Consider the following 55,562-nt stretch of genomic DNA (forward strand, 5'->3'; position numbering starts at 1 on the left):
GCCGTTCCCACTCGGCATCCGTCAGATCACCCCGCCCCATGCCCACAGCAACGACTCGGGCACGGAGTAGTCACATGATCGACCGGACAAGTCCTAGTCCCGGTCTACGGGCACCGCTACCTGCCCGGCACAGCCGGCGAGTACGGGCACCCCGTCTTGTCCGTCTACCAGACCGACATCATCCTGTACGGGAACGACCTCACCGACTACATCCACCACGAATTCGCCGGCCAGTCGAGCAGCCTCCTCGCCCACGCGACCGTCGACTTCTGGTCGTACTTCGTCGAGGGCGGACCGGGTATCGACGTCACCTCGCCCACGCCGTTCACTCCGTACGCCGTGACCGCGCAGGAGGCCGTCGACTGCATCCGGATGCTGGCCCTGGAACGCCTGATCGGCCGCCGACACCACCCGTACCAGTTGGTCGAAGCCGGCCTCACGGCCCTGGTCCTCGACGTCGAGACGGAGTCCCTTCCCCTCCTCGCCGGCCTGTCACGCTCCGAGCACGAGCAAGCCGACGCCTTTTTCGACCAGGTGCTGGGCGAACTCGGCCTGCTCCAGGAACAAGGGTGGGGCGCACTGGCCCGCCCGCAGCAGCTCAAGCCACTGGTCGAAAAAACCGACGCCTACAACGACTGGGCGGCGATCCGACAGGGAGACCGGGAGCACTTGGCGGAACAGATCGTCGAGGAGGCGGGCCGCCTGCTGGACGGGCCCTGGCCGCCGCTGGACTGATCTCAGCGGCGGCAGACGAGGATCCCTCCAAGGCAGGTGATCTCGTACGCGCCGTAGCGGACGATGTGGTCGGCAACGAGTGTGCGGGCGCGGTCGATGGTCGCGTCGAAGGGCACGTCGTGCTGGTCCGCCCAGGCGCGGTACGAAGCCATGTGGGCGATGACAGGCTCGGGGTCGTGGACCGTGATGGTCCCCGGCAGTTCGACGACTTCCACCCGGCTGAACTCCTCACCGAGGAAAGCCGGAGCCTTCTCCAGGGAGAAGCGGGCACTGAGCGAGATCCTGGCCGGACCGCTCTCGATGCCGAGGACATCGCCGGCGGCCCGCTGCCAGAGGTCGTCCAGTTCGGCCTTGTCGCGGTCACCGTTGGTGGAGGCGACCACCAGCCCGTCGCAGGCCACGACCCGGGCCAGCTCCCTGACCGCCTGGGGAATGTCGGGCACGTGGTACAGCATGTGGAGCGCGAGAGCCGCGTCGACGCTCCCCGCCGCCAGCGGAAGCCTCGTCGCGTCCGCTACGGCAACCGGGCCGGGGACGCCGGCAAGGATTCCGGGGGCAATGTCGAAGCCGAGCAAGGACAGGTCGGGGCGGTCCTGGCGGAGCCGCTGGATGAACTTGCCGTTGCCGCAGCCGATGTCGACGACGCGCCCGCGCACGTCGCCCAGCCGCTCAGCGACGAGGCCCGGCAGGTCGTACCGAGGCGTCTGCCACTGGTAGAGCGACTGCCGGGCGGCCAGGTCCCGGTCTCCGTTGTAGGCGCTGCCCGCCAGGCGGGCCCGGTCGGTGACGGCAGCGTCGTGGGCAGCGGACAGGTCGGTCACGTCGGCAACTCCGGAGGGTGGGCGGCGGGCAGGGACGCACGGACGGCCGTGTGCTGGAGTCGTTCGCGCAGGTGCACCGCCTGCGCGGCTCCACCGTACTGCGGCCCTTCCAACTCCCGCCCGAGAACGGTGAGCCGGCGCACGATGCTGGCCGACATGCGCTCCGGCGCGGACTGGAGCACGAAGCCGAGCATCGCCTCCGTGCCATCCAGGTCGCCCAGGAGCATGTGCCCGCGGGCGAGATCGAGGTGCGCGGCGAACAGGTCACCGACCGACTGGTCATCTCCGTCCGCGCTGCGATAGAGGCGGATCGCCGTCTCCGCGCTGACGATGGCCCGGTGGACGCGTTCCTGCCCGCCCATGGCCAAGAGGGTCGTTCCGGCGTACGCGAACTGCTTGGCCGCGGGGAAGTCGAAGACTCCCAGCACCTCGTCCCCACCCGAGATCGCCTCGCGCGATCGTTCGGCATCCGACAGGGCAGCGAGCGCGCCTGTCGAATCGCCGACTATCGCCAACGCCCGCGCCTCCAGACTCGCCAGCCGTGCGCCGATGCTGCCGCTCGCCCTGTGCCGCCGACCGGCCTGCGCGAGCCGGGCCGCCTGCTCGTACCGCCCTGTCCAGTACGCGATCAACGACTCCACGGCCCGTACCCAGGCCAGCATCCCCTCGTGCCCCGCCGCCTCGGCACAGGCCCGTGCGGTGCGGGCGTGGGTGGCGGCGGAGTCGTAGGCGCCAAGGTCGAGGCAGACGTGCGCGGACAGGCCGCAGAGGCGAGCAGCGGAGAGGTAGAGGTCGGTGGTCTGCCGGGGGCGCTGGCGCCCGCGCAGCAGCTCGAACGCCCCATCCCGTAACCGCCTGATCTCGACGTACTGCTCCATCAACGGGTGGCTGACGTACGTACGGGCGAGTCGGCCGACGTCTGCCTCCAGCTGCTCCACGACGAACTCGTCGGCGTTCCGCTGCGCGATAAAGCGGGCGAAGTCCGCCGACCGCACCGCGTCCTCAGAGAGTGGGTCTCCACGGACGTGGGTGTCTTCGGGCGGCAGCACCGACGGCACGATCTCAGCCTCGGGGGCGTCAGCCCCGTCTCGCTGCCCCTTGCTGACGGCAACGGCTTGGTCGAGCACAGCGACATCGACGCTGAAGACCTGCGCCAGGTACTTCCGGGTGTAGGGAACAGGAACTCGGGCTTCGCGCTCGTACCGCCCGATCTCTTTGCCGGACTTCGCGGAGCGCCCCTCCAGGGCGTTGTACTCGTCGGCAACCCTCTGCTGGCTCCAGCCGCGCTCGGTACGCAGCCGGACGAGCAAGGCGCCGATCCCGGTGTCGCCCATGCCGTCCCTCAGGAACACGTGACCTCTGGCCCCCATAGTGGCCCCCGCCTTGGCCCCCACGCTGGCTCCCGACCCAAATGAGTTAAGTCGCTTTGCTGTTGACCATGGCAAGCAGACTCGCCAACGAGGCGATCGATACCGCACCGGATCTCCTTCCGAGCACGGGTCGGCACCGCACCATGCTGTTCCCCCGTCGCCGGACCACACCGCGTACCGCTCGCGACTTCGTCGCCGCCACGCTGACCGAATGGGGTGAGACGAGCCGCCTCGACGACATGCGGCTGTGCACCTCGGAACTCGTCACCAACGCCGTGCTCCACGGGGTGCCCGTGGGCCGACTGGTCCTCGTACGCGTCGAGTCCCTCGACGCGGAGCTGCGGATCGAGGTCCACGACAGCGGCGAGAACAGACCGAAGAGGCGCGTTCCCGAGGAGTCCGCCGTCGACGGCCGCGGTCTGCTGATCGTCGCCGCGACCGCCGACAGCTGGGGTGTGAAGGAGCGGACGGGCCCCGGAAAGTGCGTCTGGGCCGCCTTCAACCGCATCACCGAACCCCAGGGGGCCATCTCGTGACCACGCACCCCGTCTCGCCGAACACCGTTCTCGCCAACGCCCTCCACCACGCCGAGGACGTCCTGACCCCGCGCATCCTCGCCAGCCCGCCCGAGCGCATCGTGTTGGTCGTCGGCACCCAGATCAACGGCGCCCCGCACATCGGCACCTCGCTCGTGCAGTCCCTGGCTTTCGCCATGGCCGCCCGACTCCGCGACCGCTTCGGCCTCCGCACCGAGGTGCTCTTCAGCGCCCTCGACAACGCACCGTACGAGCTGACCACCGACCCGGCCAGCGGCCACCGCTACCAGCGCGCCTACGCCCAGGCCCTCGGTGACCAGGCCCTGAACGACCTCGTCACCGCCCTCTACCAGCCCCTCTTCACCGCCCTGTCCAGGCGCCTGGGCATCCCGCACCGCATCGAGACGTACACCCAGCAGCAGGCCGGCGAGCACTACCGCCGCACCTGGCTCCGCCTCCTCCCCCGCATCGACGCCGCCCGCTGGTGGCTCGCTCCCTCCACCGGAACCCCGCACCTCCGCGTCCCCTGCCCGCACCCTGGCTGCGGCTGGGCCGAGAAGCATGCCGAACGCACCCGCGTCCACCTCGCCGGGCCCGAGTCGGCGGTGGTCTCCGCCGTCTGCCTCCACCACGGCCCGTACGAGGCCGCGATCACGCCCACCCCCGACGCGTACCTGGACCTCGCCACGCTGTACCGCAACCTGGTCAAGGAACTCTCCCTGACCAGCCCCCAGGGCACCCTGCATGTCATGGTCAAGGGCGGCGACTGGGTCTTCGGCTCCTACCTCGTCGACGAGGCCCTCCAGGCCGTGGGCCTCACCCGAGCACAGCTCCCGGCCCGGCTGTTCTGCCCCCAGGTCGTCACCGACACCGGTGCCAAGCTGTCGAAATCCCTCATACGAGAAGGCCGTGCCCCCTTGCCCGAGGGCGCCGCCCCTTGGATGCTCGACACCCGGCAGTGGCCCGGCACCGTCACCGAGTACGCCGACCAGTTGCTCGCCATGGCCGAGACATTGCTCTCCGACCCCCGCCACTTCTTCCGCTCGTACTCGGCCACCGAGATCGGCCGCCTGATCACCGCACCGTCCCCCAGGAGCGTTCCCTCCCGATGACCGACCGCACCGCCCGCGTCCGCGAGCTCAACCTCTACCGCCAGTACTTCGAGCTCGTCGCCGCGGGCACCAAGACCATCGAGGTGCGGGTCAAGTACCCGCACCTCGCCGACCTCGCCGCCGGCGACACCATCCGCTTCCGCATCAAGGGCACGGACGAGACCTGCGACGTCGAAGTCCTCCGGGTCGCCGAGTACCCCAACTTCGAGGCCCTCCTCGACGGCGAGGGCCCGTCCAACGTCAACCCGACCGCCAACCGCGACCAGCAGCTCGCCAACATCCGCACCATCTACGGCCCCGAGAAGGAAGCCTTCGGAGCCCTCGCCATCGAGATGAAGCGCATGGCCTGACCGATTCCGGCTCTTACAAGATCGGACACTCGGAGCCATCCTCGACCGGAACGGCAGCACCCATGGAAACCGCCCCGGCGGCACCACCCAGGAGGGGATGCGGTGACCAGTTCAGTTCCCTGGACGGACCGTCTGTCCACCGGTACAGAAGCGACTCAGGACGACGTGGTGCGCTGGTATCAGAGCACGCGCGAAGGCAAGGCGTACGTGCCCACGATGATCTGGGGAACCCTCCAGACCAACGCGTACGCCACCGTGATCCTCGGCCAGGTCGTTGACTTCCTCGGCATCCCGAGCGACATGCCGGCGGGCGTCGCCAAGCGCATGCATCGACAGCAAGTGCTGTACGACGGCGAGCACCACTACGACGTCGTCCTCGGGGAACAGGCTCTCTACACGAACATCGGTGGACCCGAAGTCATGCGAGAACAGATCGAGCGCCTCCTGCGAGAGATCGGCCTCGCTTCGCTCACCCTCGGGATCCTTCCCTCCACGGCACGGGTGGACCTGTTCCCCGTCCACGCGTTCAACATCTACGGCGATGGTGACCGGGCCCACGTCGAACTCGTCTCCTCCTCCGTGGACATCACGGAGCACAGCGAACTCGACCTCTACAACAAAGCCTTCGCTGCGCTGAGCAGTGCGGCATCATACGGCGACGCCGCGGAAGAGCTCCTGAAGAAGGCCCACTCCTTCTGGACCAACACCCTGCTCCAGCAGTAGGCCCCTCGACACACCAGCGGCGGAGCGCCGCGCAGCAGTCCGAAGCGCACCCGATCAAGACCGTCGCGCTCCATCGCCGGCATCAGAGCCTCGGCGGCAGGCCGCGCAAGCCAGTGCGGCCGAGGCCATCGCCCTCACATGCCCGACGAGCCGTCCGATGAAGGGAACCCCCGTGGCCCAGTAGACCGACGGCCAGCCGAAGGCCCTCAAACCGGCCCTGGAATCCATGGCCCTGCTGGTCGCGGCCGTCATCGTCCACGACAAGGCCACCAACCGTGTCGTCCTCCTCCAGCGCAGCGAGAACGCCAAGTTCGCCCAGGGCATGTGGGACCTCCCCGTCGGCAAGAGCGAGCCGGGCGAATCCCTCACGGAGACCGCAGTCCGCGAGCTCTACGAGGAGACGGGCACGACGTTGAAGCCCGAGTTCCTCAGAGTCGCCCACATCATCCACCGCGCCTGGGGTGTCGAGGCCCCCAACGGCTTCCTCACCGTCGTCTTCGCAGCCCACGACTGGACCGGCGAACCCGAGAACCGCGAACCCGCAAGCACGCCCAAGTCCGCTGGGTCGACACCGACGCCATCCCCGAGGACTTCGTGGACACCACCTCAAGCGCCCTCCACCGGTACCTCGCGGGAGGCCCACAGGTCTCCCTCGACGGCTGGCGATAGGGGGCCGACTGATGCTCCCCCAGAGCGTTCCCACCCAATGACCGACAGCGGTTGCCCGGCACGGACCGGCCGAGGCCACCAGCGCGAGCGACCGCGTGGCAAAGTTCGTCAGGTCCATGATCATTTTCCGGACAGGTGACAGCTTCGGGAATGCACTTTCAGCCATTCCGGCAGCCACTGGTGAACCTTGGATCGCATCGCGTGTTCGCTTCTTGTTCGAGCCCTCGGGTGAGGGCTCGTCGAGCAAGGCTTGAGGGCCTGAATTTTCCCCTACCCATGGGAATGCTTGGCGCATCCAGAGATGAGGGAAGAAAGTGCGTTCCAAGATCAGAAGTGCCGTTCTCGCCGGTGCCTTCGCGGCAGGCTCCGTCGTGATCGGTGCGCCCAGCGCGTCCGCCAATACTTGGTGCGACTCCTCCGGTCACGCCGCTGGCGGCTTCCCCACCGTGCGGTGCACCTCGCTGTCCAACGGGATCCTGACCCACGGCCAGCGCGAGGTCTACCCGTACACGTACTGGGACACCACGTACTACAAGTCGGGTGGCTCCACCGTCAACGTCCGGCTCGGTTACATCAAGCAGGGCGTCACCACCTACTCGTCCTACTTCAACATCAGCTCCGGGCAGACGGTGAAGAAGACCTGGAGCAAGTTCGGCGACCACATGTGTTACGGCACGACCGGCGTCCTCAACTACTCGGGCGGCACCTTCCAGACGCCCGTCACGGGCTGCTGAGACTGTTCACCGTGAGGGCCCCGTCTGTGCAAGGCGGGGCCCTCCGCCTCCTCACGGCCTGAACCCGGCAAGGAAAGCACCTGTGTTTAGCGCGATCTTCCAAGACCACTACGCCTACCTGACCGGCTGCGCACTCGCCGCCTTCGCCCTTGGCGGCGCAGCGTGGTGGGTAGCCCATCGTCTGGGAAGCCCTCATGGCAGGTGGTGGGCAGGATTCGCCGCCACCCTTACCGCCATGATTGGCGTCACCTTCATGGGGAGCGGCCCTGCCAGCGGTCAGTGCATCATCAACCACAACCCCATAGAGCCGTTCCGTGCGACGCAGGGCCTGTGGAACCTGGCCATGACAGTGCCGCTCGGATTCTTCGCCATGCTGGCCTCTCGACGCCCCCTCCCGACACTCGTCGGTGTCATCGCGTTGCCGTTGGCCATCGAGTTCATCCAGGGGTCCGTGGACGGGCTGGGGCGTGTGTGCGACAGCGCCGACGCCGAGATGAACATCCTCGGCGGCATCGCGGGGGCTGCGGTCGCCGCGCTGGTGCTCGCAAGGAACGGGCGGGTCAACTGGCGCGCCGGCGTCAAGGCCGCCCTGATCGTCTCTGCGGGTCTTCTGGTGATCGGCGTCGGCGTGGCGCGTCCGGCGGTGTCCTTTACCCATGTGGACGGCACGGGGCTGTCGGCAGCCGATTCCGCACAGCGGAAGGCGGTGGAGGAAGTGGTGCAGGAGGCGTTTGGCGACCGATACATCCTTGGGCACGTGTACGACCAGCCCTGTGTAGGGGCTCCGTGCGCGAACGTCGTCTTCAACCTCTTGAGCCGCGACAAGGCACACCCTGACGTGTTCGGTAGCGGGACCCTGTCCTGGCCGGACAAGAAGCGCCTGAACATCTTGCTGGAGGACAGCGACCGCCCCACCGTCATGGGGTTCCCAGTTCCTGGCGCCAAAGCGCCCTCCAGCAAGGAGGAGGCGTACGAGGCCACTCAGCTCTACATGCGCTCCCACTACCCCTGGGCACGGGATGCCGTGGCCCACGAGACCTATCCCATAGGGGAGAAGGCGGAACTTGGGTGGATGACGGGGTGGAGATGGACGAACAACGGCGTCCTGATGCCGCGGATGCTGGACGTACAGGTCGACAAGTTGGGACGCGTCTCCCAGATAAATGTGGTCCTAGGGCCCACGCGTCTGGACCTGGAGAAATCAAAGCTGAACGCCAAGCAGGCCGAGCAGGCTGTGCGAGACGCACTCACCGCCCGAGCCGGGGGAAGAGGATTGCCAGACGATCTTCGACTCAATGCATTTACCCTCAAGGCTGTGGAGAGGGACGGTAAATGGCGTTCGGAATGGCTGGTGAATCTGGCGGTCGGCGAAGAGGGGCAGCAAGCTGCGCCGCCGGCCTCGGGCGCAGGAGACATGTGGTGGGTGGATTCCGTATCTGGAGAGGTCTACGACAGCGCCTTCGCCGCAACGAAAACGGGCTGACGCGAGCCACCGCCGGTGACCAGCAGCCCGCGACTCCTTCCAGACTGGTATCTCGACCTGGCCGCGTTCTCGGCGGACCTGCTGCCGAAGCGAACGAGTAGCACTCGGCAGTCCGCACACAGTCCGCAGGACACCCGATCAGGACCGTCACACCCCATCGCCAGCCAACACCAAAAGGCCAGGTCAGCGACCCGCAGCATCCATCACCGCAGGTCACCGACCCAGCCCATTACTAGGAGACCAAGAAGGCCTGACCTCCGGTCAAGCCACTCGACCCGCGATCCTCCGATCGCCCGGTCGACCCGCCCGCACCCGGCCCGCAGGCCGCCGACCACGGCGCCCCCTGACGGCCCGGGTGCGGTCTTCTTTTCCCCCGGGCCCCAGGTGCGTGGCCTCGGGCTGGAGCCGAGCGGCAGGGCCCGCACCGTGCCGGGCCGGCGGCGCCGTGCGCGGCCGTCACTACGCTGGCGGGTGTGAACACACCGTCGCCCCCACGACTGACCCTGGACGCAGCCCGTGCGGTTCAGGGCATGCTCCGGACCGAGATCGGACCGGGGCCCACCGAGCGGGAGCTCGACGCGGTCGAGAAACGGCTCGGCTTCACGTTCTCGACGGACCACCGCGTCTTCCTCGGCGCCGGGCTCCCGCGCGGCTCGTCGCGGTGGCCCGACTGGCGTGACGGCGCCGCGCAGGACCTGGAAGGGCGGCTGGCGTGGCCGGTGGAGGGCGTGCTCTTCGACGTGGAACACAACGGGTTCCGGCATCGCGTCTGGCCGTCGCGGCCGGCGGAGAAATCCGAGGCGCTGCGCGTCGCGAGGACCGAGCTGGAGAGCGTGCCGCAGCTGGTCCCGGTCTACGGACACCGCTACCCGCCCGGCACAGCGGGCGAGCACGGCCACCCCACCGACACCACCGGCCTTCCCCGGGAAGCGGCCCGCTGGGAACTCGTCCGCTGGTGGCTCCGGCTGCTCGTGAACGGCAGCCTGGCCCCCGGCGCCGGCGGTGACCTCATCACGTACGAAGGCTGGGCCGCTTTGGCCCGGCTACGGTCCCTCAGGCCACTGGTCGACAGGACCGACGCCCACAACGACCCGCCGACGAACCGACGCGCAGACCGGGAACCCCTGGCGGACGCGATCGTCGAGGAGGCACGACGCATGCTCACCGGGCCCTGGCCGCCACGGGGGTGACCTCAGAGAACGGCTGACCCCGGGCGCTCGCCGGACTTCGACGTCGCCGCCCGTCCCCCACCGATGAATCCGCAGATCACTTCACCTCAATACCGGGAGATCCCGTGACCGACAGCAAGAACATCAACAACCCCGTGGGCCAGGGCGGCGGCCAGCGCAAGAAGCTGTCGCGCGCCGAACGGCAGAACAACGGGCCGCACCGCAACCTCGACCGCCAGATCGCGGCGGACAAGAAGGCGGAGCTGGTGCGCAAGATGCGCGAGAAGGCGGGCTCGGACGAGGGTGCCGGGCAGGCGGGCGACGAGGCCGCGCAGAGCTGACGCGCCGCCGCCGCGGGGCGGCACCGCATGGGGAAGGGTCCGGCCGTTCCGGCCGGGCCCTTCCGTGTTTCGAGCTACGGCGGGAGGACGTCGGTGACGATGCGGAGGGCTTCGGGGAGGCGGGGGAGGGTGGTGTCGGTGCTGGGGAAGTGGCCGTCTTCGGCGGGGACCTGACGGCGTTCGTCACCGCTCTCTACGGGGTCGCCGAGCACCCCCTGAGGGTGCGGGCGCTGCGCGGCCTCATGGCCGAGGCCCAGCTCGATCCCGTCTTCGAGGAACCCTTACGGCAGTGGGTGGAGAGCCGCCGCGCGGTGGTCAGGGAGCTGCTGACGCGCGGCCTCGACCGCGGCGAACTGCCCGCCGGGGCCGACCTGGAGCTCGCGGCCGACCAGGTCTTCGGCACCTTCTGGTACCGCCTGCTCGTCGGCCACGCCCCGCTCGACCCCGCCGAGGCCGCGCACCACGCGGCCCGTGTCCTCGACGGCCTGCGCGGCGGACCGGAGGACAGCCTCTAGGCCGGGTCCACGGGGAGGGCGTAGCGGCGCTTCTCCTTGGAGGTGGCGCCGAGGCGGTCGTAGAAGCGGATGGCGCCGTCGTTCCACACGGGGGTCTGCCACTGGATCTCGGTGAGGCCGAGCGCGCGGGCCTCGGACTGGACGGCGGCCGTCAGGAGGGGGCCGAGGCCGTGGCCCCGGGAGGTCTCCGTGAGGTAGAGGCAGTCCATGTGGAGGTATTCGGCACCGTCCCAGGTGGAGAGTTCGGGGGCGCAGGTGGCGTAGCCCGCGAGGGTGCCGTCGGGGAGGGCGGCGACGAGGCAGCGCAGCCGGGGCGGTTCGGTGCCGAAGAGCAGGCGGGCGAGGCGGTCGGCGAGGCCGGGGGCCGGGGGCGCCGCCTTCTCGTACGCGGCGTGCTCGGCGACGAGTTCCACGACCCGGGGCAGGTCCTCGGGGCGCGCGTGACGCACGGCTGCCGGACCCGGGACGTCCTCGCGTTCGTTCATACGGTCATCATGCACGGCCCCACGGACAGCCTGGCCGCGGCGCCCTGGTTGCGGAGCCATTCGCGGTAGGGGGCGGCGCGGAGGGCGACCTCGCGGTAGGCGGTGGCGAGTTCGGCGTACAGGAGGTCGAGGGGGGCGCCGGGGCGGGCGTAGAGGAGGAGGCGGACGGCCAGGGGGTCGCCGCGGAGGGGGCGGATGGCCATGTCGTCGCGCGGCAGGGAGGTGGGCTGGCAGGGTGCGACGGCCTCGCCGAGGACGATCAGCGAGGCGGCCGTGTGGTAGTCGCCGTGGAGGAGGGGCGGGTCGATGCCCGCGGCGCCGAGGACACGGCGGAGGCCGTCCCATTCGCCGTCCACGGTCGGATCGACCATCCAGTGGTCGGTGGCGAGATCGGCGAGGTCGACGACGGCCCGGGAGGCGGCCGGGTGGTCGGGGGCCATGGAGACGAACTGCGGTTCGCGGGCGACCAGGACCCTGCCGTCGAGGCCGTCGGGGACGCGCAGCGGGCAGCCCTCGACCTCGTGGACGAACGCGACGTCGAGGCGGCCGGCGGCGACCGTCCGCAGCAGTTCGTTGGCGGAGACGTCCATGCGGAGTCCGACGTCGGTGTCCGGCAGCCGCTGGCGCAGTCGGCGCAGCCAGCCCGGAAGTGCCCGGCTCGCGGTGGACCCGACGCGGAGTCCCGGCCCGTCGTTGCGGGCGGCCGCGGCGCGGGTCTCGGTGACGAGGGCGGCCATGTCCGCCACCAGGGGGCGGGCCCGGTCGAGCAGGGAGCGGCCGAGCGGGGTGGGGCGGCAGCCGGTGCGGCCCCGGGAGAACAGCTCGGCGCCCAGGGAGTTCTCGATCCGGCGCAGTTGGGTGGTCAGCGAGGGCTGGCTCATGCCGAGTTGCCGCGCCGCCTTGTGCAGGCTGCCCGTGTCCGCGATGGCGCAGAGCGCGCGCAGGTGTCTCACCTCCAGCTCCATGCCCCCGAGGGTAGGGCGGCGGCCGGGCGTCGCACCAGACATCCGGAACGGCTCAATCTCCTTGCATTCCAAGGCAGTTGGGGACGAACGCAAGGGGTGATGCGGTGGGGTTATCGGCGGTTGGCATCATCCCCGGACGCCCCGACCGCCCCGAGACTCTCTCCTACCCCAACAGGAGGAGCCCCCCATGCGTCACCCCAAGGTCCTCACCTCGCTGCTGACCGCCGGCCTCGGCGTCGGCCTCGCCGCCTCCCTCGGTACGGCCCCGGCGGCCGCCACGGCCCCGGCCGTGACCGCCGGCGCCGCCACCGTGGCGTACGCCGGTTCGGCCGAGGAGGCCAAGGCCAACCAGGCCTTCTTCGACGCCGTCGTGAAGTCGGTGGCGAAGAAGCGGGCCGCCGCCCCGGGCGCGGCCGCCGTCACGGTCGTCTACAGCGCCGCCAACGCGCCGACGTTCCGCACCCAGATAGCCCGCTCGACCCAGATCTGGAACAGCTCGGTGGTGAACGTCCGACTCGTCGAGGGCAGCAACCCGGACTTCGCGTACTACGAGGGCAACGACTCCCGCGGTTCGTACGCCAGCACCGACGGGCACGGCAACGGCTACATCTTCCTCGACTACCGGCAGAACCAGCAGTACAACTCCACCCGCGTGACGGCCCACGAGACGGGGCACGTCCTCGGCCTCCCGGACCACTACAGCGGCCCGTGCAGCGAGCTGATGTCGGGCGGCGGCCCCGGCACGTCGTGCCAGAACGCCCAGCCGAACGCCCAGGAGCGCTCCCGCGTCGACCAGTTGTGGCGCTACGGCCTCGCCTCCGCGTTCAAGACCCCCTGAACCGAAGGGGCGTGAACGACGGACGGCGGCGCCCCGCGCGGGGCGCCGCCGTTCCGTTCGGGTTCCGTTCTCCGCCGGGCCGTCAGGCCGCCTGGAGGAGGCGGCGGCCGAATTCCGCACCGGCCGGCAGTTGGCGGCGGACGAGGTCGAGCGCCCCTTCGAAGTCGCCTCCGGCGACGCACGCCTCGAAGGCGGCGCCGCCGTAGTGCAGGGTCAGACTGAGGTCCGCGCGCTCACCGAGCGTCAGCAGGCAGGCGAGGGTGGCCTGCTGGGCGGCCCCGTCCAGCAGGACGGGGAGCGGCAGGTCCCACTCCAGTACGCAACCGGTGAGGGCGTGCCCGCTCCGGTCGGCCGCGCCCTCGCCGGCGGCGGTCAGCACGGCGAAACTCTCGCCCGTGTACTCGACCCCCCTGATCCGGGTGGCGACGTGCCGCCCGTCGGCCGTGATGACGATCGCTTCCGCGCCGCTGCGGTCCCGGTACCAACCGGTCCAGACTTCTGTCGACTCCGATGACATGCGCGGACTGTAGCGGTATGACCTGCTCCGGCGCGCGGCCGGTCACCCTGTGGCCGGACTTCTCCCGATCTCGCCGTTCTTGCCGGTCACGTGCGTGCTCGCGGCTTCCGCCCCCTCGTACAGCTCGCATTCGGGGTTGCGGCAGGGCTGCACTTCCCACTCCGGCACCCAGGCCCCCAGGACCTTGTGCCGGGTGGCCATGACGCCACGCGGACGACCGCAGGCCGGGCACTTCGGCGCGGCCAGGGAGTCCCGCGTCGTACGAGGCAGATCATCACCCATGCCTCCAGGGTAGGACGGCACACCGGACGGCGCGCCCCGGCGGCGTGGGCGCCGCCGCGGCCCCCGTGGGGTCGGCGCTACCGCTTCCTGGTGTACGTACGGACGAGTACGCCGTTGTCGAAGGCGCGGACGTCGCCCAGTTCGAAGTCGCGGGGCTCGAAGCCGGCGCCGAACATCGGCATGCCGGTGCCGTAGACCTGCGGGTAGGTCTTGATGACCAGCTCGTCGATCTCCTCGATCAGCTCGCCTGCGATGGTGGAGCCGCCGCAGAGGTAGATGTCCAGGGGGCTGTCCTCGGCCTTGAGCTCGCGGACGCGACCGACGAGGTCGTCGGCGATCAGCTCGACGCCGGGGTCGGGCGACTCGGTCGTCGAGCGGGTGGCGACGTACTCGCGCAGGTGGCTGTACGGGCTGGTGACGCCGATGTCCAGGGCGAGCCGGTACGACCCCATCCCCTGCACGATCGTGTCGAAGTGCCTGTTCTCGCCGTCGATCCCGAGCATCTGCCGGCCCTGCGTCGGGATGGTCTCGGGGTACTCGGTACCCATCCACTCCATGTAAGGGCCTTCGGTGAACTTGAACATCGACGTGGCGTCGCCCTCGGGGTCGCCGATGAAGCCGTCGATGGTGCAGGCGATGTAGTACGTGAGCTTGCGCAAACCGGTCCTCTTCGTCGGGTGGCGTGGCCCTGTTCGGAACCACGACAGTTATAGTGCTTCACTTGTAGTGGTTACACAAGCCCTATGTTCGAAGAGAACGTGCCCAGCCCGAAAGGAGCCCGACGTGGCGAGGAACCCCGAACGCCGTGCCGCACTGCTCGATGCCGCCATCGAGGTACTGGCCGACGAGGGCGCCCGGGGGCTGACCTTCCGGGCGGTCGACGCACGTGCCGGGGTCCCCACCGGCACCTCGTCCAACTACTTCAACGACCGGGACCAGCTGCTCTCCCAGGTGGGCGACCGGATCTTCGTCCGGCTGACCCCGGCCCCGGACGCCCTGGAGACCGCCATGCTGCCGACACCCGGCCGGCAGCTGGTCCTGGAGCTGATGCGCTGGGTCGCCCGGCGTCTGGCGGCCGAGCGCACCTGCTACCTCGGGCTCTTCGAACTCCGGCTCGAAGCCGTCCGCCGCCCCGAACTGCGGACCCAGCTCACCAAGGTGCTCCGCTCCGACCTGGACGAGAACATCCGCGGACACCTCGCCGCCGGGATGCCCGGGGACGCGGACACGGTCCGGCTGCTCTACTTCGCCCTCACCGGACTGCTGCTCGACCACTTCACGGTCCCCGACCTGCACGGCGACCGGGATCTGGACGACCTGATCGAGACCGTGGTCGCCCGGATCGTGCCCGAGGCCTGACCGGCCGCGACCGGGATCAGCGGGTGCGCCGGGTGACGAACTCCGCGAGGGCGAGCAGGTCCCCCGCGGCCGCCAGGTCCGGGACCGCCTGGGCCAGGTACTCGACGGCGCGGCCCATGCGCTCGGCCGCCTGGGCCTGCGCCCAGTCGCGTCCGCCGGCCCGCTCCACCGCGTCCGCCGCCGCCCGCACCGCCGCCGCGTCGAGGACCGGACGGGAGTACAACTCGGCCAGCTCGTCGCCGGCCGGGGTGCCCGAGGTGAGCGCCGCCACGACGGGGAGCGACTTCTTGTGGGCGGCGAGATCGGCGCCGGCCGGCTTGCCCGTGCGGTCCGGGTCGCCCCAGATGCCGATGAGGTCGTCGATCAGCTGGAAGGCGAGCCCCGCCTCCCGGCCGAACGCGTCCATCGCCGCGACCTCCTCCTCGCCCGCGCCCGCGTAGAGCGCGCCGAGGGCGCAGGAGCAGCCGAGCAGGGCGCCGGTCTTGGCGGTGGCCATGGCCAGGCACTCGTCGAGGGAGACCTCGCGGGGGCCGCGCTGCTCGAAGGCGCAGTCGGCCTGCTGGCCGGCGCAGAGTTCGATGATGCAGGCGGCGAGCCGCGCGGACGCCGCCGCGGAGGCGGGGTGCGGGTCCTCGGCGAGCAGCCGCAGGGCCAGCGCGCTCATCGCGTCCCCGGCCATGAGGGCGTCCGGGATCCCGAAGACGGTCCACGCGGTGGGCCGGTGCCGGCGGGTGGGGTCCTCGTCGACGATGTCGTCGTGGAGCAGGGTGAAGTTGTGCGCGAGCTCGACCGCGGCCGCGGCCTTCACCGCCTGGGCCGTCTCGGCCCCGAGGGCGCGCGCGGCCGCGAGGACGAGCGCGGGGCGGATCGCCTTGCCCGCCTGCCCCGCGTCCGGGGTGCCGTCGGCCCGCTCCCAGCCGAAGTGGTACATGGCCACCCGCCGTATGGAGCCCGGCAGGGACTCGACGGTGGAGCGCAGTTGGGGATGGACGGCGGTGCGTGTCTGGTCCAGGAGCCGCACGGCCCCCTGACCGCCGGTGACGGCATCCGCTCTGGTCATGGTCACGGTCTCTTCCTTCGCATCGTGCGCGGCGGGGAGTTGGGTGGCGCCCGGGGGGCGGGAGGGTTCGGTCCCCGCCCCCCGGGCGTCGCCGACTCAGCGCCAGCGGCTGACCTCGACGTTCTCCAGGACGCCGAGCGCGTCCGGGACGAGGACCGCCGCCGAGTAGTAGGCCGTGACCAGGTACGAGATGATCGCCTGCTCGTCGATGCCCATGAAGCGGACGGAGAGGCTGGGCTCGATCTCGTCGGGCAGGCCGGTCTGGTGCAGACCGATCACGCCCTGGTCGGCCTCGCCGGTGCGCATGCAGATGATCGAGGTCGTACGGGCGTCGGAGACCGGGATCTTGTTGCACGGGTAGATCGGGACGCCGCGCCAGGTCGGGATGCGGTTGCCGTTGACGTCGATGGTCTCCGGCACCAGGCCGCGCTTGTTGAGCTCGCGGCCGAAGGCGGCGATGGCGCGCGGGTGGGCGAGGAAGAGCTTGGAGCCCCGGCGGCGGGAGAGGAGCTCGTCCATGTCGTCCGGGCCGGGGACGCCGTCGTGCGGCTGGATCCGCTGCCCGTAGTCGCAGTTGGAGAGGAGGCCGAACTCCTTGTTGTTGACGAGCTCGTGCTCCTGGCGCTCGCGGAGGGCCTCGACCGTGAGCCGCAACTGCTGCTCGGTCTGGTTCATCGGCTGGTTGTAGAGGTCGGCGACGCGGCTGTGGACCTTCAGCACGGTCTGGGCGACGCTCAGCTCGTACTCGCGGGGCGAGGCGTCGTAGTCGACGTACGTGTGCGGGACGACGGCCTCGCCGACGTGGCCGGCGGAGAGGTCGATGGCGGCCTCGCCGTAGTGGTTGGTGCGCTGGTCGGGCAGGGCGGCGACGGCGGCGAGGTGGGCGGCGAGGGAGACGGCGCGGTCGGCGAGGTTGCGCACGTCGCCGCGGGTGAGCTCCAGGACCGTGCAGGCCGTGGCGGCGCGGGCGGTCCACTCCCAGGTGGCGTCCTCGCGGACCAGCGAGGACTCGCCGAGGTAGGCGCCGTCGGCGAGGACGCCGAGGACGGCCTCGTCGCCGTAGGGTCCCTCGCCGATCTGCTCGATCCGGCCGTGCGCGAGGAGGAGCACGCGGTCGGTGGGGGCGCCGGCGGTGGCGACGACCTCGCCCGCCGCGTACTCCCGCTGGGTGCAGCGGGCCGCCAGTTCGGCGAGCGCTTCCTCGTCCTCGAATCCGCGCAGGGCCGGGAGTTCGCCGAGCTCGGCGGGGATGACCGCGACGCGCTCTCCGGTCTGGACGAAGGTGACCCGGCCGTCACCCACGGAGTAGCTGAGCCTCCGGTTCACCCGGTACGTGCCGCCCTGCACCTGGACCCACGGCAGCGCGCGCAGGAGCCACCGGGAGGTGATCTCCTGCATCTGCGGGGCCGATTTGGTGGTCGTGGCGAGGTTCCGCGCGGCGGCGGTGCCGAGACTCTGCTGCGGCGCCTGCTGCTCCGCGCGGACGTCGTCGCCAACCGAACCAACGGACATGGAACTCCCTCTCGTATGACTGACTTGCGAGACGAAGCCTTTCAGCACGGAACGTGTCGGCGCCATTACACATTCGGGTGGGACTGTTCGACGATCTTCGGGGCATGTCACGCGTTTTCCATCCGAACAGCGCAGCCCCACGGGCCTCTTGGCGCCCTGTCCGGATCGGCTCGCACACGGTCCGAACGGATGGCAGCGGAGGGGTCGACTCCGGTACTCCGGAGGTCCACCCGTCCCCCGAAGGGAGTCCGCCATGGCCTCACCCATGACCGCGAGCAGGTTCCTCGACGCGCTGCGCGACGAGGGCCTGACGGTCGTCCAGGTCGGCGACTGGTCCACCCACAACCGCAACCACAAGGGCCCCTGGGGCCCGGTGCACGGCGTGATGATCCACCACACCGTGACCCGGGGCACCGCCGCGACCGTACGGATCTGCCGGGACGGCCACCGGGCCCTGCCGGGACCGCTCTGCCACGGCGTCATCGCCAAGGACGGCACGGTCCACCTCGTCGGCTACGGGCGCGCCAACCACGCGGGGCTCGGCGACGACGAGGTGCTCCGGGCGGTCATCGCCGAGCGGCGGCTGCCGCCGGACGACGAGGCCACCACGGACGGCAACCGCCATTTCTACGGCTTCGAGTGCGAGAACCTCGGCGACGGGGTGGACCCGTGGCCCAAGGTCCAGCTGGAGGCCATCGCCAAGGCGGCGGCCGCCGTGTGCCGGGCGCACCGCTGGACGCACCGCTCGGTGATCGGGCACCTGGAGTGGCAGCCGGGGAAGGTCGACCCGCGCGGCTTCACGATGGCCTCGATGCGGGAGCGGGTCGCCGACCTGCTGCGCTGACCGCGGAGGGGGCGGCGAGAATGGCCGGGTGAACGCGCTCGACCTCTCCCGCCTGCGGCCCCGGCTCCCCTCGCCCCTGGAGCCGGTGGAGGACGAGCGCTTCGCCCGGCGCGGGCTGACGCTGCTGCTCAAGCGGGACGACCTCATCCACCCCGACCTGCCGGGCAACAAGTGGCGCAAGCTCGCGCTCAACCTGCGCGCGGCGGACGGCCGGCCCGTGCTCACCTTCGGCGGCGCGTACTCCAACCACCTGCGGGCGACGGCCGCGGCCGGCCGGCTGCTCGGCTTCCCCACGATCGGGATCGTGCGCGGCGACGAGCTGGCCGGGCGCCCGCTCAACCCCTCGCTCGCGCGGTGCGCGGCGGACGGGATGCGGCTGGAGTTCGTGGACCGGACCACGTACCGCGCGAAGAACGACCCGGCCACGCTCGCGAAGCTCCTGGAGCGGGCCCCCGCGGGCACGTACGTCGTCCCGGAGGGCGGCAGCAACGAACTCGCCGTCCAGGGGTGCGAGGCGCTGGGGCGGGAGCTCTCCGGGACGGCGGACACGGTCGCGGTCGCCTGCGGCACGGGCGGCACCTTGGCGGGGCTCGCGGCCGGGCTCGCCCCGGGACAGCGGGCACTGGGCGTCCCGGTCCTGAAGGGCGGCTTCCTCGGCGGCGAGGTGCGGGCCCTCCAGGAGGCGGCGTTCGGCGGTCCGCGCGGCGACTGGGCCCTCGACGACCGCTTCCACTGCGGGGGCTACGCGCGCACGTCCCCCGCCCTGGAGGCGTTCGCACGGGACTTCGAGGCGCGGCACGGACTCGCCATCGAGCGGCTGTATGTGGCCAAAATGCTGTACGGCCTCGTCACCCTCGCCGAGGAGGGCGCGTTCCCGGCGGGCAGCAGGGTGGCGGCGGTCGTGACGGGAGCACCGGAGCCCGTGGATCCCGTACGTCCCTGACCGCCCGGACCCCGCGGACCCGGCCATGATCCGCCGGACAGGCCCTAGTCGGTCTCCCGGTAGGCGGCCGCCTCCTCCAGGTCGAGGCGGCGGAGCAGGATCCGCATCATCTCGTCGTCGATCCGGCGCGCGTCGCGCAGCTGTACGAAGACCTCGCGCTCGGCGTCGATCATCTCGCGCGAGAGCCGCCGGTAGGTGTCGTCCGCGGTCTCGCCGGTGATCTCGTTGACCGCGCCGAGCCGCTCCCACACGGAGTTGCGGCGGCGTTCCAGGACGGTGCGCAGCCGGTCGGCGAGGGGCTGCGGCAGGGCGTTGCGCTCGTCGGCGAGGAGTTCGTCGAGGCGTTCCTCGGCCGCCCGGGAGGCCTCGCTCTGGGCCTGCGCCTCGGCCAGCGTCTCGGCGTACGCGTCCCGTCCGGGGAGTTTCAGGAAGCGGATGAGCGGCGGCAGGGTGAGGCCCTGCACCACGAGGGTGCCGATGACGGTGGTGAAGGTGAGGAAGAGGACGAGGTTGCGGGCGGGGAACTCCACGCCGTCGGTGACGACGGGGATGGAGAAGGCGATGGCGAGGGAGACCACTCCGCGCATGCCGGCCCAGCCGACGACGAGGGGCGCCTTCCAGTCGACCCCCGGTTCCCGTTCCCTGACCCGGCCGGAGAGCCACCGGGGCAGGAAGGTCGCCGGGTAGACCCAGACGAACCGGACGAGCACCACGGCGACGAAGACCCCGACGGCGTACCAGGCCGCCTCGCCGATGCCGTACTGCCCGAGGCCCTGGACGACGTACGGCAGCTGGAGGCCGATCAGGGCGAAGACGGCGGACTCGAGCACGAAGGCGACCATCTTCCAGACGGCCTCCTCCTGGAGCCGGGTGGCGAAGTCGACCTGGTAGGCCCGGTGGCCGAGGAAGAGTCCGACCACGACGACCGCGAGGACTCCCGAGGCGCCGACCTCCTCGGCCGCCGCGTAGGCGACGAACGGGATGAGGAGGGAGAGGGTGTTCTGGAGGAGGGCCTCGCCCAGGCGGCAGCGGAGCCAGTGGATGGGGACCATCAGGACGAGGCCGACGCTGATGCCGCCGATCGCCGCGAGCGCGAACTCCCCGAGGCCGCCGGCCCAGCTGATGCCCTCGCCGACGGCCGCCGCGAGGGCGACCTTGTACGCGGTGATCGCGGTGGCGTCGTTCACCAGGGACTCGCCCTGGAGGATCGTGGTGATCCGGTGCGGCAGGCCGAGCTTCCGGGCGATGGCGGTGGCGGCCACCGCGTCCGGCGGGGCGATCACCGCTCCGAGCACCAGCGCAGCGGTCAGCGGCAGGTCGGGCACGAGGACGTACGCGAGCCAGCCCACGGCCACGGTGGCGAAGAGGACGTATCCGACGGAGAGCAGGGCGACGGGGCGGATGTTGGCCCGCAGGTCGAGGTACGAGGACTCGAGGGCGGCCGTGTAGAGGAGCGGGGGCAGGATCAGCGGCAGCACGATGTGCGGGTCGAGCGTGTAGTCCGGCATCCCCGGGACGTACGAGGCGGCGAGGCCGACGGCGACCAGGAGCAGGGGGGCGGGTACGGGTGTCCTGCGGGCGAACCCCGCGATGGCGGTGCTCGCCGCCACCAGTGCCACCAGCTGCAGTGCGTCCATGCCCGTCCCCGATTCGTGCCGCCACGTAACCTGGCCATCATGAGCGAGTGCCCTCACGTAGCCGAAATGCCGCGCCCCGAACCGGTGCCGCTGGCCGAGACCTGCCCCGAGTGCCTGGCGGACGGCACGCACCCGGTCCAGCTGCGGCTCTGCCTGAGCTGCGGTCACGTGGGCTGCTGCGACTCCTCGGCGGGGCGGCACGCGACGGGGCACTTCTCCTCGACCGGCCACCCGGTGATGCGGACCTTCGAACCGGGCGAGGCCTGGCGCTGGTGCTTCGTCGACGGGTCGATCGTCTGACGGCCCGCGCCGGGTCGCGGTCCGGTGCCGACCGTCCGGCGGTGGGCCGTGGCCGTGGGCCCTGGGCCCGTCCCGGCCGTCCGGGCCGTTCGGGTCGGGACACGGTTCGGTCCGGACGCGGTTCGACCGCCTCGGGGTTGGGTACGTCCTCCCTCCGCCGGTCGCTCGTTTTCGGCCCCCGCAGACCTCTGCCCACCGTCCGCGCCCATGGGCCTACCATGGGTGACGAGCGTGATCGGGGGCCGGGGGGCTCACGGCGACACGGCGGGACGGATCGCGATAGCGTCACGGCGGACCGCGCAGCCCCCTGCGTACCGCCCGGTCCGGGGTTTCTCCCCCGGACCCCGAATGAGCTTGTGCCACCTTGGAGGTGAGGGTGTCCCAGATCGCAGGCGAGCCCGGGACCCAGGACTTCGTGGAAGTCCGGCTGCCCGCTGCGGGTGCCTATCTGTCCGTGCTGCGTACGGCCACGGCCGGCCTCGCGGCGCGCTTGGACTTCACCCTCGACGAGATCGAGGACTTGCGGATCGCGGTCGACGAGGCCTGCGCCATTCTGCTCCAGCAGGCCGTGCCGGGGTCCGTCCTCAGCTGTGTCTTCCGGCTGGTCGACGACTCCCTGGACGTGACGGTGTCCGCCCCCACCACGGACGGCCGGGCGCCCGAGCGGGACACCTTCGCCTGGACGGTGCTGTCGGCACTGGCCGGAAAGGTGGAGTCGTCGGTGGCCGATGACCGTACGGTCTCGATCAGCCTGTACAAACAGCGCGGCGCGGGGCCAGGCCCGGCGTGAGGAGCGGGGACGCGACGGCCGGCATCCCTGAGCAGCAGGCGCGGCCGCATGAGGTCGCTATGGAGCGGGCGGACCAGATGAGCGAGCACGAGCAGCACCACGAGGTTCCGGGGGCCCCAGGTGTCCCGGAGGCCCCCGGGACGCCCGGGGGGCCCAGCAGCGAGCAGGCCGGGAGCGGTGCGGCCGGGGTCGTGGAGACGGCCGAGCAAGCCGCCGAGACGGACGGGGCCGACGAGCTCCCGGACGACCGCGCCGTCCCCGACCCGCACGACCGGAGCGGCGCCCGCGCCCTCTTCTTCGAGCTCCGCGAGCTGCCGGAGGGCTCCCCCGAGAAGGCGGAGCTCCGCAACCGCCTGGTCCGGATGCACCTGCCGCTGGTGGAGCACCTGGCACGGCGCTTCCGCAACCGCGGCGAGCCGCTGGACGACCTGACGCAGGTCGCGACCATCGGCCTGATCAAGTCGGTCGACCGGTTCGACCCGGACCGCGGGGTCGAGTTCTCGACGTACGCGACGCCCACGGTCGTCGGTGAGATCAAGCGCCACTTCCGTGACAAGGGCTGGGCGGTCCGGGTGCCGCGCCGGCTCCAGGAGCTGCGGCTCTCGCTCACCACGGCGACGGCGGAGCTGTCCCAGCAGCACGGCCGCTCGCCGACGGTGCACGAGCTGGCCGAGCGGCTCGGGATCTCGGAGGAGGAGGTCCTGGAGGGCCTGGAGTCGGCGAACGCCTACTCGACGCTCTCCCTCGACGTCCCCGACACGGACGACGAGTCGCCGGCGGTGGCCGACACCCTGGGCGCGGAGGACGAGGCCCTTGAGGGGGTCGAGTACCGCGAGTCGCTCAAGCCGCTCCTGGAGGACCTGCCGCCCCGGGAGAAGCGGATCCTGCTGCTGCGCTTCTTCGGGAACATGACCCAGTCGCAGATCGCGCAGGAGGTCGGCATCTCGCAGATGCACGTGTCCCGGCTGCTGGCTCGGACCCTGGCGTCGCTGCGGGAGAAGCTTCTCGTGGAGGAGTAGGTCAGGCTTCCTGACCGGGGCGCCGGATGCCGAGCGCCTCGGTCGTGGCCGGGTTCACCAGGAGGACGAGCCCGGTGGCCGCCAGGATCGCGAGGACGACGCCGGCCGGGATCATCGCGCTGTCCGCCTGGAGCATCTGCCAGGCGACCGGCAGCGCCAGGATCTGGGTGATGACGGCCGGACCGCGGCTCCAGGAGCGGCGCAGCCAGAGCCCGCGGGCCGCGGCGAGCGGGATCAGGCCGAGTGCGACGAGCGTCACCGCGCCGGTCAGCGCCCCGGTGAGGTCACCGGTCTTCTCGGTCAGGGCGTGCACCAGCATGTACACGCCCCCGGCGAGGAGCCCGAGGGCCTCGATGCCGGCCACGGCCGCCGCCGCGGTGAGACGGGTGGGTCGCGGGGTCTGCTCCGTGCTGCTCATGGAAGGCAGGGTAGCCGGGCGGGACCGGCTCCCGGACGGGCCGGGTGCGGGTCGCCGGAGCACGGCCGGGCTGGGCCGGGGTACCGCCGGGTAGGTACCCTGGCGCTCATGCGCGCACTTCTCGTGGTCAACCCGGCAGCCACCACCACCAGTGCCCGCACCCGTGACGTGCTCATCCACGCGCTGGCGAGCGAGATGAAGCTGGAGGCGGTCACCACCGAGTACCGCGGCCACGCACGCGACCTGGGCAGGCGTGCCGCCGACGCGGGCAACATCGACCTGGTCGTGGCCCTCGGCGGCGACGGCACGGTGAACGAGGTGGTGAACGGGCTGCTGCACGACGGGCCCGATCCCGACCGGCTGCCGGGCCTCGCGGTGGTCCCGGGCGGCTCGACCAACGTCTTCGCCCGCGCGCTCGGCCTGCCGAACGACGCCGTGGAGGCGACCGGCGCCCTGCTCGACGCGCTGCGCGAGCGCCGGGCACGCACGGTGAGCCTCGGTCTCGCCTCGGGGACGCCGGGCACCGAGGACGAGGCGGTGCCGTCCCGCTGGTTCACCTTCTGCGCCGGGCTCGGATTCGACGCGGGCGTCGTCGGCCGGGTCGAACAGCAGCGGGAGCGCGGGAAGAGATCCACGCACGCCCTCTATCTGCGCCAGGTGGCGCGTCAGTTCCTGGAGGAACCGCACCGGCGGCACGGCACGATCACCCTGGAGCGCCCGGGTGCGGAGCCGGTCGAGGACCTGGTCCTCTCCATAATCTGCAACACCTCCCCCTGGACCTACCTGGGCAATCGTCCGGTGTACGCGTCCCCGGAGGCTTCCTTCGAGACCGCGCTCGACGTGCTCGGGCTGAGCCGTCTCTCCACTCCGGCGGTGGCCCGTTACGCCACCCAGCTGCTCACCTCGACCCCGGAGCGGGGTCCGCGGGGCAAGCACGCCGTGACTCTGCACGACCTGACCGACTTCACCTTGCATTCGAAGGTCCCCCTCCCCCTGCAGATGGACGGAGACCACCTGGGACTGCGTACGAGCGTGACGTTCACAGGCGTACGCCGTGCACTGCGTGTGATTGTGTGAGTGGAAGGGCCCAAAGTCCTTTCACTCGAACGTTTAGGCGCGCATCCACCCCTTAGAAGTACGGCTGTGACCTAGCCGACACCGAGGAATCAAAAAAAACTTTCCGGAAGGGGTTGTATCCGTTGCTGGGGTTTGGGAGTCTCTTCTTGGCGATCGGGACGGCCCGCAAGACCGGCCTCCACTGAGAGCCAGAACCCCTCCTCGCAATCAGGACCACACCAGTTCACCTGGCAGTCGGCCCTTCCCTTGCGGAGGGATTCGTGAAAGCGTTCACATTCACAAGCAACTGGCACGTAACACTGAGAGAGGTAGCAGCCATGGACTGGCGTCACAACGCCGTTTGTCGTGAGGAAGACCCCGAGCTGTTCTTCCCCATCGGCAACACCGGTCCTGCGCTGCTGCAGATCGAGGAAGCCAAGGCCGTCTGCCGCCGCTGCCCCGTCATGGAGCAGTGCCTGCAGTGGGCGCTCGAGTCCGGCCAGGACTCCGGCGTCTGGGGTGGCCTCAGCGAGGACGAGCGCCGCGCGATGAAGCGCCGTGCCGCTCGCAACCGGGCGCGTAACGCCAGCGCCTGACGCCCACCGACAGCCTGAGGCCGGCGGCGCATACGTCGCGTATGCAATCACCGCCCTTGAGCCGCAGCGCGCAGCAGTAACCCACAGCATTCGAGCCCCGGCCGATTCCTTCGGTCGGGGCTCGCTGCTGTGTCCGCGCGCGTACGGCCGCTTCGGCGGCCGCCGGTTTCCGCGACCCGTTCTCCGCGGCGGCTACTTCTGCGGCTGCACCGGGATGTCGAGGACCACCTTCGTACCGCGCTCGGCACCCGGGAGCATGTCGAAGGAACCGCCCAACTCCCCTTCCACCAGGGTCCGTACGATCTGGAGACCGAGGTTGCCGGCCCGCTGCGGGTCGAAGCCCTCGGGCAGACCGCAGCCGTCGTCCTGGACGGTGATCAGGAGTCGGGCATCGGCCCTGGGCTCACCGCGCACGGCGGCCACTTCGACCGTGCCCTGCTCGCCCTGCGAGAAGGCGTGCTCCAGCGCGTTCTGCAGGATCTCGGTCAGGACCATCGACAGCGGGGTCGCGACCTCGGCGTCGAGGATGCCGAAGCGGCCGGTGCGCCGGCAGGTGACCTTGCCCGGGGAGATCTCGGCGACCATCGCGATCACCCGGTCGGCGATCTCGTCGAACTCCACGCGCTCGTCCAGGTTCTGGGACAGCGTCTCATGGACGATGGCGATCGAACCGACGCGCCGCACGGCCTCGTTGAGCGCCTCGCGGCCGCTCTCGGAGTCCATCCGGCGGGACTGGAGCCGCAGCAGGGCGGCCACCGTCTGGAGGTTGTTCTTCACCCGGTGGTGGATCTCCCGGATGGTGGCGTCCTTGGTGATCAACTCGCGCTCGCGGCGGCGGAGTTCGGTGACGTCGCGGAGCAGGACGAGCGAACCGATGCGGGTGCCCTTGGGCTTCAGCGGGATGGCCCGCAGCTGGATGACCCCGCCGTTGCCCTCGACCTCGAACTCGCGCGGCGCGTAGCCGGAGGCGAGGGTGACCAGGGCCTCGTCCACCGGCCCCCGGGAGGGGGCGAGTTCGGCGGTGATCTGGCCGAGGTGCTGGCCGACGAGGTCGGCGGCGAGGCCGAGGCGGTGGTACGCGGAGAGGGCGTTGGGCGAGGCGTACTGGACGATGCCCTCCGCGTCGAGGCGGACGAGGCCGTCGCCGGCCCGGGGCGAGGAGTCCATGTCGACCTGCTCGCCCGGGAAGGGGAAGGACCCGGCCGCGATCATCTGGGCGAGGTCGGAGGCCGACTGGAGGTAGGTGAGCTCCAGTCGGGAGGGGGTGCGGACGGTCAGCAGGTTGGTGTTGCGGGCGATGACGCCGAGGACCCGGCCCTCGCGGCGCACGGGGATGGACTCGACCCGCACCGGGACCTCCTCGCGCCACTCGGGGTCGCCCTCGCGGACGATCCGGCCCTCGTCGAGCGCGGCGTCGAGCAGCGGGCGGCGGCCGCGCGGGACCAGGTGGCCGACCATGTCGTCCTGGTAGGAGGTGGGGCCGGTGTTCGGCCGCATCTGGGCGACGGAGACGTACCGCGTGCCGTCGAGGGTCGGGACCCAGAGGACGAGGTCGGCGAAGGAGAGGTCGGAGAGCAGCTGCCACTCCGACACCAGCAGGTGGAGCCACTCGAGGTCGGAGTCGCTCAGGGCGGTGTGCTGGCGCACGAGGTCGTTCATGGAGGGCACGATGCGAGCGTACCTGCGGAATTCAGGGGCGGTGAACCTGGATCTCCGGGCTTCCGTGTTGGAGGATGGGCCCGGAAGCACCGCGTTCTCATGGATGGACAGACAAGAATGGTCTAGTCCACAATGAACGCAACCAAGCCTCCATCCTCCCCGCACAGGAGGGTGGAACGAGGTACCCGACGCTCTCTGCCCTGACTGCGTCGAGACCTCCCACAACGGCCGAGGGACCGCACACCCCCGGCCGGGCAACTCCGGGCTGCGGTGCCGGACGGGCTGAGGGTCCCGTCAGGCGCCGCGGCCCGCGGGTATTTCCGGGCCCGTTCCGAGGCCCCCACCCTCCCCCACCGGGCCCGTTCCGGGGCCGGATCATCAACGTCTCCAGCGGCCGAGCCGGGCGGCGGCCACGCCGCACCCCCATCGCGTACGCGATGTCGAGTGGCTGGGGGGTCGGGTGCGTCCGACGATGGAGGCGGCGGTCGTCCGTGGGGTGGAACGGCATGAGGAGAAGGCCTCTCCTCTGCTAGATTTGGCCTTTGATTGGTCTATACCACACGGCTCCTCACCAGCCCCTCACCAGATCGGCAGGCACAGCGTGGAAGTTGTCATCGTCAAGGACGCCAAGGCGGGCGGCGAGCTCATCGCGGACGGCATCGCCGACCTCCTGCGCCGCAAGCCCGACGCGCTGCTCGGCGTGGCCACGGGTTCGACTCCGATCCCGATCTACGACGCCCTCGTCGCCCAGGTCACGGCCGGTTCCGTGGACCCCTCGCGGGCCCGGATCGCCCAGCTGGACGAGTACGTGGGCCTGCCCGCCGGGCACCCGGAGTCGTACCGCTCCACCGTGCTCCGCCAGGTCGTCGAGCCGCTCGGCCTCTCCCAGGACGCCTTCATGGGCCCCGACGGCTCCGCCGAGGACGTCCAGGCGGCCTGCGAGGCCTACGACAAGGCGCTGGCCGAGGCCGGCGGTGTGGACCTGCAGATCCTCGGGATCGGCACCGACGGGCACATCGGCTTCAACGAGCCGTGCTCCTCGCTCGCCTCCCGCACCCGGATCAAGACGCTCACCGAGCAGACCCGGGTGGACAACGCGCGCTTCTTCGACGACGACATCGAGCAGGTGCCGCACCACGTCATCACCCAGGGCATCGGGACCATCCTGGAAGCCCGCCACCTGGTGCTGCTGGCCACCGGCGAGGGCAAGGCCGAGGCCGTCGCGCAGACCGTCGAGGGCCCGGTGTCGGCGCTGGTGCCCGCCTCCGCGCTCCAGCTGCACCCGCACGCCACGGTCGTCGTCGACGAGGCCGCCGCGTCCAAGCTGAAGCTCGCGGAGTACTTCCGCCAGACGTTCGCCGCCAAGCCCGACTGGCAGGGCATCTGAACCGCCCGGCTTCCCCGCTCACGCGAAGGGGCCCGGCACCTGTTCAGGTGCCGGGCCCCTTCGCGTACAGGAGTCGGAGCCGGCGCTCAGGCGCCGGTTCCCACGACGGCCTCGGCGGCCGCGCGACCGCAGACCCGGGCCGCGCCGTGCGTGGCGATGTGCAGCGCCCCGCGGGGCTCCGCCTCGTTGAGGCCCATCTCGACCACGACGGTGTCGGGGCGGGCCGCGAGGAGACGGTCCAGGGCCGCGGTCATCCACGGGTACCGGTGGACGTCCCGGACGACCGCCACGATCCGCCGCTCCCCCGCGGTTGCGAGGACCTCGTCCACGGCGGACGACTCGTCGTACGAGCCGGTCTCCGTGCCGGGCAGCAGTCGCTCCAGTTCCGCGGCGATGCCCCAGGGCGTCTCGTCGCCGACCGCGAAGTTCGCGACGGGCGTGAAGGAGGCCACGAAGGGAGCGCCGGTCATCGGCGTGTGGGGCCGCTCCCCCCGGGTCACCTTGAGGGCCCGGCGGGCCGCGACGAGTCCGATGTCGGTGCCGGGCGCGGTCCCCTCCTGCACTGCCGCGCCCGGCACCGTCTCAGCCCCGCCCCTCGCCCGGTGCGCCTGGGTCCAGGCCGCCAGGGCGCGCACGCGCGCCGCGGCGTCGGCCAGCCGCTCCTCGGGCAGTTCACCGGTCCGTACCGCACTGACCAGCGCGTCGCGCAGCCGCAGCACGGTGTCCTCGTCGCACAGCCCGCCGCCGACGCAGATGGCGTCGGCGCCCGCGGCGATCGCGAGGACGGATCCGCGCTCGATGCCGTACGTCGCCGCGACGGCCTGCATCTCCATGCCGTCGGTGACGATCAGCCCCTCGAAGCCCAGCTCCTGGCGCAGCAGACCGGTGAGGATCTGCGGGCTCAGGGTGGCCGGACGGTGAGGGTCGAGCGCGGACAGCAGAATATGCGCGCTCATGACCGCTTTGGTACCCGCGGCGATGGCGGCGCGGAAAGGTACCAGCTCACGGGCGTGCAGTGTGGCGAGGTCCACATCGATCCGGGGCAGCGCGTCGTGGGAATCCACGTTGGTGTCGCCGTGTCCGGGGAAGTGCTTCGTGCAGGCCGCGACCCCGACGCCCTGGAGGCCGTCGACGTACGCCACGGTGTGCCGGGCGACCAGGTCCGGGTCCGGCCCGAAGGACCGGACGCCGATGACCGGGTTCTCGACGTTGGAGTTGACGTCGGCGGAGGGCGCCCAGTTCAGGTCGACGCCGCACCGGGCGAGCCTGCGGCCCAGCTCGCGGGCCACGGCCCGGGTGAGCTCGACGTCGTCGACGCTGCCCAGGGCGTAGTTGCCGGGGAAGGAGGAGCCTTCCTTGACCTCCAGGCGGGTCACGTCCCCGCCCTCCTCGTCGATGGCGACGAGGACGTCGTCCCGCTCGGCCCTCAGCTGCGCCGTGAGCGCGGCGAGCTGCCCGGGGGTGACGATGTTCCGGCCGAAGAGGCCGACCGACGACAGGCCCTCGCCGATGCGGCGGAGCAGCCAGTCGGGCGCGGTGGTGCCGACGAAGCCGGGCTGGAGGACCGTGAGCGCGTCACGCGTCAGGGTGTCCGAGCCGTGTACGAGAGTGGTCATGGGGCTCGGTTATCCCTTCACCGCGCCGGCGGTCAGGCCGGCGGCCATCTTGCGCTGGACGAGCAGGAAGAGGATCACGATGGGGACGGCCATCATGGTGGAGCCGGCCATCATGGGGGCGTACTCGGTGCCGTTCTTGGTGATGAAGTTGCTGAGCCAGACGGTGGCCGTCTGGTTCTGCTGGCTCATCAGCATCAGGGCGTAGAGGTACTCGTTCCACGCCTGGATGAAGCCGTAGACCGAGGTGGCGACCATGCCGGGCGCGAGCAGCGGGAAGACGACCCGGACGAAGGCGCCGGTGCGGGTGCAGCCGTCGACCATGGCGGCCTCCTCCAGCTCCTTCGGGATGTTGACGATGAAGCCGCGCAGCGTCCACACCGTGAAGGGGAGGATGAAGGTCAGGTAGGTGATGATCAGGCCGGTGAGCCTGTCGTACTGACCGAGGTCGTTGAGGAGCAGGAAGACCGGGATGATCATGGCGACCAGCGGGACCATCTGGACCGCGAGGATGCCGACGATCACGATCTTGCGGCCGCGGAAGGCGAAGCGGGAGATCGCGAGGGCGGCGAGCAGGCCGACCGCGATGCCGATGACGACCACGACGAGCGAGACGACGAGGCTGCGGAGGACCGGGCCCCAGAAGTCCGCGATCTCGAGGGCACGCTTGAAGTTCTCCAGCGTGAAGGTCGACGGGAAGAAGTGCGGGTCCGGGTCGATCGCGTCCTTGGCCGGCTTGAAGGCCGTGTTGATCATCCAGTAGACCGGGAAGCCGGCGGTGAGGACGACGAGCAGGCCGAGGAGGTTCCAGCCGAGCTTGGACTTGCGGCGGTGGGTGACGGCCGGCGCCGGCGACTTGGCCGGGGCTGCCGTGGCGTTGGCGGCGCTCACTCCACATCTCCGATCTTGAGCATCTGGCGCATGTAGACGGCGACGACGCCGAGCAGCAGCAGGACCGTGACGAGCGCGATCGCGGAGCCGGTGCCGTAGTCGTTGACGACGAACGCCCGGTCGAAGGAGTACGTGGTGAGCAGCTGGAACTCGGGCTCCGGGTGGCCGTTGCGCATCACGTAGACCTGCGGGAAGACGCCCATGTCCCAGATCACCGACAGCGTGGTCAGCATGACGATGATGGGCTTGAGGATGGGCAGGGTGACGAAGCGGAAGACGCCCCAGGCGCCGGCTCCGTCCAGGCGGGCGGCCTCTTCGAGCTCCTTGGGGACCTGTGTGAGGCCGGCGCTCAGGGTGATCACCACGAAGGGGACGGCGCCCCAGACGACCAGCAGCATGATCACGGCGAGGCCCTGGGGGCCGCTGGCGAACCAGTTGTGGCCGATCATGTCGACGCCGGGGATGCGGCTGAGCAGCCAGTTCAGCACGCCGTAGTCGGCGTCGAAGAGCCACTTGAAGATGGCGGTGGCGACGATGATGGGCATGCCCCAGCTCGCCACGAGCACGATGTTGATCAGCGCCTTGACCCAGCCCGAGACGCGCTGGAGCAGCAGGGCGATCATCATGCCGAGGACCATGGTGACGATCACGGCGCCGGCCGCGAAGATCACGGTGCGCAGGACGACGGCCCAGAACTCACCGTCGGTGAGGATCTTGGTGAAGTTGTCGAAGCCGGCCGACTCCGCTTCCTGGAAGCCCCACAGCTGGGGCTGGCCGAACTTCTGGAACGAGAGGGCGACCAGGCGGACCAGCGGGTAGCCCAGCACCAGGAGCAGGACGAGGAGACATGGCGCGAGCAGCAGCCATGGGACGCCTGCCCCGCCGTTCTTCTTGCCGGGCTTCCCCGGGCCACCGGCTGCGGAGCCGGAGGGTGGCGATTGCCGCACCGGCGGCAGCTTCGCGGTGGTTGTGTCTGCGGCACTCATCCCGTGCTCCTCAGCGATCCCTCTCGTGGTACGGGCGGCAGGGCCCCGTCACGGTGACGGGGCCCTGCCCGTAGGTCACTTGGTGTTGATGACCTTGTCGATCGCGGCGTCGGCCGTCTTGGCGGCCTCCTCGACGGACTTGCCCTTGGCGATGTCGATGAGCATCGTCTTGAGGATCTGGGCCTTCTCGACCTGGCCCCAGCCCGGAGCGGTCGGGACGAAGTAGCTCGACTCGGCGGCGGTGGCCGGGACGGCGGTGGCCGGGTCGCTCTTCAGCGGGGCGAGGTCGGCCTTGTTGTTGGGCAGGTTGCCCTTGGCGATGAGGCCCTTCTGGCCCTCGGCGCCGGTGAAGGCGGCGATCCACTCGCCGGCGACGCCCTGCGCCTTGGACTTGACCGGGATGGCCAGGTCGGAGCCGCCGAGGAAGACCGGGAGGGGCTTGCCGGACGGGCCGGGCATCACGAAGTTCTCGAGCTTGTCCTTCAGCCCGCCGACCTTGTCGGACTTCGGGTCGGCGGCGGTGGCGCCCTCCCAGCCGGCGGCGAAGATGGTGGCGGACTTGCCCTGGCCGAAGACGACGGGACGGTCGGACTCGTCCTTCGTCTTGTCGCCGTGCATGTACTTGTCGAGGATGTTCTTGTACTCGGTGAGGCCCTTGACGGACTCGGGCGAGGAGAGGTTCGCCTTCCAGGTCTCGCCGTCCTGCTTGGCGATGGAGCCGCCGGCGTCGAAGACGAAGGACATCGCGGCGTACCAGTCGGGCGACGGCTGGTACCAGGCGCTGAACTTGTCGCCCTTCTTGGCCTGGATGGCGTCGAGGGCGGCGGTCAGCTCGGCCCAGGTCTTCGGGGCGGCCTTGACGCCCGCCTCGGCGGCGACGTCCTTGCGCCAGGTGCCGACGCGGCCACCGGCGTAGTAGGGGACGCCGTAGGTCTTGCCGTTGTAGGTGACCGAGTCCTTGAGGGCGTCGAGCCACTTGTCGGAGTTCTCGAACTTCGACGCGTCGACCTCGGCGAAGGCACCCTTGGCCATGTAGCTGATCATCTCGGTGTTGCCCATTTCGACAACATCCGGGGCCTTGTCCGTGGCGAGCACCGCGTCGAGCTTGGTGTTCTTGTCCGGCCAGCCGTAGTACTCGTGCTTGATCTTGATGCCCGGGTGCTTCTTGGTCACCGCGTCGTCGGCGGCCTTGACCAGCTCGGGCCAGTTGTTCTGGGCGTCCACCGTCAGCCAGACGGTGAGCTCCTTGGCGTCGCCGCCGGCGTTGTCTCCGGACTTGTCGGAGCCCCCACACGCCGCGATCGAAACCATCATGCCCGCGACGCCGATCGCCGCGATGAGCTTGCGCTTCACGCCACCCTCCTCAGGGATGCCTGCAACCCCTGCCCACCGCGCGAAGACATACGTCGGGTAGTGCTCGTGGGGCTGGGACCTGGTCTTTAATGGTTTAGACCAGTACCCGGAGCTTGGCCTAGACCTTTTGGGGTGTCAAGAGTGTGTAAGACGGGTAGTGGCGTCCGTTATCGGACCGACACCTCGCCCCGGCAAGGCCCTCGGGGGGCGGGTGGAGGACCCTGGAAGTGACCCGCACCTCTCGGCCTGAATGGCCTAGACCAACGAGGGACTCCTCGGTGTATAAGAGGCAGGGAACGACTCCTCCTCGCCGAACCGGCACATATCGGCAGGAGAAACGGTGAGGGCACACGAAGCGTGCCACCATGTGAGCCGCGACAGACGGAGGAGCCGGTGACGGCAGCAGCACAGGAGTCGGGAAGGCAGGCCATGGCCACGGACGCGGGCGGCACAGAGACAGAGGGCGGGGCAGTCACCCGCACCGCGCGCGTGCCCAAGTACTACCGGCTGAAGCGTCACCTGCTCGACATGACGGAGACCCTCCCGCCCGGCACGCCGGTGCCGCCGGAGCGGACCCTGGCCGCCGAGTTCGACACCTCGCGGACCACCGTGCGCCAGGCCCTTCAGGAGCTGGTCGTCGAGGGGCGCCTGGAGCGCATCCAGGGCAAGGGCACCTTCGTCGCCAAGCCCAAGGTCTCCCAGGCCCTGCAGCTCACCTCGTACACCGAGGACATGCGGGCCCAGGGCCTCGAACCGACCTCCCAGCTCCTCGACATCGGGTACGTCACCGCGGACGACACCCTCGCCGGGCTGCTCGACATCTCCACCGGCGGGCGCGTCCTGCGCATCGAGCGGCTGCGGCTCGCGAGCGGCGAGCCGATGGCCATCGAGACCACCCACCTGTCGGCGAAGCGCTTCCCCGCGCTGCGCCGGTCCCTGGTGAAGTACACGTCCCTCTACACCGCCCTCGCCGAGGTGTACGACGTGCACCTCGCCGAGGCCGAGGAGACCATCGAGACCTCCCTCGCCACCCCGCGCGAGGCCGGGCTGCTCGGCACGGACGTCGGCCTGCCGATGCTGATGCTCTCCCGCCACTCCCTCGACGGCCAGGGCGAGCCGGTCGAATGGGTGCGCTCGGTCTACCGCGGCGACCGGTACAAGTTCGTCGCCCGCCTCCAGCGCCCCAACGGCTGACCCGACCCTGGGCCCTGTCCGGAAAGTCCCGCCCGGCCCTCCGGGCAGACGGCGCCACCTGCCGGACAGGACCCTGGCAGCTTCCGCCCGGCCGGAACGTGTCACCCCGGCCGGGCCGCAGGTCAGCCCGCCGCTGCGGGCGGCCGCGGCGGCGGCACCAAGTGACCGGGCGGAGGCTGCCACCCGCTCCTCGATGACAGCGCGTGCTCGACGGCGACAGCCTTGAGCTCCGCACACGAGGAGAGAACCATGGAGTACACCACCCTCGGGGGCCCGTCCGGCCCGCGAGTGAGCGCCCTCTGCCTGGGCACCCTGCCGTTCGGCACCCGGATCGACGAAGCCGCGGCCTTCGCCGTCCTCGACCGGTTCCACGAAGCCGGCGGCACCTTCATCGACACCGCGAACACCTACGCCTTCTGGGAGCCCGGCGCGACCGGCGCCGAGAGCGAGCTGGTCATCGGCAGGTGGCTGCGCAGCCGGGGCGTGCGGGACGAGGTGGTGCTCGCCACCAAGGTCGGCGCGCTGCCGGAGCCGCCCGGCTCGGCCTGGCCGGAGTACGCGGAGGGTCTCTCCGCGCCGGTGCTGCGCCGCCAGGTGGAGGAGAGCCTGCGGAACCTGGGCACGGACCGGATCGATCTCTACTACGCCCACATCGACGACCGCACGACGCCGGTCGCGGAGACCATGGGCGCGTTCGGCGACCTGATGACCGCCGGGAAGATCGGCCGGGCCGGCTGCTCCAACTTCGCCGCCTGGCGGGTCGAGGAGTCGCGGGGCGCGGCGGTGGCTGCCGGGGTGCCGGACTACGCGGCCGTACAGCAGCGGTACACGTATCTGCGGCCGCGGCCGGGGGCGGAGTTCGGCGTGAACCCGCACGCCTCGGAGGAGCTGCTCGACTATCTGGGGACCCGGCCGGAGCTGACCTTCGTGGCGTACACGACGCAGCTGACCGGTGCGTACACCGATCCGCGCAAGGAGATACCGGAGCAGTACCGGCACGAGGGTTCGCGGCGGCGCCTCGCGGTCCTCGCCGAGGTCGCGAAGGAGACGGGCCTGACCGCGAACCAGGTGGTGCTGGCCTGGGCGATGGGCGGCGGGGTGCCGGTCCTGCCGGTGATCGGGGCGAGCTCGGTGGGCCAGCTGGAGGAGTCGCTGGGAGCCGTGGGCGTACGGCTGGACGACGGGATCAGGCGGCGGCTCGACCAGGCCGGCTGACCGACCCGGCACCTTTATTGGTCTAGACCTGAATGGGTGTCCCCCTCTACGATCACTCGCGGCACGGCCGGCGCCTCGGACCGGCCCTGGGGGGAGACACCGCATGCTGGAGGCACTCGGCATACCGGAGCCGACGGAGGCCGTCTACCGGCGGCTCCTGGCACGGCCCGGGTGCGCCGCGGCGGAACTGGCGGACGGTCTCGGCCACCCCGAACCCGAGGTCCGGGAGTCGCTCGCCCACCTCGCGGACCTGGGTCTCGTCCTCTTCGACGACCTCTCGGGAACGGCCGAACCCCTCACTCCGGACGTCGGGTTCTCCTTCCTGCTCGCCCGGGCCGAGGCCGAACTGGGCAGGAACAGACGCCGGTTCGAGCAGGCGGGCCGCACGGTGGCCGGCCTCCTCGCCTCGTACGGCGACGGCCCCGGAGCCGGTGTCCGGTACGACGTCGTGGACCGCATCACCGGCCTCGACCGGGTCCGCGAGCGCCTTGAGGACCTGGCCGCCAACGCCCGTACCGAATGCCTCTCCCTGCTCACCGGCGGGGCCCAGCTCCCCGACACCATGGACGCGAGCCGGCCGCTCGACCGACTCGCCCTGGAACGCGGGGTGCGGATCCGGTCGATCTACCAGGAGAGCCTCCGCAACGACCCGCCGACCGTCGACTACGTGCGCTGGTACCGCGACCTCGGCGGCGAGGCACGGACCGTCCCCGTCGTCCCGATGCTCATGGTGGTCGTCGACCGCGAGGCGGCGCTCGTCCCGGTCGACCCGCGGGACGGACGCGCGGGCGCCCTCGAAGTGCGCAGCCCCGGCCTGGTCCACGCGCTGGTGGTGCTCTTCGACCGGCTGTGGGAATCGGGCACCCCGTTCGGCGAGGCCCCGCGCCGTGACGCTCACGACCTCTCGCCGCAGGAAAGGGAGTTGCTCCTGCTCCTCGGCATCGGCTGTACCGACGACGTCGCGGCGCGACGGCTCGGGATCTCGCTGCGGACCGTCCGGCGGATGAGTTCGGACCTGATGAACCGCCTCGGCGCGCGCAGCCGGTTCGAGGCGGGCGTGCGGGCGGCAAAGGAGGGTTGGCTCTGAAGAAGCGGTTCCGTTATGCGGACAGGGGTTCCCAGCAATGAAACCGTCCCCTAGATTTCCCCAGCATTACCGAGGTGATCAGCGAGGGGACGGAATTGCCATGTCAGAAGCGACACAAGGGAAACAACCGACCATCACCCCCCTGAGGGTGGTGATCGCGCTCTGCCTTCTCGCCCCGTTCGTGGCGATGCTCTGGGTGAGTTCGTACGCGAAGGTCGAACCGCTCTTCGCCGGCATCCCGTTCTTCTACTGGTACCAAATGCTGTGGGTGCTGATATCCACCGCACTCACCATGGTCGCCTACATGCTGTGGCAGCGGGACCAGCGTGCCCGCAAGGGAGGTGACGCGCGATGAAGGACGGCGTGAACGGCGTGGCGCTCGGCGTCTTCGTCTTCTTCTTCGTGGCCGTCACGGTCATGGGCTTCCTGGCCGCGCGCTGGCGCAAGGCCGAGAACGAGCACAGCCTCGACGAATGGGGCCTGGGCGGCCGGTCGTTCGGCACCTGGGTGACCTGGTTCCTGCTCGGCGGCGACCTGTACACCGCGTACACCTTCGTCGCCGTCCCGGCGGCCATCTACGCGGCGGGCGCGGCCGGCTTCTTCGCCGTGCCGTACACGATCCTGGTCTACCCGCTGATCTTCACCTTCCTGCCTCGCCTCTGGTCGGTCTCGCACAAGCACGGGTACGTGACCACCTCCGACTTCGTCCGGGGCCGCTTCGGCTCCAAGAGCCTGTCGCTCGCGGTCGCGGTCACCGGAATCCTCGCCACCATGCCGTACATCGCGCTCCAACTCGTCGGCATCCAGGCCGTCCTGGACGTGATGGGCGTCGGCGGCGGCGAGACCACCCACTGGTTCGTCAAGGACCTGCCGCTGCTGCTGGCCTTCGGCGTCCTCGCGGCGTACACGTACTCCTCGGGCCTGCGCGCCCCGGCGCTCATCGCCTTCGTCAAGGACACCCTGATCTACATCGTGATCGCGGTGGCCATCATCTACATCCCGATCAAGCTCGGCGGGTTCGACGAGATCTTCGCGAAGGCCGGCGAGGCGTACGCGCAGACCAACCCGGCGACCGGCAAGCCGCGCGGCGCGCTGGTCCCCGGTGAGGCCGGCCAGTGGACGTACGCGACGCTCGCGCTCGGCTCGGCGCTCGCGCTGTTCATGTACCCGCACTCCATCACGGCGACGCTGTCGTCGAAGAGCCGCGAGGTCATCCGCCGCAACACCACGATCCTGCCGCTGTACTCGCTGATGCTGGGCCTGCTCGCGCTGCTCGGCTTCATGGCGATCGCCGCCGGGATCAAGGTCAAGAACGGCCAGCTCGCCATCCCGCAGCTCTTCGAGACCATGTTCCCGGACTGGTTCGCGGGCGTCGCGTTCGCCGCGATCGGCATCGGCGCGCTCGTCCCGGCCGCGATCATGTCGATCGCCGCGGCCAACCTGTTCACCCGCAACATCTACAAGGACTTCATCAAACCGGACGCGACCCCGGCGCAGGAGACCAAGGTCTCCAAGCTGGTCTCCCTCCTGGTGAAGGTCGGCGCGCTGGTCTTCGTCCTCACCATGGACAAGACGGTCGCGATCAACTTCCAGCTGCTCGGCGGCATCTGGATCCTGCAGACCTTCCCGGCGCTCGTCGGCGGCCTGTTCACCCGCTGGTTCCACCGCTGGGCGCTGCTCGCCGGCTGGGCCGTCGGCATGGTGTACGGCACGGCCGCCGCGTACGGCGTCGCCAGCCCCACCCAGAAGCACTTCGGCGGCTCCTCGGCCGAGATCCCGGGCATCGGCGAGATCGGCTACATCGGCCTCACCGCCTTCGTCCTCAACGTCGTCGTCACGGTCGTCCTGACCTTCGTCCTCAAGGCCCTCAAGGCCCCCGAGGGCGTCGACGAGACCTCGCCCGAGGACTACACGGCGGACGCCGGCGACGCCGGTGTCCGCGACCTCCCGAAGGTCGGCGCCTCGGTGCACTGACCCACGGACGCGCGCGAAGGGGCCCGGGAGAAATCCCGGGCCCCTTCGCGTGCGGCGGAGGCAGACTGGGCCCCATGGACTTCACGATCAGGGCGGTACTGCCCGAGGAGTACGAAGAGCTCGGCGAGCTCACCGCACTGACCTATCTGAACGACGGGCTGCTGCTGTACGGCGAGGACGACTCCTATCTGGCCGTGCTCCGCGACACGGCCCGGCGGGCCCGCGAGAGCGAGGTGCTCGTCGCCGCCGACGCGGAGGGCGGCATCATCGGCGGGGTGACCTTCGCCGCCGGCGGCACCGCCTGGGCCGACATCGCGGTCCCCGGCGAGGCCGAGTTCCGGATGCTGGTGGTCGCGCCCGCGGCCCGCGGCAGGGGCGTCGGAGAAGCGCTCGTACACGCCTGCGCGGACCGGGCGCGGGCCCTTCCCGAGTGCGCGCGGCTGGTGCTCTCCACGGACGCGAAGATGGTCGCGGCGCACCGGATCTACGACCGGCTGGGCTTCGTCCGGACCCCCGAGCGGGACTGGCAGCCGATCCCCGAACACACGCTGCTGACGTACGCGCTGGAGCTGTAGGCCCGCAACCGACACAACATGTGGGGGGTGCCGTCAGCGGCGCCCCCCACATGTATGCTCGTCCTCGCTGTCGACGCAGGGGAATCCGGCGCGAATCCGGAACTGTCCCGCAACGGTGTGTTTCGTGCGGTTTCGTACGGAGTGAGTCCGAGGACCTGCCGCCAGCGCACCCGGTCCTTCCGTTCCGGGTGCCACTGACTTCCGGGCCTCGCGGAGTGGGCTGGTGGACACGGCGCGTCCGGCGGTACGGGCGCCCCCTCGCCCGCCTTCCCCCGTCGCGGCCCCGAGCCGAGCGAGGGAGAGCCCCCACGTGACCATCGCGCCCGCCGATCCGGCTTCGGCCGAGGCTTCCGCGGTCGAGAGCGACGGCCCCGGGACCGTACTGCTGCGGACCCTGACCGACCTCACCGCCGATCTCCCCGACACCGACCCCGGCAAGGTCGCCGCCGCCGCGCTGCGCGGCCGCAGCGCCGTGGCGGACGAGGCGGAGCTGCGCGAGTTGGCCACCGAGGCGGCCGCGGGCCTGATCTCCGAGGACCCGGCGTACTCCCGGCTCGCCGCCCGGCTCCTGACGATCACCATCGCCGACGAGGCGGCCGACCAGGGCGCGGTCTCCTTCTCCGCCTCCGTGTCCGTCGGTCACCGCGAGGGCCTGATCGCCGACCGCACCGCCGACCTCGTCGCGCGGCACGCGGAGCGGCTCGACGCGACGATCGACCCGGCCGGCGACGACCGCTTCGGCTACTTCGGTCTGCGCACCCTCTACTCGCGCTACCTGCTGCGCCACCCGATCACCCGCAAGGTGATCGAGACCCCGCAGCACTTCATGCTGCGCGTGGCCTGCGGCCTGGCCGAGGACGACAGCGCCCGCGCGCTCGACGAGGTCTCCGCGCTGTACGGGCTGATGAGCCGGCTGGACTACCTGCCGTCCTCCCCCACGCTCTTCAACTCCGGCACCCGCCACCCGCAGATGTCCTCCTGCTACCTGCTGGACTCCCCGCAGGACGAGCTGGACTCCATCTACGACCGCTACCACCAGGTCGCGCGCCTCTCGAAGCACGCCGGCGGCATCGGGCTCTCCTACTCCCGCATCCGCGCCCGCGGTTCGCTGATCCGCGGCACCAACGGGCACTCCAACGGCATCGTGCCGTTCCTGAAGACCCTCGACGCCTCCGTCGCCGCCGTCAACCAGGGCGGCCGCCGCAAGGGTGCCGCCGCCGTCTACCTGGAGACCTGGCACGCCGACATCGAGGAGTTCCTGGAGCTCCGCGACAACACCGGTGAGGACCAGCGCCGTACGCACAACCTGAACCTGGCGCACTGGATCCCGGACGAGTTCATGCGCCGGGTCAACGCGGACGCCGACTGGTCGCTGTTCTCCCCGTCGGACGTGCCCGAGCTCGTCGACCTGTACGGCGAGGAGTTCGACGCCGCCTACCGCGCCGCCGAGGCCAAGGGGCTGGCCCGCAAGACGATGCCGGCCCGCGACCTGTACGGCCGGATGATGCGGACCCTGGCCCAGACCGGCAACGGCTGGATGACCTTCAAGGACGCCTCGAACCGGACGGCCAACCAGACCGCGGAGCCGGGCACGGTCGTCCACTCCTCGAACCTGTGCACCGAGATCATCGAGGTCACCGACGACGGCGAGACGGCGGTCTGCAACCTCGGCTCGGTGAACCTCGGTTCGTTCGTCACCGGCGGCGACATCGACTGGGAGCGGCTCGACGCGACCGTCCGCACGGCAGTCACCTTCCTCGACCGGGTCGTCGACATCAACTTCTACCCGACCGAGCAGGCCGGGCGTTCCAACGCCCGCTGGCGCCCGGTCGGCCTGGGCGCGATGGGCCTCCAGGACGTCTTCTTCCAGCTGCGGCTGCCGTTCGACTCCGCCGAGGCGCGCGCGCTGTCCACCCGGATCGCCGAGCGGATCATGCTCGCCGCGTACGAGGCCTCCGCGGACCTCGCCGAGCGCAGCGGCCCGCTCCCCGCCTGGGAGCAGACCCGCACGGCCCGCGGTGTGCTGCACCCGGACCACTACGACGTGGAGCTCAACTGGCCGGAGCGCTGGGCCGCGCTGCGCGAGCGGATCGCCGCCGTCGGCATGCGCAACAGCCTGCTCCTGGCCATCGCGCCGACCGCGACGATCGCCTCGATCGCCGGCGTGTACGAGTGCATCGAGCCGCAGGTCTCCAACCTCTTCAAGCGCGAGACCCTGTCGGGCGAGTTCCTCCAGGTCAACTCGTACCTCGTCGACGAGCTGAAGAAGCTCGGCGTGTGGGACGCCCAGACCCGGGACGCGCTCCGCGACGCCAGCGGTTCGGTCGCCGGCTTCTCCTGGATCCCGGCGGAGGTGCGCGAGCTGTACCGCACGGCGTGGGAGATCCCGCAGCGCGGTCTGATCGACATGGCGGCGGCGCGCACCCCGTTCCTCGACCAGTCGCAGTCGCTGAACCTGTTCATGGAGACGCCGACGATCGGCAAGCTGTCGTCGATGTACGCGTACGCCTGGAAGCAGGGGCTGAAGACGACGTACTACCTGCGCTCGCGCCCGGCGACCCGGATCGCCCGCGCCGCCCAGGCGTCGACGGCGGCCGCCGCCCCCATCCCCGTCCAGCAGGCGGCCACCGACGCCGAAGCGCTCGCCTGCTCCCTTGAGAACCCCGAGTCCTGCGAGGCCTGCCAGTAATGAGCTCCACCGAGAAGAACCTGCTCGACCCGGGCTTCGAGCTGACCCTGCGTCCGATGCGGTACCCGGACTTCTACGAGCGGTACCGGGACGCGATCAAGAACACCTGGACGGTGGAGGAGGTCGACCTGCACTCCGACGTCGCCGACCTCGCCAAGCTGACCCCGGCCGAGCAGCACATGATCGGCCGCCTGGTCGCGTTCTTCGCGACGGGCGACTCGATCGTCTCGAACAACCTGGTGCTGACGCTCTACAAGCACATCAACTCCCCGGAGGCGCGCCTGTACCTGTCGCGCCAGCTGTTCGAGGAGGCCGTGCACGTCCAGTTCTACCTGACGCTGCTCGACACCTACCTGCCCGACCCGGACGACCGCGCCGCCGCGTTCGACGCGGTCGAGGAGATCCCCTCCATCCGCGAGAAGGCGCAGTTCTGCTTCAAGTGGATGGACTCGGTCGAGAAGATCGACAAGCTGGAGACGGCCGCCGACCGCCGCCGCTTCCTGCTCAACCTGATCTGCTTCGCGGCGTGCATCGAGGGCCTGTTCTTCTACGGCGCCTTCGCGTACGTGTACTGGTTCCGGTCCCGCGGCCTGCTGCACGGCCTGGCCACCGGCACCAACTGGGTGTTCCGCGACGAGACGATGCACATGAACTTCGCCTTCGAGGTCGTGGACACCGTCCGCAAGGAGGAGCCGGAACTCTTCGACGCGGAACTCCGGCAGCAGGTCACCGACATGCTGAAGGAGGCCGTCGAGGCGGAGCTCCAGTTCGGCCGTGACCTGTGCGGCGACGGCCTGCCGGGCATGAACACCGAGTCCATGCGCGAGTACCTCCAGTGCGTCGCCGACCAGCGCCTCCAGCGCCTGGGCTTCCCCCCGGTGTACGGCTCCGAGAACCCCTTCGCCTTCATGGAGCTCCAGGGCGTCCAGGAACTCACCAACTTCTTCGAGCGCCGCCCGTCCGCCTACCAGGTGGCGGTCGAGGGCTCGGTGGACCTCGACGAGGACTTCTAGCCGGTACGTGGAAGGGCCCCGCACTCCTGGAGTGCGGGGCCCTTCCACGTACGTGCGCGGGATCAGGCGTTCGGCACGGTCTCGTAGCGCGGGGTGCCCTCTTCCATCTGGCGGAGGGCGTCCTTGCGGTCGCGCTTGGAGAGGCGGTCGATGTACAGGTAGCCGTACAGGTGGTCCGTCTCGTGCTGGAGGCAGCGGGCGAAGTAGCCCGTGCCGCGCACCTTGATCGGGTTGCCCTGGGCGTCCTGGCCGTGGACCTCGGCGTAGTCGGGGCGGGCCAGCTCGGCGTAGGCGGTCGGCACCGAGAGGCAGCCCTCGTTGGACTCGTCCAGGACCCGCAGCTCGGCCGGGAGCTCCTGGAGGACCGGGTTGACGACGACGCCGGTGTGGCGGACGCCCTCGTCGTCCGGGCAGTCGTAGACGAAGACCTTGAGGTCCACGCCGATCTGGTTCGCGGCCAGGCCCACGCCCTCGGCGGCCTTCTGGCTGGCGAACATGTCGTCGATCAGCTGCGCGAGGTCGGCGTCGAACTCGGTGACGTCCTTGCACTCCTTGTGGAGCACCGGGTTGCCGACGACCGTGATCGGGCGGGCGGTGCCGCGCTCACGGTAGGCGAGCTCGCGCGCCTCGCAGTCCTCCGTGTCCACGACGAACCCGTCGTTGATCTGCGTCTGCTCGTCCGTCTCCTGCTGCGCCATGTCCGGCCGCGCCCTTCTGAAAACCCGATTCCGTCGGAGGACAGCCTACGGGCCCGTGGCCGTGGCCTCAGCAGACCTCTTCGAGATCACGCCACTCGCGGCTGTCGGGACTGTCCGCCACCCAGCCGTCGAGGAGCCCGCGGACCAGGCCCGCCGGGGCCGCGATGCCGCATTCGCGCTCCGGCACCCACAGCTCGCCGGGCGAGCGGTGACCGAGCGGTCCGGGGTGGCCCGGCTCGCTGTGGTCGTGCGGGTCGGAGTGCTCGCCCTCGCCCTCGGCGCTCGGCATGGTCGACTCGGAGCAGGCGCGGCAGAGCAGCCGCACGGACGAGGACCAGTCCTCGGCGGCGAAGCCCGCCTCGGCGGCGAGCTGCTCCAGGGCGTCCCGGTCGGCCTCGGTGGCGGCCTCCAGGAGGACGACCCAGGTGGGGACGGGGGACGGCGCCCACAGCTCGATCTCGTCGAAGACGGGGTAGGAGGGGCCGGCGGTGGTGGTCCGCTCGCCGTTCGGCACGCCGTCGTGGAGGACGACCTCGCCCCAGCGGCGCCCGGAGGACGGCAGCGGGATGGAGAGGACCTCGATCCGGGCCGGGTCGAGCCGGCGGCCCCACACGACCTCCGCCTCGCCCTCGGGCGAGAGCCGGACGGCGGCGCTGCCCAGCTCCATGCCGGCGGGCTCGCCGGTGCCGGCGGCCGCGCCCGGCACCTTGAGGCCGTAGGCCTGCCAGGCCCGGCGGGCCAGCGGCCAGTCCTGGAGCGCGGTGGCGGCGATGCCGACGTTCCACCAGTCGGGGGCGCCGGTCTCCTTGTCGAGCAGCGCGACCGCGCGCAGCCCGGCGGCCCGCGCCTGCTCCCAGTCGTGCCGGAACTTGTGCAGCAGCGCCAGGTTGAACCAGGACTCCGAGAGCCAGGGCTCCAGATCCGCCGCGCGCGTCAGGAGTGCCCCCGCGTCCTCGTACCGGCCGTCGCCGATCAGCGTGAACGCGCGGTCGGTGGCCTGCCGCCACGAGGCGGAGGGCCGATGCCGTACCTTCCCGAAGATCTTCACGATTCCCGCCTGCCGGTCGCTTCACCCTCTTGTTCGCATCCAACCATGCCCGGTCGGACGCGCGCTCATTACCCATGGGTTACCCCGGGGGGACGGACGTCACCCCAGCGGCCCCGCCCCGCGCCAGGACCCTGGCCAGGCATTCGACGACATCCGGGTGATAGTCGCGGGCGGTGCCGAGCCTCAGGCGTTCGAGCGCGCCCAGGGCCGCACCCGCCCGGTCGCCCGCGAGGTCGTCGTACGCGTTCACCACGCGGACGATCCGGGCGGACACCGGCTGCTCCCGGTACGGGTCGGCCTGCCGCTCGACGATCACGGCGACGGAGGCGGCGGCGCCGGTCCTGCGGACCACCTCACCGCCCAGGAGGGCGATCCGGCGCTGTTCCTCGGCGGGCAGCAGGGCGGTGGCGCCGCCCGTGACCGGGTCGACGAGGGAGAGCTGTCCGATGTCGTGCATGAGCGCCGCGTGTTCGAGGACGGTCAGCTCGGGCCCGGAGAGGCCCAGCTCCCGCCCGACGGCGGTGCTGAGGGCGGCCACCCGGCGGGCGTGCCCGGGCGGGGTGCAGCCGGCGATCTCGGTGGCGCGGGCGAGGGAGGCCATGGTCTGCCGGTTGACGGTCCGCACGGCCGCGTACCGCCGGTAGGAGACCTGGGTGAGCAGCAGGGGCACGGCGAGCACGGGCAGTGCCCACAGTCCGGCGGCGGCCACGCCGAGCGCCATGACGGTGCCGGTGGCGCAGACGGCGGAGCCGATGCCGAGGAGGGCGCGCAGTTCCTCGCGGAGGAGGGGGCCGTACGGGAACCCGGTGCGGGCACGGAGCACGAGGGCGGCGAGCACGGCGTCGCACAGGGCGGTGAGGGTGAGCAGGAGGAGCAGGAAGAGGGCGTACAAGGGGCCCTGGCCGAGGTGCGCGACGACCGCCCCGGAGTTGTAGAGGGGCTGGAAGCAGAGGGCGGCGAAGCCGACGGTGAGGACGCGGCGGGCGAAGTGGTCGAGGCCGGGGCCGTGGCCTCGGGCGAGGTGGGGGACGATCCCGGCGAGACCGGCGGCGCCGACGACGGCGGTGATCTGGAGGACGCCGTGGGTGGTGGCGGTGCCGGCGCTCTGCCCGAGCAGGGCGTACGCGAGGGCTCCGGCGGCGGCGAGCGGCGCGGGCTCCCGCTCCCGGGCCCCCTCGGCCGCCGGGGGCGTCCCGGTGCCGGGGGCGGTGGCCCAGCGGGCGAGCTCGCCGAGGACGATGAGGGTGCCGAAGGCGAGGGCGTTGCCGGGTTCGTCGACGCCGTACCAGAGGGTGAAGGCGAGGCCGGTGAGGCCCAGCAGCAGCGCCGCCCCGTTCACCGCCCCGACGGTGGCGGCCCCCGGCCTCACGCGCGCTCCCTCCGCCGGGCGGCGGTGGGGGCGTCCGCCTCGCGGGGCGGCGGCACGCGGTCCGGCTGCGAGGCCTCGTCGGCGGTGACGGCGGGCTGCCAGCCGTGCCGGTCGAGGGCGCGGACGAGGGCGGCGACCACCCGGGGGTCGAACTGGGTGCCGGCGCACCGCTCCAGTTCGGCGACGGCGGTCGGCACCGGGCGGGCCCTGCTGTAGGAGCGGGTGGAGGTCATGGCGTCGAAGGCGTCGGCGACGGCGACCACCCGGGCGAATTCCGGAATCTGCTCGCCGTGCAGGCCGTACGGGTAACCGCTGCCGTCCATGCGTTCGTGGTGGTGGAGGATCGCGGCACGCGCCTCGCCGAGGAAGCCGATGCCGCGGACCATCTCGTGCCCGTACTCCGGGTGGAGTTCGATGATCCGCCGTTCCTCCGGGGTGAGGGGGCCGTCCTTGCGGAGGACCCGGGTGGGCACGCCCAGTTTGCCGACGTCGTGCAGGATGCCGGCGAAGCGGACGACGTCGAGCCGGTCGTCGGCCAGGCCGAGTTCACGGGCGATCAGGACGGAGGCGTGGCCGACCCGTTCGCTGTGGCCGCGGGTGTACCGGTCCTTGATGTCGACGGCGTGCACGAGGGCGCGGATGGTGGCCTGGTGGGCGGCCCGTTCGCGGTGGTACTGGGCGAACACCCAGCAGGAGATGTACATCGGGAGCAGCACGAAGAGCGCGGCGACCGGCCCGTAGGTGCTGCGCCAGAGGACGGCCATCATCAGCCCGGCGAGTCCGTGCACGGTGTGCGGGGCGATCGCCCGGCCGAGGAGGCCGCGCCAGGCGGCCCGGAGGGGCAGTCCGTCGGCCGTGGCCCGGATGCCGCCGTCGAGGGCGGTGAGGACCAGGCAGAAGGCGAGCGCGGCGGCGCCGGCGGGCAGCAGCGCGTACGGGAGGTCGGGGGCGGCCGGGCCGTGTCCGAGGGCGGCGGGGCCGCCGAGGGCGCCGGCGGTGCCGGCGGCGGCCCAGACGGCGAGGGCGGTGGCGGCGGCCCGCCAGGCGCGGCGCGGGGCGGCGGGGGGTTCCTCGACGCGGGCGAGGAGGCTGCCCGGCAGGGCGGTGAGCGCCGCGGCGGCGGGCGGCAGGAGGAGCGCGGCGGCGAGGAGTACGGGGAAGAAGGAGCCGGTGCCCATGGGGACGGAGTCGCCGAAGAGGCGGCCGAGGAGCGGGCATCGGGCGGGCAGCTCGCAGAGCGCGTACAGGGTGGCGAGGAGGGCGACGGTGCCCCAGGGGACGGCCGTGCCGGGGCGCAGCGCGGGCAGGGCGGACGCCCCGGCGCCCAGCAGGGCGCAGCCGATGTACACGCGGGCAGCTCGCGGAATGACCTTCACGCCCATCACGCCGGTCACGCTAGCGAGTTGGGCGGGTTCGGACGGCCGGGTGCGGGTGATTCGCACCATCGGGTGATACAAGCTGATGTATGCGTGAGGCCGCCGCGAGCACGTCGCGGCGGCCTGCCTCCCCGGTACGGGAGGGTGCTACTCCTGCGGGGCGGGCGTCGCCGGGGCGCTCGCCGTGATGTCCTGCTCGGGCACCAGGTGCCCGGCGCGGATCAGGTCGATCCGGCCCATGACCTTGGCACGCAGGTCGGTGGGGACGTCGTCACTGCCGCAGCAGCGCTTGACGAGCTTCTTCACCGCCTGCTCCAGGCCGTACTTCTCCAGGCACGGGGAGCACTCCTCGAAGTGCACCTCGAACTTGGTGCAGTCACTGTCGGGCATCTCATGGTCGAGGAACTCGTAAAGATGATCCAGGACCTCTGAGCAATCCGTCTCGTGCGGCTCTCCGCAGCTCATGAGCCCGAGCCTTTCAGATCGTTCGACGACTCTCCGGCGCCCGCGGGAACGAGCCCGCGGTCGCGGGCGTAGTCCTCGAGCATGCCGCGCAGCTGGCGGCGGCCCCGGTGCAGTCGGGACATCACCGTACCGATGGGTGTCCCCATGATGTCCGCGATCTCCTTGTACGCAAAGCCCTCGACATCGGCGAGATAGACGGCGATGCGGAACTCCTCGGGAATCGCCTGGAGCGCTTCCTTCACGTCGGAGTCGGGCAGGTGGTCGAGGGCCTGCGACTCGGCGGAGCGCAGACCGGTCGACATGTGCGACTCGGCGCGCGCGAGCTGCCAGTCCTCGATCTCCTCGGCGGCGCTGCGCTGGGGCTCACGCTGCTTCTTGCGGTACGAGTTGATGAAGGTGTTCGTGAGGATCCGGTACAGCCACGCCTTGAGGTTCGTGCCCTCGCGGAACTGGTGGAAGGATCCGTACGCCTTGGCGTAGGTCTCCTGCACCAGGTCCTCCGCGTCCGCGGGGTTGCGCGTCATGCGCAGCGCGGCGGAGTACATCTGGTCGAGGAATCCGAGGGCGTCCCGCTCGAAGCGCGCGTTGCGCTCCGCGGTCGTCTCCTCGGGGCCTTCGTCGGTCCCTGTGTCGGTCCCAGTGACCGGACCCACCTCCTCCAGCGCGGCGGCGGACCCGAGGGCGGACCCGCTCGTTTCGGAGGATAGACGAGGAAGCACTCCGCCCGCCGCCCGAATCCGGGCGGCCTTGGGCGCGGGCAGCACTGTCCAGTCGAGGTCAGCGGCCTGCGCGCGCTGCGGGCAGATGGTCGAACCCATGCGACGGACTCCCTCTTCCTTGCTCTCACACCGACGCACCGAACAACAGCGGTCCCCCGTTCGGCATTCCCGGTCCCGGCGGCGCGTCAGCGGAGTCCGGAGATCCACTCCGCGACCCCGCCCACGAGGAGGCCGAGCGCCTCGTCCTGGCCGAGCGGGGCCCGCTTGGGCAGGGCGAAGCCGTGGTCGCCGTACGGGATCTCGACCAGCTCGTACGGGCCGTCCGGGTACTCGCCGGGCCGCCCGAAGGGGTCGTTGCCGCCCTGCACGACGAGGGTGGGCAGTCTGGTGCCGAGGAGCTCGTCGGCACGGGACCGCTCCGGCTTGCCCGGCGGGTGCAGCGGGAAGCTCAGCGCGAGGACGGCCCGCGCGCCCAGCTCCCGGCCGGTCCGGCAGGCGACCCGGGCGCCGGCGCTGCGGCCGCCCGCGATCACGGGGAGTCCGGGGCCGGCGAGGACGGGCCACAGGCCGCGCCATCCGGTGTCGAGGGTCTTCGGCGCGGGGGCGACCTTCTTGCCGGCGACCCGCCACGGCTGTTCGACGAGGGCGACGGTCACGCCGAGCGCGGGCAGCGCGCCGGCCAGCGCCTGGAGGTCGCGGGCCTCGACTCCGCCGCCGGCGCCGTGGCCGAGGGCGAGGACGGCCCAGGGCTCCGTCCCCTCGTGCCAGGTGATGCGCGCCTCGCCGGCGTCGGTGGCAACGGTCTCGTACTGCGTCACGTCCTTGATCACGCCCCCATCCTGCCGCCCGGGGCCCTCCCGGAGGGCACTCAGAACAGCGTGCCGACCTCCGGGCCGGACAGTTCCGCCAGGAGTTCGGCGCCGTTGTTGCGGACGTTGCTGACGGCGGTGGCGACCGGGTAGGCCCGCATCAGGCCCTCCGGCGGCGCGGCGAGCAGGCCCCGCAGCTCCTCCGGGTCCGTGCGCGCCGGGTCGAGCCAGGCGTCCCAGCGCTCCGGCGTGAGCATCAGCGGCATGCGGGGGTGGATGTCGTGGAGCGAGCGGGGACCCTCGGCCGGGGCGACGCCCAGCGGGCCGGTCTCGGCCTCGGTGGTGATCACCGAGCAGGTCACCCACCAGGCGGTCGGGTGCTCCGGGGGCAGCGTGGCGTCCCGCCAGAACTCGTAGAGCCCGGCCATCGCGAAGACCGAGCCGTCGGCCGGCGTCACGAAGTACGGCTGCTTGCGCGGCCGCTTCCGCTTCCCCTCGACCTCCAGGTCCCGCTCCTCCGCGCCGGTCACCCACTCGTAGTAGCCGTCGGCGGGCAGGACGCACCGGCGGGAGGCGAAGGCGCGCTTGAAGGAGGGCTTCTCGTGCACGGTCTCCGCGCGCGCGTTGATCATCCGGGCGGCGCCCTCCGGGGACTTCGCCCAGGACGGTACGAGTCCCCACTTCAGCGCGCGCAGCTGGCGAACCGGACGCGGCGATCCGGCGTCTTTCACAGGGCGCTCGAGAACCGCCCAGACCTCCTTGGTGGGCGCCACGTTCCAGTCGGGGGCCAGGGTCTCCTCCGGCTCCCACTTCTCGATCCCGAAGACCTCGACGAGGTCCTCGGGCCGCCGACTCGCTGCAAACCGTCCGCACATGCGTGCCACACTGCCACGATCCCGCCGACCACCGAGGAGCCGTCCGAGAAATGACCGAGATCCTCGGCACCCAGCCCGCTCCCGACCAGTGGATCGTCTACGTCACCGCCGCCTGCGCGCTGGCCCTCGTCGCGTTCCGCACCCTCTGGCTGCCGGCCCGCAACGCGATCACCATCGCCCACGAGGGCGGCCACGGACTCGTCGCCCTCGCCACGGGACGCCGCCTCGAAGCGATCCGCCTCCACTCGGACACCAGCGGGCTGACCGTGAGCCGCGGCCGCCCGACCGGCGTCGGGGTGGTCCTCACCCTGGCCGCCGGCTATCCGGCGGCCCCGCTGCTCGGACTGGGCGGCGCGGCCCTGCTCGGCACCGGGCACGTCACCCTGCTGCTGTGGGCGGCGACCGCCCTGCTCCTCGCGATGCTGGTGATGGTCCGCAACGCGTACGGGATCCTCAGCGTCGTCCTGACGGGCGCCACCTTCCTCCTCGTCTCCTGGCTGACCGGCCCCGACGTCCAGTCGGTCTTCGCCTACGCGGTGGTGTGGTTCCTGCTCCTCGGCGGCGTCCGGCCGGCCTTCGAACTCCAGGCGAAGCGGCGGCACGGCGGCGCGCCCGACTCGGACGCGGACCAGCTGGCGGGCCTCACCCACGTGCCCGCCGCGGTGTGGCTCCTCTTCTTCCACACGGTCTCGATCTGCTGCCTGATCGGCGGCTGCCGCTGGCTCCTGCGGTTCTGACACCCCCGTACAGTGAGGACATGACCGCAGCAGCTTCCTCGCACACCGACCCGCCCACCGACCTCTGGCCCGCCCCGTATGCGAGCGGCGCCGTCGACGCGACCGTCACCGTGCCCGGATCGAAGTCGGTCACCAACCGGGCCCTGGTGCTCGCCGCGCTCGCCTCCGAGCCCGGCTGGCTGCGCCGCCCGCTGCGGTCCCGCGACACCCTCCTGATGGCCGAGGCGCTCCGCACCCTCGGCGTGAAGATCGAGGAGGGCGTGGGCCCGGACGGCTCCGGAGAGGCCTGGCGGATCATCCCCTCCCCGCTGCGCGGCCCGGCGACCGTCGACGTCGGCAACGCCGGCACGGTCATGCGCTTCCTGCCCCCGGTCGCGGCGCTCGCCGACGGCCCGGTGCGCTTCGACGGCGACCCCCGCTCCCACGAGCGCCCGCTGCACGGCGTGATCGACGCGCTCCGCGCGCTCGGCGCCCGGATCGACGACGACGGCCGCGGCGCGCTCCCGATGACCGTGCAGGGTGCCGGCGGCCTGGACGGCGGCACGGTCGAGATCGACGCCTCCTCGTCCTCCCAGTTCGTCAGCGCCCTGCTGCTGTCCGCGCCCCGGTTCAACCAGGGCGTCGAGGTGCGGCACGTGGGCGACCGGCTCCCCTCGCTCCCCCACATCCGGATGACCGTCGACATGCTGCGCGCGGTCGGCGCCAAGGTCGACGAGCCCGAGCACGGCGGCGCGCCGAACGTGTGGCGGGTGGCGCCCTCCGCGCTCCGCGGCCGGGACCTCGTCGTCGAGCCGGACCTGTCGAACGCGCAGCCGTTCCTGGCGGCCGCGCTGGTGACCGGCGGCCGGGTGACCGTCCCGGACTGGCCGGAGCGGACCACCCAGCCGGGCGACGAGCTGCGCCGCATCTTCACCGAGATGGGTGGCTCCTGCGAGCTGACCGACGCGGGTCTGACCTTCACCGGTACGGGCCGGATCCACGGCATCGACGTCGACCTCGGCGAGGTCGGCGAGCTGACTCCGGGCATCGCGGCGCTCGCGGCCCTCGCCGACTCCCCGTCCACCCTGCGCGGCGTGGCCCATCTGCGGCTGCACGAGACGGACCGGCTGGCGGCGCTCACCAAGGAGATCAACGGCCTCGGCGGCGACGTGACCGAGACCGAGGACGGCCTCCACATCCGCCCGCGTCCGCTGCGCGGCGGCGTCTTCCACACGTACCACGACCACCGCATGGCGACGGCCGGCGCGCTCATCGGCCTGGCGGTCGAGGGCGTGCTGATCGAGGACGTGGCGACGACGGCGAAGACCTTGCCCGACTTCCCGGGGATGTGGACCGAAATGCTCGGGGCCTGAACCATGCGGCGTTACGGCAAGAACACCGACGAGGACGACATCCGCCAGCGGCCCAACCGCAAGGGCACCCGTCCCCGTACGACCATCCGCCCCAAGCACGAGGACGCCGTCGAGGGCATGGTCCTCACCGTCGACCGCGGCCGGCTGACCTGCCTGGTCGACGACCGGATCGTGACGGCCATGAAGGCGCGCGAGCTGGGCCGCAAGGCCGCCGTGGTCGGCGACCGGGTCTCGATCGTCGGCGATCTGTCCGGCGAGAAGGACACCCTGGCCCGGATCGTGCGGATCGGCCAGCGCAGCTCGGTGCTCCGGCGCACCGCCGACGACGACGACCCGTACGAGCGGGTGGTCGTCGCCAACGCCGACCAGCTGGCGATCGTCACCGCGCTCGCCGACCCCGAGCCGCGGCCCCGGCTGATCGACCGCTGCCTGGTCGCCGCCTACGACGGCGGGCTCTCCCCGCTGCTCGTCCTCACCAAGTCGGACCTGGCGTCGCCGGACTCGCTCCTGGAGATGTACGGAGCGCTCGGCGTGCCGTACGTGGTCACCACCCGCGACGAGTTCGTCGACGGGGTCGCCGCCGAGCGAGTCCACGAGCACCTCAAGGGCCGGACGACCGCGTTCGTGGGCCACTCCGGCGTCGGCAAGACGACCCTGGTCAACGCCCTGGTCCCGCCGGAGCGGCGGCGTACGACCGGCGTGGTCAACGCGGTCACCGGACGCGGCCGGCACACCACCACCTCGGCGCTCGCCCTGCCGCTCGATGACAAGGAGGGCGGCTGGGTCATCGACACGCCGGGCGTCCGCTCCTTCGGTCTGCACCACGTCGACCCGTCCCGGGTCATCCACGCCTTCCCCGACCTGGAGCCGGGCACGGAGAACTGTCCGCGCGCGTGCAGCCACGACGAGCCGGACTGCGCGCTCGACGCGTACGTGGCCGAGGGGCACGCCGATCCGGCACGGCTGGTCTCGCTGCGGCGACTGCTCGCGACCAGGGAGCGACGCGAGGGCGACTGAGACGCCGGTGTTTACGGCCGACCTCCGCAGGCAAGGGCATAATCGCACCAAGTGCGACGAAGCAGTCACCGACGGCGTGGGAGGCACTGACGATGGCGTGGCTGCTGGTGGTGATCGCGGGGATCCTGGAGACGGGGTTCGCGGTCTGCCTGAAGCTCTCCCACGGTTTCACCCGGCTGTGGCCGACGATCGCCTTCGCGGCCTTCGCCCTCGGCAGCTTCGGCCTCCTGACGCTCGCGCTGCGGAAGCTGGACGTGGGTCCGGCGTACGCGGTGTGGACCGGGATCGGCGCGGCCGGGACGGCGATCTACGGGATGGTCTTCCTCGGCGACGTGGTCTCCACGCTCAAGATCGTCTCGATCAGCCTGGTGATCGCGGGGGTCATCGGACTCCAGCTCTCCGGCTCGGCCCACTGACCCTGAGGCGCGGCACGCGCGCCTTCCGGTGCGTGGTGCTCGCCGTCCGGCTCGGGGGGTCGCAGGGTGACCGGGGGCGGCGGTGCGACGACGTGGCTGAGGGCGAGGCGTACGGCCAGTTCGCAGCCGGCCGCCCACCGCTCGCCCGCGCAGGCCACGGTCTGCGCCACGAGTTCGCCGGGCGCGGGCGGTCCGGCGTCGGCGCGCCGCTGGGCCGGCACGGGGGCGGGCCGGGCGCCGGGACGGGCCGGCCGCGGCTCGGGCAGCCGTTCGTTCCAGGCGCCGGTGAGCAGGGCCCGGAGTACCGGGCGGACGGCGGCCCTGGTCACGATCCACTCGGCGACGGCGGCGACGTTGTGCCCGGGCGGGGCCGGGGCGGCGAGCAGCGTGCGGACGCCCTGGAGGTACGTGTCCGCCTCCCGGCGCACCAGTGCGCGGGCGAGCCCCTCCTTGCTGCCGAACTCGTTGTAGAGCGTCTGCCGGGAGACCCGTGCGGCGGCGGCGACGTCGGCCATGCGGATCGCGGACCAGGGCCGGTGCGTGAGCGCGGCGAGCGCGGCGTCGAGCAGGGCGTCGCGGGCGTTCGCCATCGTCACCTCCGGGAGGGAACGGTTCTCCGCCCAGCGTCGGCAGCCTCCCACCCCCTGTCAAGGGGCACGGGGGCTGGTCGCAGGGGCCTCGTGGACGGTTCTCCGCGTGTTCACGCCGCGGGGATAGAGTGCCGACCATGGCCGACTACCACGATGATCTGCGTCTCGCCCACGTCCTCGCGGATGCCGCCGACGCGGCCACCATGGACCGATTCCAGGCGCTCGACCTCCAGGTCGAGACCAAGCCGGACATGACCCCGGTGAGCGAGGCCGACAAGGCCGCCGAGGAGCTGATCCGCGGCCAGCTCCAGCGGGCCAGGCCGCGTGACGCGATCCTGGGCGAGGAGTACGGCGTGGAGGGCTCGGGTCCGCGCCGCTGGGTGATCGACCCGATCGACGGCACGAAGAACTACGTGCGCGGGGTACCCGTCTGGGCGACCCTGATCGCGCTGATGGAGGCCGGGGAGACCGGGTTCCAGCCGGTGGTGGGCGTGGTGTCGGCCCCTGCCCTCGGCCGGCGCTGGTGGGCCGCGAAGGGCAGCGGCGCGTACACGGGCCGCAGCCTCTCCTCGGCGACCCGGCTCGGGGTGTCGAAGGTCGCCTCCCTGGAGGACGCCTCCTTCGCGTACTCCTCGATCAGCGGCTGGGAGGAGCGGGGCCGGCTCGACGGCTTCCTCGACCTCACGCGCGCGTGCTGGCGGACCCGCGCCTACGGCGACTTCTGGCCGTACATGATGGTCGCCGAGGGTTCCGTGGACATCTGCGCCGAGCCGGAACTCTCCCTGTGGGACATGGCCGCGGTCGCGATCGTGGTCCAGGAGGCGGGCGGCACCTACACGGGCCTCGACGGCCGCCACGGCCCCCACAGCGGCAACGCCGCCGCCTCCAACGGCCTCCTCCACGGCGAACTGCTGAGCTACCTCAACCAGGAGAGCGCGCAGGCCTGAGACGCGCGGGCCCCGGCGCGGGGCCGGGCCCGGGTCCGAGCGCCGGGGCATGCGCGGGCCGGCTCGGGGAGTCGCGCGGGTCCGAGCGCGCCGCCGCGCTCCCGGGGGCGCCTCGCGCGCCCCCTTGTCGGCTCCCTCCCCCGGTGTCACTCTGAGAGTCCCCCCACTTGTGAACTTGTGAATTCGTTCTCGTTGAAGGCGGGAAGGGTTCACCAAGGAGGTGGCTCCGTCCATGCTCGTCCGTGACGCCATGAGCACCGTGGTCCTCACCATCGGCCCAGCCCACACCCTCCGGCAGGCGGCCCGGCTGATGTCGGCGCGCCGCGTCG

General features: G+C 71.4%; 59 protein-coding genes, 1 pseudogene and 1 riboswitch (1 of these 61 running past the window's edge). Of the genes and pseudogenes, 35 read left to right on the top strand and 25 right to left on the bottom strand.

Annotated features, from left to right (window positions below; translation table 11 throughout):
- Positions 1–156: 156 nt before the first annotated feature.
- The gene (locus tag OO54_RS42225; protein WP_245236715.1) at positions 157–735 is read left to right on the top strand and encodes a hypothetical protein; all 579 of its coding nucleotides are present in this window, start codon (positions 157–159) and stop codon (positions 733–735) included.
- A gap of 2 nt (positions 736–737) precedes the next feature.
- On the opposite strand, the gene OO54_RS02375 is transcribed toward OO54_RS42225, so the two are convergent.
- Both OO54_RS02375 and OO54_RS02380 read right to left on the bottom strand, forming a co-directional pair.
- A complete protein-coding gene (locus OO54_RS02375) occupies positions 738–1,556 on the bottom strand; it encodes a class I SAM-dependent methyltransferase (protein ID WP_033201208.1) in 819 nt (272 codons plus the stop codon).
- Complete coding sequence (locus tag OO54_RS02380; protein WP_033201370.1) at positions 1,553–2,890, bottom strand: helix-turn-helix domain-containing protein; 1,338 nt, start codon at positions 2,888–2,890, stop codon at positions 1,553–1,555. Before OO54_RS02380 ends, OO54_RS02375 begins: the two co-directional genes overlap by 4 nt.
- 104 nt (positions 2,891–2,994) lie before the next feature.
- Here OO54_RS02380 and OO54_RS02385 point away from each other — a divergent pair, with 104 nt between their 5' ends.
- From OO54_RS02385 to OO54_RS02430, 10 genes and pseudogenes are all read left to right on the top strand, one after another.
- Positions 2,995–3,462 (top strand): ATP-binding protein, encoded by a 468-nt coding sequence (locus OO54_RS02385; protein ID WP_033201209.1) that lies wholly within the window; start codon positions 2,995–2,997, stop codon positions 3,460–3,462.
- Positions 3,459–4,574 (top strand): hypothetical protein, encoded by a 1,116-nt coding sequence (locus OO54_RS02390; protein ID WP_033201210.1) that lies wholly within the window; start codon positions 3,459–3,461, stop codon positions 4,572–4,574. The genes OO54_RS02385 and OO54_RS02390 overlap by 4 nt, the downstream gene beginning before the upstream one ends.
- Positions 4,571–4,924, top strand: coding sequence for an ASCH domain-containing protein (locus tag OO54_RS02395; protein ID WP_033201211.1), 354 nt, complete (start codon positions 4,571–4,573; stop codon positions 4,922–4,924). The genes OO54_RS02390 and OO54_RS02395 overlap by 4 nt, the downstream gene beginning before the upstream one ends.
- Positions 4,925–5,026: 102 nt before the next feature.
- The gene (locus OO54_RS02400; protein WP_033201212.1) at positions 5,027–5,647 is read left to right on the top strand and encodes a DUF5753 domain-containing protein; all 621 of its coding nucleotides are present in this window, start codon (positions 5,027–5,029) and stop codon (positions 5,645–5,647) included.
- Between the two features lie 226 nt (positions 5,648–5,873).
- Positions 5,874–6,316, top strand: a pseudogene (locus tag OO54_RS43180) (NUDIX domain-containing protein).
- A 314-nt stretch (positions 6,317–6,630) separates the two neighbouring features.
- Entirely contained in the window at positions 6,631–7,050 is a 420-nt protein-coding gene (locus tag OO54_RS02410; protein ID WP_033201214.1) for a hypothetical protein, read from the top strand.
- Between the two features lie 82 nt (positions 7,051–7,132).
- On the top strand, positions 7,133–8,533 hold the full coding sequence (locus OO54_RS02415) for a VanZ family protein (RefSeq protein WP_033201215.1): 1,401 nt from the start codon (positions 7,133–7,135) through the stop codon (positions 8,531–8,533).
- Between the two features lie 530 nt (positions 8,534–9,063).
- Positions 9,064–9,723, top strand: a complete 660-nt coding sequence (locus OO54_RS42230) for a hypothetical protein (RefSeq protein WP_051786662.1) — start codon at positions 9,064–9,066, stop codon at positions 9,721–9,723.
- Positions 9,724–9,827: 104 nt separating this feature from the next.
- Positions 9,828–10,043: a DUF6243 family protein gene (locus OO54_RS02425; protein ID WP_033201216.1), complete on the top strand. Its 216-nt coding sequence runs from the start codon at positions 9,828–9,830 to the stop codon at positions 10,041–10,043.
- Between the two features lie 149 nt (positions 10,044–10,192).
- On the top strand, positions 10,193–10,558 hold the full coding sequence (locus OO54_RS02430) for a TetR-like C-terminal domain-containing protein (protein ID WP_051786663.1): 366 nt from the start codon (positions 10,193–10,195) through the stop codon (positions 10,556–10,558).
- Here the strand turns inward: OO54_RS02430 and OO54_RS02435 are convergent.
- Both OO54_RS02435 and OO54_RS02440 read right to left on the bottom strand, forming a co-directional pair.
- The gene (locus tag OO54_RS02435) at positions 10,555–11,043 is read right to left on the bottom strand and encodes a GNAT family N-acetyltransferase (RefSeq protein WP_033201217.1); all 489 of its coding nucleotides are present in this window, start codon (positions 11,041–11,043) and stop codon (positions 10,555–10,557) included. The two genes, OO54_RS02430 and OO54_RS02435, sit on opposite strands and share 4 nt — an antisense overlap.
- Positions 11,040–12,008, bottom strand: a complete 969-nt coding sequence (locus tag OO54_RS02440; protein WP_200146674.1) for a LysR family transcriptional regulator — start codon at positions 12,006–12,008, stop codon at positions 11,040–11,042. Before OO54_RS02440 ends, OO54_RS02435 begins: the two co-directional genes overlap by 4 nt.
- A 187-nt stretch (positions 12,009–12,195) precedes the next feature.
- On the opposite strand from OO54_RS02440, the gene snpA reads away from it, so the two are divergent.
- On the top strand, positions 12,196–12,846 hold the full coding sequence (gene snpA / locus OO54_RS02445; RefSeq protein ID WP_051786664.1) for a snapalysin: 651 nt from the start codon (positions 12,196–12,198) through the stop codon (positions 12,844–12,846).
- A gap of 82 nt (positions 12,847–12,928) precedes the next feature.
- Here snpA and OO54_RS02450 read toward each other — a convergent pair whose 3' ends face one another.
- The 3 genes from OO54_RS02450 to OO54_RS02460 form a co-directional block, all read right to left on the bottom strand.
- The gene (locus OO54_RS02450; protein ID WP_033201218.1) at positions 12,929–13,363 is read right to left on the bottom strand and encodes a DUF6304 family protein; all 435 of its coding nucleotides are present in this window, start codon (positions 13,361–13,363) and stop codon (positions 12,929–12,931) included.
- A gap of 42 nt (positions 13,364–13,405) precedes the next feature.
- Positions 13,406–13,645 (bottom strand): hypothetical protein, encoded by a 240-nt coding sequence (locus OO54_RS02455; protein WP_033201219.1) that lies wholly within the window; start codon positions 13,643–13,645, stop codon positions 13,406–13,408.
- Between the two features lie 77 nt (positions 13,646–13,722).
- Positions 13,723–14,304, bottom strand: coding sequence for a dihydrofolate reductase family protein (locus OO54_RS02460; RefSeq protein ID WP_017236249.1), 582 nt, complete (start codon positions 14,302–14,304; stop codon positions 13,723–13,725).
- A gap of 124 nt (positions 14,305–14,428) precedes the next feature.
- Between OO54_RS02460 and OO54_RS02465 the strand changes: the two genes are divergently transcribed.
- Positions 14,429–15,004: a TetR/AcrR family transcriptional regulator gene (locus tag OO54_RS02465; protein WP_017236250.1), complete on the top strand. Its 576-nt coding sequence runs from the start codon at positions 14,429–14,431 to the stop codon at positions 15,002–15,004.
- 16 nt (positions 15,005–15,020) lie between these two features.
- Here OO54_RS02465 and OO54_RS02470 read toward each other — a convergent pair whose 3' ends face one another.
- A complete protein-coding gene (locus tag OO54_RS02470) occupies positions 15,021–16,064 on the bottom strand; it encodes a family 2 encapsulin nanocompartment cargo protein polyprenyl transferase (protein ID WP_200146676.1) in 1,044 nt (347 codons plus the stop codon).
- 96 nt (positions 16,065–16,160) lie between these two features.
- Positions 16,161–17,576 carry a family 2B encapsulin nanocompartment shell protein gene (locus tag OO54_RS02475; RefSeq protein WP_033201221.1) on the bottom strand — a complete coding sequence of 472 codons (1,416 nt, stop codon included), beginning with the start codon at positions 17,574–17,576 and terminating at the stop codon, positions 16,161–16,163.
- 253 nt (positions 17,577–17,829) lie between these two features.
- Between OO54_RS02475 and OO54_RS02480 the strand changes: the two genes are divergently transcribed.
- Positions 17,830–18,420 (top strand): N-acetylmuramoyl-L-alanine amidase, encoded by a 591-nt coding sequence (locus OO54_RS02480; protein ID WP_033201222.1) that lies wholly within the window; start codon positions 17,830–17,832, stop codon positions 18,418–18,420.
- 28 nt (positions 18,421–18,448) lie between these two features.
- Positions 18,449–19,363, top strand: coding sequence for a 1-aminocyclopropane-1-carboxylate deaminase/D-cysteine desulfhydrase (locus tag OO54_RS02485; protein ID WP_033201223.1), 915 nt, complete (start codon positions 18,449–18,451; stop codon positions 19,361–19,363).
- A gap of 44 nt (positions 19,364–19,407) precedes the next feature.
- Here OO54_RS02485 and OO54_RS02490 read toward each other — a convergent pair whose 3' ends face one another.
- A complete protein-coding gene (locus tag OO54_RS02490) occupies positions 19,408–21,000 on the bottom strand; it encodes a Na+/H+ antiporter (protein ID WP_033201224.1) in 1,593 nt (530 codons plus the stop codon).
- A gap of 39 nt (positions 21,001–21,039) precedes the next feature.
- Between OO54_RS02490 and OO54_RS02495 the strand changes: the two genes are divergently transcribed.
- The 3 genes from OO54_RS02495 to OO54_RS02505 all read left to right on the top strand — a co-directional run bounded on the left by OO54_RS02495 (position 21,040) and on the right by OO54_RS02505 (position 23,109).
- Positions 21,040–21,300, top strand: a complete 261-nt coding sequence (locus tag OO54_RS02495; protein ID WP_017236256.1) for a UBP-type zinc finger domain-containing protein — start codon at positions 21,040–21,042, stop codon at positions 21,298–21,300.
- 376 nt (positions 21,301–21,676) lie between these two features.
- Positions 21,677–22,090, top strand: a complete 414-nt coding sequence (locus OO54_RS02500) for an ATP-binding protein (RefSeq protein WP_019889334.1) — start codon at positions 21,677–21,679, stop codon at positions 22,088–22,090.
- A 77-nt stretch (positions 22,091–22,167) separates the two neighbouring features.
- Positions 22,168–23,109 (top strand): RNA polymerase sigma factor SigF, encoded by a 942-nt coding sequence (locus OO54_RS02505; RefSeq protein WP_234439424.1) that lies wholly within the window; start codon positions 22,168–22,170, stop codon positions 23,107–23,109.
- A gap of 1 nt (position 23,110) precedes the next feature.
- Here OO54_RS02505 and OO54_RS02510 read toward each other — a convergent pair whose 3' ends face one another.
- A complete protein-coding gene (locus tag OO54_RS02510; protein WP_033201226.1) occupies positions 23,111–23,527 on the bottom strand; it encodes a hypothetical protein in 417 nt (138 codons plus the stop codon).
- A 108-nt stretch (positions 23,528–23,635) separates the two neighbouring features.
- Between OO54_RS02510 and OO54_RS02515 the strand changes: the two genes are divergently transcribed.
- Entirely contained in the window at positions 23,636–24,604 is a 969-nt protein-coding gene (locus OO54_RS02515; RefSeq protein ID WP_033201227.1) for a diacylglycerol/lipid kinase family protein, read from the top strand.
- Positions 24,605–24,921: 317 nt separating this feature from the next.
- On the top strand, positions 24,922–25,179 hold the full coding sequence (locus tag OO54_RS02520) for a WhiB family transcriptional regulator (RefSeq protein ID WP_003953983.1): 258 nt from the start codon (positions 24,922–24,924) through the stop codon (positions 25,177–25,179).
- A gap of 192 nt (positions 25,180–25,371) precedes the next feature.
- On the opposite strand, the gene OO54_RS02525 is transcribed toward OO54_RS02520, so the two are convergent.
- On the bottom strand, positions 25,372–26,838 hold the full coding sequence (locus OO54_RS02525; RefSeq protein WP_033201228.1) for a sensor histidine kinase: 1,467 nt from the start codon (positions 26,836–26,838) through the stop codon (positions 25,372–25,374).
- A gap of 601 nt (positions 26,839–27,439) precedes the next feature.
- On the opposite strand from OO54_RS02525, the gene nagB reads away from it, so the two are divergent.
- Positions 27,440–28,225 carry a glucosamine-6-phosphate deaminase gene (gene nagB, locus OO54_RS02530; RefSeq protein ID WP_033201229.1) on the top strand — a complete coding sequence of 262 codons (786 nt, stop codon included), beginning with the start codon at positions 27,440–27,442 and terminating at the stop codon, positions 28,223–28,225.
- Between the two features lie 86 nt (positions 28,226–28,311).
- On the opposite strand, the gene OO54_RS02535 is transcribed toward nagB, so the two are convergent.
- The 4 genes from OO54_RS02535 to OO54_RS02550 all read right to left on the bottom strand — a co-directional run bounded on the left by OO54_RS02535 (position 28,312) and on the right by OO54_RS02550 (position 33,068).
- Positions 28,312–29,841: a glycoside hydrolase family 3 protein gene (locus OO54_RS02535; protein ID WP_033201230.1), complete on the bottom strand. Its 1,530-nt coding sequence runs from the start codon at positions 29,839–29,841 to the stop codon at positions 28,312–28,314.
- 9 nt (positions 29,842–29,850) lie between these two features.
- Positions 29,851–30,729: a carbohydrate ABC transporter permease gene (locus OO54_RS02540; RefSeq protein ID WP_017236265.1), complete on the bottom strand. Its 879-nt coding sequence runs from the start codon at positions 30,727–30,729 to the stop codon at positions 29,851–29,853.
- Positions 30,726–31,715, bottom strand: coding sequence for a carbohydrate ABC transporter permease (locus OO54_RS02545; RefSeq protein ID WP_033201231.1), 990 nt, complete (start codon positions 31,713–31,715; stop codon positions 30,726–30,728). Before OO54_RS02545 ends, OO54_RS02540 begins: the two co-directional genes overlap by 4 nt.
- 75 nt (positions 31,716–31,790) lie before the next feature.
- Positions 31,791–33,068 (bottom strand): extracellular solute-binding protein, encoded by a 1,278-nt coding sequence (locus OO54_RS02550; protein ID WP_033201232.1) that lies wholly within the window; start codon positions 33,066–33,068, stop codon positions 31,791–31,793.
- 429 nt (positions 33,069–33,497) lie between these two features.
- Here OO54_RS02550 and OO54_RS02555 point away from each other — a divergent pair, with 429 nt between their 5' ends.
- From OO54_RS02555 to OO54_RS02590, 8 genes are all read left to right on the top strand, one after another.
- On the top strand, positions 33,498–34,262 hold the full coding sequence (locus tag OO54_RS02555; protein ID WP_033201233.1) for a GntR family transcriptional regulator: 765 nt from the start codon (positions 33,498–33,500) through the stop codon (positions 34,260–34,262).
- A 249-nt stretch (positions 34,263–34,511) separates the two neighbouring features.
- On the top strand, positions 34,512–35,477 hold the full coding sequence (locus OO54_RS02560) for an aldo/keto reductase (RefSeq protein WP_033201234.1): 966 nt from the start codon (positions 34,512–34,514) through the stop codon (positions 35,475–35,477).
- A 103-nt stretch (positions 35,478–35,580) separates the two neighbouring features.
- On the top strand, positions 35,581–36,564 hold the full coding sequence (locus OO54_RS02565; RefSeq protein WP_033201235.1) for a helix-turn-helix domain-containing protein: 984 nt from the start codon (positions 35,581–35,583) through the stop codon (positions 36,562–36,564).
- Positions 36,565–36,664: 100 nt separating this feature from the next.
- Positions 36,665–36,919 (top strand): DUF3311 domain-containing protein, encoded by a 255-nt coding sequence (locus OO54_RS02570; protein WP_051786665.1) that lies wholly within the window; start codon positions 36,665–36,667, stop codon positions 36,917–36,919.
- Positions 36,916–38,538: a monocarboxylate uptake permease MctP gene (gene mctP / locus OO54_RS02575; RefSeq protein ID WP_033201237.1), complete on the top strand. Its 1,623-nt coding sequence runs from the start codon at positions 36,916–36,918 to the stop codon at positions 38,536–38,538. Before OO54_RS02570 ends, mctP begins: the two co-directional genes overlap by 4 nt.
- A 74-nt stretch (positions 38,539–38,612) precedes the next feature.
- Entirely contained in the window at positions 38,613–39,113 is a 501-nt protein-coding gene (locus OO54_RS02580) for a GNAT family N-acetyltransferase (protein ID WP_033201238.1), read from the top strand.
- A gap of 50 nt (positions 39,114–39,163) precedes the next feature.
- Positions 39,164–39,290: riboswitch (cobalamin riboswitch) on the top strand.
- Between the two features lie 133 nt (positions 39,291–39,423).
- Positions 39,424–41,802: a ribonucleoside-diphosphate reductase subunit alpha gene (locus tag OO54_RS02585; protein WP_033201239.1), complete on the top strand. Its 2,379-nt coding sequence runs from the start codon at positions 39,424–39,426 to the stop codon at positions 41,800–41,802.
- The gene (locus OO54_RS02590; protein ID WP_200146675.1) at positions 41,802–42,815 is read left to right on the top strand and encodes a ribonucleotide-diphosphate reductase subunit beta; all 1,014 of its coding nucleotides are present in this window, start codon (positions 41,802–41,804) and stop codon (positions 42,813–42,815) included. Before OO54_RS02585 ends, OO54_RS02590 begins: the two co-directional genes overlap by 1 nt.
- Positions 42,816–42,877: 62 nt before the next feature.
- Here OO54_RS02590 and def read toward each other — a convergent pair whose 3' ends face one another.
- The 8 genes from def to OO54_RS02630 all read right to left on the bottom strand — a co-directional run bounded on the left by def (position 42,878) and on the right by OO54_RS02630 (position 50,174).
- Positions 42,878–43,513, bottom strand: coding sequence for a peptide deformylase (def, locus tag OO54_RS02595; protein WP_033201241.1), 636 nt, complete (start codon positions 43,511–43,513; stop codon positions 42,878–42,880).
- A 67-nt stretch (positions 43,514–43,580) separates the two neighbouring features.
- Positions 43,581–44,561, bottom strand: coding sequence for a tetratricopeptide repeat protein (locus OO54_RS02600; RefSeq protein WP_017236276.1), 981 nt, complete (start codon positions 44,559–44,561; stop codon positions 43,581–43,583).
- A 79-nt stretch (positions 44,562–44,640) separates the two neighbouring features.
- A complete protein-coding gene (locus OO54_RS02605; protein WP_033201242.1) occupies positions 44,641–45,930 on the bottom strand; it encodes an HD-GYP domain-containing protein in 1,290 nt (429 codons plus the stop codon).
- Positions 45,927–47,306 (bottom strand): HD-GYP domain-containing protein, encoded by a 1,380-nt coding sequence (locus tag OO54_RS02610; protein ID WP_324611683.1) that lies wholly within the window; start codon positions 47,304–47,306, stop codon positions 45,927–45,929. The genes OO54_RS02605 and OO54_RS02610 overlap by 4 nt, the downstream gene beginning before the upstream one ends.
- 147 nt (positions 47,307–47,453) lie before the next feature.
- Complete coding sequence (gene rsrA / locus OO54_RS02615; RefSeq protein ID WP_017236279.1) at positions 47,454–47,771, bottom strand: mycothiol system anti-sigma-R factor; 318 nt, start codon at positions 47,769–47,771, stop codon at positions 47,454–47,456.
- A complete protein-coding gene (locus tag OO54_RS02620; RefSeq protein ID WP_017236280.1) occupies positions 47,768–48,424 on the bottom strand; it encodes a sigma-70 family RNA polymerase sigma factor in 657 nt (218 codons plus the stop codon). The genes rsrA and OO54_RS02620 overlap by 4 nt, the downstream gene beginning before the upstream one ends.
- A gap of 251 nt (positions 48,425–48,675) precedes the next feature.
- Positions 48,676–49,320: an alpha/beta hydrolase family protein gene (locus tag OO54_RS02625; protein WP_078905017.1), complete on the bottom strand. Its 645-nt coding sequence runs from the start codon at positions 49,318–49,320 to the stop codon at positions 48,676–48,678.
- Positions 49,321–49,358: 38 nt separating this feature from the next.
- A complete protein-coding gene (locus tag OO54_RS02630) occupies positions 49,359–50,174 on the bottom strand; it encodes an SOS response-associated peptidase (RefSeq protein ID WP_033201243.1) in 816 nt (271 codons plus the stop codon).
- A 50-nt stretch (positions 50,175–50,224) separates the two neighbouring features.
- Between OO54_RS02630 and OO54_RS02635 the strand changes: the two genes are divergently transcribed.
- From OO54_RS02635 to OO54_RS02650, 4 genes are all read left to right on the top strand, one after another.
- Complete coding sequence (locus tag OO54_RS02635; protein WP_033201244.1) at positions 50,225–50,911, top strand: M50 family metallopeptidase; 687 nt, start codon at positions 50,225–50,227, stop codon at positions 50,909–50,911.
- Positions 50,912–50,931: 20 nt separating this feature from the next.
- Positions 50,932–52,263, top strand: coding sequence for a 3-phosphoshikimate 1-carboxyvinyltransferase (aroA, locus tag OO54_RS02640; protein WP_033201245.1), 1,332 nt, complete (start codon positions 50,932–50,934; stop codon positions 52,261–52,263).
- 3 nt (positions 52,264–52,266) lie between these two features.
- Positions 52,267–53,280 carry a ribosome small subunit-dependent GTPase A gene (gene rsgA / locus OO54_RS02645; RefSeq protein ID WP_017236285.1) on the top strand — a complete coding sequence of 338 codons (1,014 nt, stop codon included), beginning with the start codon at positions 52,267–52,269 and terminating at the stop codon, positions 53,278–53,280.
- 92 nt (positions 53,281–53,372) lie between these two features.
- Positions 53,373–53,696, top strand: coding sequence for a DMT family transporter (locus tag OO54_RS02650; RefSeq protein ID WP_017236286.1), 324 nt, complete (start codon positions 53,373–53,375; stop codon positions 53,694–53,696).
- On the opposite strand, the gene OO54_RS02655 is transcribed toward OO54_RS02650, so the two are convergent.
- A complete protein-coding gene (locus OO54_RS02655; RefSeq protein ID WP_033201246.1) occupies positions 53,588–54,286 on the bottom strand; it encodes a TetR/AcrR family transcriptional regulator in 699 nt (232 codons plus the stop codon). The genes OO54_RS02650 and OO54_RS02655 overlap by 109 nt on opposite strands.
- 137 nt (positions 54,287–54,423) lie before the next feature.
- On the opposite strand from OO54_RS02655, the gene hisN reads away from it, so the two are divergent.
- Positions 54,424–55,233 carry a histidinol-phosphatase gene (hisN, locus tag OO54_RS02660; RefSeq protein WP_033201247.1) on the top strand — a complete coding sequence of 270 codons (810 nt, stop codon included), beginning with the start codon at positions 54,424–54,426 and terminating at the stop codon, positions 55,231–55,233.
- Between the two features lie 232 nt (positions 55,234–55,465).
- Positions 55,466–55,562 carry the start of a CBS domain-containing protein gene (locus OO54_RS02665; RefSeq protein ID WP_017236289.1) on the top strand. It continues 293 nt past the right edge of the window, so 97 of the gene's 390 nt are visible here — the first part of the coding sequence; the start codon lies at positions 55,466–55,468; its stop codon lies off the right edge, out of view.

Origin of the sequence: Streptomyces wedmorensis (assembly GCF_000716445.1) — a bacterium.
In the GTDB taxonomy this organism is placed as follows: domain Bacteria; phylum Actinomycetota; class Actinomycetes; order Streptomycetales; family Streptomycetaceae; genus Streptomyces; species Streptomyces wedmorensis.

Coding starts and splice junctions, on each gene's coding strand:
- OO54_RS02505 (WP_234439424.1), top strand. CDS start 22,168: ATGAGCGAGCACGAGCAGCACCACGAGGTTCCGGGGGCCCCAGGTGTC.
- OO54_RS02440 (WP_200146674.1), bottom strand. CDS start 12,008: ATGGAGCTGGAGGTGAGACACCTGCGCGCGCTCTGCGCCATCGCGGAC.
- OO54_RS02535 (WP_033201230.1), bottom strand. CDS start 29,841: ATGACCACTCTCGTACACGGCTCGGACACCCTGACGCGTGACGCGCTC.
- OO54_RS02435 (WP_033201217.1), bottom strand. CDS start 11,043: ATGAACGAACGCGAGGACGTCCCGGGTCCGGCAGCCGTGCGTCACGCG.
- OO54_RS02520 (WP_003953983.1), top strand. CDS start 24,922: ATGGACTGGCGTCACAACGCCGTTTGTCGTGAGGAAGACCCCGAGCTG.
- snpA (WP_051786664.1), top strand. CDS start 12,196: ATGCGTCACCCCAAGGTCCTCACCTCGCTGCTGACCGCCGGCCTCGGC.
- rsgA (WP_017236285.1), top strand. CDS start 52,267: ATGCGGCGTTACGGCAAGAACACCGACGAGGACGACATCCGCCAGCGG.
- OO54_RS02555 (WP_033201233.1), top strand. CDS start 33,498: ATGGCCACGGACGCGGGCGGCACAGAGACAGAGGGCGGGGCAGTCACC.
- OO54_RS02495 (WP_017236256.1), top strand. CDS start 21,040: ATGAGCGAGTGCCCTCACGTAGCCGAAATGCCGCGCCCCGAACCGGTG.
- OO54_RS02545 (WP_033201231.1), bottom strand. CDS start 31,715: ATGAGTGCCGCAGACACAACCACCGCGAAGCTGCCGCCGGTGCGGCAA.
- OO54_RS02480 (WP_033201222.1), top strand. CDS start 17,830: ATGGCCTCACCCATGACCGCGAGCAGGTTCCTCGACGCGCTGCGCGAC.
- OO54_RS02635 (WP_033201244.1), top strand. CDS start 50,225: ATGACCGAGATCCTCGGCACCCAGCCCGCTCCCGACCAGTGGATCGTC.
- aroA (WP_033201245.1), top strand. CDS start 50,932: ATGACCGCAGCAGCTTCCTCGCACACCGACCCGCCCACCGACCTCTGG.
- OO54_RS02475 (WP_033201221.1), bottom strand. CDS start 17,576: ATGTCCGTTGGTTCGGTTGGCGACGACGTCCGCGCGGAGCAGCAGGCG.
- OO54_RS42230 (WP_051786662.1), top strand. CDS start 9,064: ATGCTCCGGACCGAGATCGGACCGGGGCCCACCGAGCGGGAGCTCGAC.
- OO54_RS02570 (WP_051786665.1), top strand. CDS start 36,665: ATGTCAGAAGCGACACAAGGGAAACAACCGACCATCACCCCCCTGAGG.
- OO54_RS02380 (WP_033201370.1), bottom strand. CDS start 2,890: ATGGGCGACACCGGGATCGGCGCCTTGCTCGTCCGGCTGCGTACCGAG.
- hisN (WP_033201247.1), top strand. CDS start 54,424: ATGGCCGACTACCACGATGATCTGCGTCTCGCCCACGTCCTCGCGGAT.
- OO54_RS02395 (WP_033201211.1), top strand. CDS start 4,571: ATGACCGACCGCACCGCCCGCGTCCGCGAGCTCAACCTCTACCGCCAG.
- OO54_RS02650 (WP_017236286.1), top strand. CDS start 53,373: ATGGCGTGGCTGCTGGTGGTGATCGCGGGGATCCTGGAGACGGGGTTC.
- OO54_RS02565 (WP_033201235.1), top strand. CDS start 35,581: ATGCTGGAGGCACTCGGCATACCGGAGCCGACGGAGGCCGTCTACCGG.
- OO54_RS02450 (WP_033201218.1), bottom strand. CDS start 13,363: ATGTCATCGGAGTCGACAGAAGTCTGGACCGGTTGGTACCGGGACCGC.
- OO54_RS02470 (WP_200146676.1), bottom strand. CDS start 16,064: ATGACCAGAGCGGATGCCGTCACCGGCGGTCAGGGGGCCGTGCGGCTC.
- OO54_RS02490 (WP_033201224.1), bottom strand. CDS start 21,000: ATGGACGCACTGCAGCTGGTGGCACTGGTGGCGGCGAGCACCGCCATC.
- OO54_RS02385 (WP_033201209.1), top strand. CDS start 2,995: ATGGCAAGCAGACTCGCCAACGAGGCGATCGATACCGCACCGGATCTC.
- OO54_RS02590 (WP_200146675.1), top strand. CDS start 41,802: ATGAGCTCCACCGAGAAGAACCTGCTCGACCCGGGCTTCGAGCTGACC.
- OO54_RS02510 (WP_033201226.1), bottom strand. CDS start 23,527: ATGAGCAGCACGGAGCAGACCCCGCGACCCACCCGTCTCACCGCGGCG.
- OO54_RS02515 (WP_033201227.1), top strand. CDS start 23,636: ATGCGCGCACTTCTCGTGGTCAACCCGGCAGCCACCACCACCAGTGCC.
- OO54_RS02580 (WP_033201238.1), top strand. CDS start 38,613: ATGGACTTCACGATCAGGGCGGTACTGCCCGAGGAGTACGAAGAGCTC.
- def (WP_033201241.1), bottom strand. CDS start 43,513: ATGGCGCAGCAGGAGACGGACGAGCAGACGCAGATCAACGACGGGTTC.
- OO54_RS02525 (WP_033201228.1), bottom strand. CDS start 26,838: ATGAACGACCTCGTGCGCCAGCACACCGCCCTGAGCGACTCCGACCTC.
- OO54_RS02560 (WP_033201234.1), top strand. CDS start 34,512: ATGGAGTACACCACCCTCGGGGGCCCGTCCGGCCCGCGAGTGAGCGCC.
- rsrA (WP_017236279.1), bottom strand. CDS start 47,771: ATGAGCTGCGGAGAGCCGCACGAGACGGATTGCTCAGAGGTCCTGGAT.
- mctP (WP_033201237.1), top strand. CDS start 36,916: ATGAAGGACGGCGTGAACGGCGTGGCGCTCGGCGTCTTCGTCTTCTTC.
- OO54_RS02455 (WP_033201219.1), bottom strand. CDS start 13,645: ATGGGTGATGATCTGCCTCGTACGACGCGGGACTCCCTGGCCGCGCCG.
- OO54_RS02630 (WP_033201243.1), bottom strand. CDS start 50,174: ATGTGCGGACGGTTTGCAGCGAGTCGGCGGCCCGAGGACCTCGTCGAG.
- OO54_RS02655 (WP_033201246.1), bottom strand. CDS start 54,286: ATGGCGAACGCCCGCGACGCCCTGCTCGACGCCGCGCTCGCCGCGCTC.